At 51.1% G+C, this 56,319-nt stretch carries 54 protein-coding genes, 1 tRNA gene and 3 pseudogenes (1 of these 58 only partly in view); 33 read left to right on the top strand and 25 right to left on the bottom strand.

Annotated features, from left to right (window positions below; translation table 11 throughout):
- The 5 genes from endA to ruvX all read left to right on the top strand — a co-directional run.
- Positions 1 to 538, top strand: partial view of a deoxyribonuclease I gene (gene endA / locus ACOTX3_RS12755; RefSeq protein ID WP_127869114.1) — the 3' portion only. It extends 170 nt beyond the left edge of the window; only the last 538 of its 708 coding nucleotides appear in the window; its start codon lies beyond the left edge, outside the window; its stop codon occupies positions 536 to 538.
- 52 nt (positions 539 to 590) lie between these two features.
- Complete coding sequence (rsmE, locus tag ACOTX3_RS12750; protein WP_057071845.1) at positions 591 to 1,322, top strand: 16S rRNA (uracil(1498)-N(3))-methyltransferase; 732 nt, start codon at positions 591 to 593, stop codon at positions 1,320 to 1,322.
- Positions 1,323 to 1,341: 19 nt separating this feature from the next.
- On the top strand, positions 1,342 to 2,289 hold the full coding sequence (gshB, locus tag ACOTX3_RS12745) for a glutathione synthase (RefSeq protein ID WP_023620782.1): 948 nt from the start codon (positions 1,342 to 1,344) through the stop codon (positions 2,287 to 2,289).
- Between the two features lie 86 nt (positions 2,290 to 2,375).
- On the top strand, positions 2,376 to 2,936 hold the full coding sequence (locus ACOTX3_RS12740; protein ID WP_013098664.1) for a YqgE/AlgH family protein: 561 nt from the start codon (positions 2,376 to 2,378) through the stop codon (positions 2,934 to 2,936).
- Positions 2,936 to 3,352, top strand: coding sequence for a Holliday junction resolvase RuvX (ruvX, locus tag ACOTX3_RS12735; protein ID WP_006811925.1), 417 nt, complete (start codon positions 2,936 to 2,938; stop codon positions 3,350 to 3,352). The genes ACOTX3_RS12740 and ruvX overlap by 1 nt, the downstream gene beginning before the upstream one ends.
- Before the next feature lie 10 nt (positions 3,353 to 3,362).
- Here the strand turns inward: ruvX and ACOTX3_RS12730 are convergent, their stop codons facing one another.
- A complete protein-coding gene (locus ACOTX3_RS12730) occupies positions 3,363 to 4,343 on the bottom strand; it encodes a type IV pilus twitching motility protein PilT (RefSeq protein ID WP_029883139.1) in 981 nt (326 codons plus the stop codon).
- Positions 4,344 to 4,360: 17 nt separating this feature from the next.
- Between ACOTX3_RS12730 and ACOTX3_RS12725 the strand changes: the two genes are divergently transcribed.
- From ACOTX3_RS12725 to ACOTX3_RS12700, 6 genes are read left to right on the top strand one after another with little or no spacing between them, the layout of a single operon-like run.
- Positions 4,361 to 5,062, top strand: coding sequence for a YggS family pyridoxal phosphate-dependent enzyme (locus ACOTX3_RS12725; RefSeq protein WP_020687058.1), 702 nt, complete (start codon positions 4,361 to 4,363; stop codon positions 5,060 to 5,062).
- A gap of 21 nt (positions 5,063 to 5,083) precedes the next feature.
- Entirely contained in the window at positions 5,084 to 5,650 is a 567-nt protein-coding gene (locus ACOTX3_RS12720) for a YggT family protein (RefSeq protein ID WP_013098667.1), read from the top strand.
- Positions 5,647 to 5,934 carry a DUF167 family protein YggU gene (yggU, locus tag ACOTX3_RS12715; protein ID WP_058678490.1) on the top strand — a complete coding sequence of 96 codons (288 nt, stop codon included), beginning with the start codon at positions 5,647 to 5,649 and terminating at the stop codon, positions 5,932 to 5,934. The genes ACOTX3_RS12720 and yggU overlap by 4 nt, the downstream gene beginning before the upstream one ends.
- 12 nt (positions 5,935 to 5,946) lie before the next feature.
- Positions 5,947 to 6,540 carry an XTP/dITP diphosphatase gene (locus ACOTX3_RS12710; RefSeq protein ID WP_058678489.1) on the top strand — a complete coding sequence of 198 codons (594 nt, stop codon included), beginning with the start codon at positions 5,947 to 5,949 and terminating at the stop codon, positions 6,538 to 6,540.
- On the top strand, positions 6,533 to 7,681 hold the full coding sequence (hemW, locus tag ACOTX3_RS12705) for a radical SAM family heme chaperone HemW (protein WP_127869113.1): 1,149 nt from the start codon (positions 6,533 to 6,535) through the stop codon (positions 7,679 to 7,681). The genes ACOTX3_RS12710 and hemW overlap by 8 nt, the downstream gene beginning before the upstream one ends.
- Before the next feature lie 56 nt (positions 7,682 to 7,737).
- Positions 7,738 to 8,076, top strand: a complete 339-nt coding sequence (locus ACOTX3_RS12700) for an endonuclease domain-containing protein (RefSeq protein ID WP_058678487.1) — start codon at positions 7,738 to 7,740, stop codon at positions 8,074 to 8,076.
- Positions 8,077 to 8,158: 82 nt separating this feature from the next.
- Here the strand turns inward: ACOTX3_RS12700 and ACOTX3_RS12695 are convergent, their stop codons facing one another.
- From ACOTX3_RS12695 to trmB, 3 genes are read right to left on the bottom strand one after another with little or no spacing between them, the layout of a single operon-like run.
- Entirely contained in the window at positions 8,159 to 8,875 is a 717-nt protein-coding gene (locus ACOTX3_RS12695) for a DUF2884 domain-containing protein (RefSeq protein ID WP_014833228.1), read from the bottom strand.
- Between the two features lie 56 nt (positions 8,876 to 8,931).
- Positions 8,932 to 9,258 (bottom strand): YggL family protein, encoded by a 327-nt coding sequence (locus tag ACOTX3_RS12690; protein WP_003862421.1) that lies wholly within the window; start codon positions 9,256 to 9,258, stop codon positions 8,932 to 8,934.
- On the bottom strand, positions 9,258 to 9,977 hold the full coding sequence (trmB, locus tag ACOTX3_RS12685; RefSeq protein ID WP_058678486.1) for a tRNA (guanosine(46)-N7)-methyltransferase TrmB: 720 nt from the start codon (positions 9,975 to 9,977) through the stop codon (positions 9,258 to 9,260). Before trmB ends, ACOTX3_RS12690 begins: the two co-directional genes overlap by 1 nt.
- Positions 9,978 to 10,121: 144 nt before the next feature.
- Here trmB and mutY point away from each other — a divergent pair, with 144 nt between their 5' ends.
- From mutY to ACOTX3_RS12665, 4 genes are all read left to right on the top strand, one after another.
- The gene (gene mutY, locus ACOTX3_RS12680; RefSeq protein ID WP_168733707.1) at positions 10,122 to 11,174 is read left to right on the top strand and encodes an A/G-specific adenine glycosylase; all 1,053 of its coding nucleotides are present in this window, start codon (positions 10,122 to 10,124) and stop codon (positions 11,172 to 11,174) included.
- Positions 11,175 to 11,199: 25 nt separating this feature from the next.
- On the top strand, positions 11,200 to 11,472 hold the full coding sequence (locus ACOTX3_RS12675) for an oxidative damage protection protein (protein WP_013098674.1): 273 nt from the start codon (positions 11,200 to 11,202) through the stop codon (positions 11,470 to 11,472).
- A 56-nt stretch (positions 11,473 to 11,528) separates the two neighbouring features.
- Entirely contained in the window at positions 11,529 to 12,605 is a 1,077-nt protein-coding gene (gene mltC / locus ACOTX3_RS12670) for a membrane-bound lytic murein transglycosylase MltC (protein ID WP_013098675.1), read from the top strand.
- Positions 12,606 to 12,893: 288 nt separating this feature from the next.
- Positions 12,894 to 14,150: a nucleoside permease gene (locus ACOTX3_RS12665; protein WP_013098677.1), complete on the top strand. Its 1,257-nt coding sequence runs from the start codon at positions 12,894 to 12,896 to the stop codon at positions 14,148 to 14,150.
- Positions 14,151 to 14,183: 33 nt separating this feature from the next.
- Here the strand turns inward: ACOTX3_RS12665 and citG are convergent, their stop codons facing one another.
- From citG to ACOTX3_RS12625, 8 genes are read right to left on the bottom strand one after another with little or no spacing between them, the layout of a single operon-like run.
- Positions 14,184 to 14,987, bottom strand: a complete 804-nt coding sequence (gene citG / locus ACOTX3_RS12660) for a triphosphoribosyl-dephospho-CoA synthase CitG (protein ID WP_058678484.1) — start codon at positions 14,985 to 14,987, stop codon at positions 14,184 to 14,186.
- Positions 14,965 to 15,504 (bottom strand): citrate lyase holo-[acyl-carrier protein] synthase, encoded by a 540-nt coding sequence (gene citX / locus ACOTX3_RS12655; RefSeq protein ID WP_013098679.1) that lies wholly within the window; start codon positions 15,502 to 15,504, stop codon positions 14,965 to 14,967. Before citX ends, citG begins: the two co-directional genes overlap by 23 nt.
- A 2-nt stretch (positions 15,505 to 15,506) precedes the next feature.
- Positions 15,507 to 17,024: a citrate lyase subunit alpha gene (citF, locus tag ACOTX3_RS12650; protein WP_058678483.1), complete on the bottom strand. Its 1,518-nt coding sequence runs from the start codon at positions 17,022 to 17,024 to the stop codon at positions 15,507 to 15,509.
- Between the two features lie 10 nt (positions 17,025 to 17,034).
- Positions 17,035 to 17,910: a citrate (pro-3S)-lyase subunit beta gene (citE, locus tag ACOTX3_RS12645; RefSeq protein WP_058660737.1), complete on the bottom strand. Its 876-nt coding sequence runs from the start codon at positions 17,908 to 17,910 to the stop codon at positions 17,035 to 17,037.
- Positions 17,907 to 18,200: a citrate lyase acyl carrier protein gene (gene citD / locus ACOTX3_RS12640; RefSeq protein ID WP_058678482.1), complete on the bottom strand. Its 294-nt coding sequence runs from the start codon at positions 18,198 to 18,200 to the stop codon at positions 17,907 to 17,909. Before citD ends, citE begins: the two co-directional genes overlap by 4 nt.
- A gap of 16 nt (positions 18,201 to 18,216) precedes the next feature.
- The gene (gene citC / locus ACOTX3_RS12635) at positions 18,217 to 19,239 is read right to left on the bottom strand and encodes a [citrate (pro-3S)-lyase] ligase (protein ID WP_127869112.1); all 1,023 of its coding nucleotides are present in this window, start codon (positions 19,237 to 19,239) and stop codon (positions 18,217 to 18,219) included.
- Between the two features lie 10 nt (positions 19,240 to 19,249).
- Positions 19,250 to 20,113: a fumarylacetoacetate hydrolase family protein gene (locus ACOTX3_RS12630; RefSeq protein ID WP_058678480.1), complete on the bottom strand. Its 864-nt coding sequence runs from the start codon at positions 20,111 to 20,113 to the stop codon at positions 19,250 to 19,252.
- A gap of 17 nt (positions 20,114 to 20,130) precedes the next feature.
- Entirely contained in the window at positions 20,131 to 21,492 is a 1,362-nt protein-coding gene (locus ACOTX3_RS12625) for a 2-hydroxycarboxylate transporter family protein (RefSeq protein ID WP_013098685.1), read from the bottom strand.
- Positions 21,493 to 21,836: 344 nt separating this feature from the next.
- Here ACOTX3_RS12625 and ACOTX3_RS12620 point away from each other — a divergent pair.
- Together ACOTX3_RS12620 and ACOTX3_RS12615 are read left to right on the top strand one after the other, a co-directional pair.
- Positions 21,837 to 23,474, top strand: a pseudogene (locus ACOTX3_RS12620) (ATP-binding protein).
- Positions 23,464 to 24,156: a response regulator gene (locus ACOTX3_RS12615; protein WP_058678478.1), complete on the top strand. Its 693-nt coding sequence runs from the start codon at positions 23,464 to 23,466 to the stop codon at positions 24,154 to 24,156. The pseudogene ACOTX3_RS12620 and the gene ACOTX3_RS12615 overlap by 11 nt, the downstream one beginning before the upstream one ends.
- A gap of 54 nt (positions 24,157 to 24,210) precedes the next feature.
- Here the strand turns inward: ACOTX3_RS12615 and ACOTX3_RS12610 are convergent, their stop codons facing one another.
- On the bottom strand, positions 24,211 to 26,346 hold the full coding sequence (locus ACOTX3_RS12610; protein ID WP_058678477.1) for an ornithine decarboxylase: 2,136 nt from the start codon (positions 26,344 to 26,346) through the stop codon (positions 24,211 to 24,213).
- Positions 26,347 to 26,528: 182 nt separating this feature from the next.
- Between ACOTX3_RS12610 and ACOTX3_RS12605 the strand changes: the two genes are divergently transcribed.
- From ACOTX3_RS12605 to ACOTX3_RS12580, 6 genes are all read left to right on the top strand, one after another.
- Positions 26,529 to 27,242: a DUF554 domain-containing protein gene (locus tag ACOTX3_RS12605; protein WP_058678476.1), complete on the top strand. Its 714-nt coding sequence runs from the start codon at positions 26,529 to 26,531 to the stop codon at positions 27,240 to 27,242.
- A gap of 95 nt (positions 27,243 to 27,337) precedes the next feature.
- A tRNA-Phe gene (locus ACOTX3_RS12600) sits at positions 27,338 to 27,413 on the top strand.
- Between the two features lie 195 nt (positions 27,414 to 27,608).
- On the top strand, positions 27,609 to 28,871 hold the full coding sequence (locus ACOTX3_RS12595; RefSeq protein ID WP_023336677.1) for a tyrosine-type recombinase/integrase: 1,263 nt from the start codon (positions 27,609 to 27,611) through the stop codon (positions 28,869 to 28,871).
- Between the two features lie 256 nt (positions 28,872 to 29,127).
- Positions 29,128 to 29,559: a DUF6530 family protein gene (locus ACOTX3_RS12590; protein ID WP_005123253.1), complete on the top strand. Its 432-nt coding sequence runs from the start codon at positions 29,128 to 29,130 to the stop codon at positions 29,557 to 29,559.
- A 92-nt stretch (positions 29,560 to 29,651) separates the two neighbouring features.
- The gene (locus tag ACOTX3_RS12585) at positions 29,652 to 30,254 is read left to right on the top strand and encodes a hypothetical protein (RefSeq protein ID WP_023336676.1); all 603 of its coding nucleotides are present in this window, start codon (positions 29,652 to 29,654) and stop codon (positions 30,252 to 30,254) included.
- Complete coding sequence (locus tag ACOTX3_RS12580; RefSeq protein ID WP_023336675.1) at positions 30,244 to 31,158, top strand: Kiwa anti-phage protein KwaB-like domain-containing protein; 915 nt, start codon at positions 30,244 to 30,246, stop codon at positions 31,156 to 31,158. Before ACOTX3_RS12585 ends, ACOTX3_RS12580 begins: the two co-directional genes overlap by 11 nt.
- 61 nt (positions 31,159 to 31,219) lie before the next feature.
- Here the strand turns inward: ACOTX3_RS12580 and ACOTX3_RS12575 are convergent, their stop codons facing one another.
- Positions 31,220 to 32,194 carry a hypothetical protein gene (locus ACOTX3_RS12575; protein WP_023336674.1) on the bottom strand — a complete coding sequence of 325 codons (975 nt, stop codon included), beginning with the start codon at positions 32,192 to 32,194 and terminating at the stop codon, positions 31,220 to 31,222.
- A 523-nt stretch (positions 32,195 to 32,717) separates the two neighbouring features.
- Between ACOTX3_RS12575 and istA the strand changes: the two genes are divergently transcribed.
- From istA to ACOTX3_RS12555, 4 genes and pseudogenes are all read left to right on the top strand, one after another.
- Positions 32,718 to 34,262, top strand: coding sequence for an IS21 family transposase (gene istA / locus ACOTX3_RS12570; RefSeq protein WP_023336673.1), 1,545 nt, complete (start codon positions 32,718 to 32,720; stop codon positions 34,260 to 34,262).
- Between the two features lie 16 nt (positions 34,263 to 34,278).
- Positions 34,279 to 35,016: pseudogene (istB, locus tag ACOTX3_RS12565) on the top strand (IS21-like element helper ATPase IstB).
- A 418-nt stretch (positions 35,017 to 35,434) separates the two neighbouring features.
- Complete coding sequence (locus ACOTX3_RS12560) at positions 35,435 to 35,647, top strand: DUF1471 domain-containing protein (RefSeq protein ID WP_016154425.1); 213 nt, start codon at positions 35,435 to 35,437, stop codon at positions 35,645 to 35,647.
- Positions 35,648 to 35,971: 324 nt separating this feature from the next.
- Positions 35,972 to 36,145 carry a hypothetical protein gene (locus ACOTX3_RS12555; protein ID WP_023336671.1) on the top strand — a complete coding sequence of 58 codons (174 nt, stop codon included), beginning with the start codon at positions 35,972 to 35,974 and terminating at the stop codon, positions 36,143 to 36,145.
- Positions 36,146 to 36,317: 172 nt separating this feature from the next.
- Here the strand turns inward: ACOTX3_RS12555 and ACOTX3_RS12550 are convergent, their stop codons facing one another.
- Positions 36,318 to 36,674 carry an IS4/Tn5 family transposase DNA-binding protein gene (locus tag ACOTX3_RS12550; protein ID WP_016154428.1) on the bottom strand — a complete coding sequence of 119 codons (357 nt, stop codon included), beginning with the start codon at positions 36,672 to 36,674 and terminating at the stop codon, positions 36,318 to 36,320.
- A gap of 380 nt (positions 36,675 to 37,054) precedes the next feature.
- Between ACOTX3_RS12550 and ACOTX3_RS12545 the strand changes: the two genes are divergently transcribed.
- Entirely contained in the window at positions 37,055 to 38,422 is a 1,368-nt protein-coding gene (locus ACOTX3_RS12545) for an OprD family outer membrane porin (RefSeq protein WP_023336670.1), read from the top strand.
- A gap of 215 nt (positions 38,423 to 38,637) precedes the next feature.
- Positions 38,638 to 39,051: a peptide deformylase gene (gene def, locus ACOTX3_RS12540; protein ID WP_052702687.1), complete on the top strand. Its 414-nt coding sequence runs from the start codon at positions 38,638 to 38,640 to the stop codon at positions 39,049 to 39,051.
- Here the strand turns inward: def and ACOTX3_RS12535 are convergent.
- The 7 genes and pseudogenes from ACOTX3_RS12535 to ACOTX3_RS12505 form a co-directional block, all read right to left on the bottom strand.
- Positions 39,040 to 39,775: pseudogene (locus ACOTX3_RS12535) on the bottom strand (IS5 family transposase). The gene def and the pseudogene ACOTX3_RS12535 sit on opposite strands and share 12 nt — an antisense overlap.
- 322 nt (positions 39,776 to 40,097) lie before the next feature.
- Positions 40,098 to 43,538 (bottom strand): molybdopterin-dependent oxidoreductase, encoded by a 3,441-nt coding sequence (locus ACOTX3_RS12530; protein ID WP_023336668.1) that lies wholly within the window; start codon positions 43,536 to 43,538, stop codon positions 40,098 to 40,100.
- Between the two features lie 149 nt (positions 43,539 to 43,687).
- The gene (gene cueR, locus ACOTX3_RS12525) at positions 43,688 to 44,122 is read right to left on the bottom strand and encodes a Cu(I)-responsive transcriptional regulator (RefSeq protein WP_023336667.1); all 435 of its coding nucleotides are present in this window, start codon (positions 44,120 to 44,122) and stop codon (positions 43,688 to 43,690) included.
- Positions 44,123 to 44,341: 219 nt separating this feature from the next.
- A complete protein-coding gene (gene lpxC, locus ACOTX3_RS12520) occupies positions 44,342 to 45,289 on the bottom strand; it encodes a UDP-3-O-acyl-N-acetylglucosamine deacetylase (protein ID WP_023302364.1) in 948 nt (315 codons plus the stop codon).
- Positions 45,290 to 45,601: 312 nt separating this feature from the next.
- Entirely contained in the window at positions 45,602 to 45,871 is a 270-nt protein-coding gene (locus tag ACOTX3_RS12515) for a hypothetical protein (protein ID WP_224788372.1), read from the bottom strand.
- Positions 45,855 to 46,259: a helix-turn-helix domain-containing protein gene (locus tag ACOTX3_RS12510; RefSeq protein WP_071849720.1), complete on the bottom strand. Its 405-nt coding sequence runs from the start codon at positions 46,257 to 46,259 to the stop codon at positions 45,855 to 45,857. The genes ACOTX3_RS12515 and ACOTX3_RS12510 overlap by 17 nt, the downstream gene beginning before the upstream one ends.
- 93 nt (positions 46,260 to 46,352) lie before the next feature.
- On the bottom strand, positions 46,353 to 48,848 hold the full coding sequence (locus ACOTX3_RS12505; RefSeq protein ID WP_023336665.1) for a heavy metal translocating P-type ATPase: 2,496 nt from the start codon (positions 48,846 to 48,848) through the stop codon (positions 46,353 to 46,355).
- Positions 48,849 to 48,929: 81 nt separating this feature from the next.
- Between ACOTX3_RS12505 and ACOTX3_RS12500 the strand changes: the two genes are divergently transcribed.
- Complete coding sequence (locus tag ACOTX3_RS12500) at positions 48,930 to 49,382, top strand: Cd(II)/Pb(II)-responsive transcriptional regulator (protein WP_023336664.1); 453 nt, start codon at positions 48,930 to 48,932, stop codon at positions 49,380 to 49,382.
- A gap of 89 nt (positions 49,383 to 49,471) precedes the next feature.
- On the opposite strand, the gene cueR (ACOTX3_RS12495) is transcribed toward ACOTX3_RS12500, so the two are convergent.
- Together cueR (ACOTX3_RS12495) and ACOTX3_RS12490 are read right to left on the bottom strand one after the other, a co-directional pair.
- Positions 49,472 to 49,936 (bottom strand): Cu(I)-responsive transcriptional regulator, encoded by a 465-nt coding sequence (cueR, locus tag ACOTX3_RS12495; protein WP_016154433.1) that lies wholly within the window; start codon positions 49,934 to 49,936, stop codon positions 49,472 to 49,474.
- Positions 49,937 to 49,949: 13 nt separating this feature from the next.
- Positions 49,950 to 52,445, bottom strand: coding sequence for a heavy metal translocating P-type ATPase (locus tag ACOTX3_RS12490; RefSeq protein WP_023336663.1), 2,496 nt, complete (start codon positions 52,443 to 52,445; stop codon positions 49,950 to 49,952).
- A gap of 185 nt (positions 52,446 to 52,630) precedes the next feature.
- On the opposite strand from ACOTX3_RS12490, the gene ACOTX3_RS12485 reads away from it, so the two are divergent.
- From ACOTX3_RS12485 to ACOTX3_RS12475, 3 genes are all read left to right on the top strand, one after another.
- On the top strand, positions 52,631 to 53,653 hold the full coding sequence (locus ACOTX3_RS12485; RefSeq protein ID WP_063132274.1) for a cation diffusion facilitator family transporter: 1,023 nt from the start codon (positions 52,631 to 52,633) through the stop codon (positions 53,651 to 53,653).
- Positions 53,654 to 53,698: 45 nt separating this feature from the next.
- Complete coding sequence (locus tag ACOTX3_RS12480) at positions 53,699 to 54,061, top strand: ArsR/SmtB family transcription factor (RefSeq protein WP_016154435.1); 363 nt, start codon at positions 53,699 to 53,701, stop codon at positions 54,059 to 54,061.
- A gap of 353 nt (positions 54,062 to 54,414) precedes the next feature.
- Positions 54,415 to 55,446, top strand: a complete 1,032-nt coding sequence (locus tag ACOTX3_RS12475) for an IS630 family transposase (RefSeq protein ID WP_023336661.1) — start codon at positions 54,415 to 54,417, stop codon at positions 55,444 to 55,446.
- Positions 55,447 to 55,671: 225 nt separating this feature from the next.
- Here the strand turns inward: ACOTX3_RS12475 and ACOTX3_RS12470 are convergent, their stop codons facing one another.
- The gene (locus ACOTX3_RS12470; RefSeq protein ID WP_023336660.1) at positions 55,672 to 55,932 is read right to left on the bottom strand and encodes a DUF1471 domain-containing protein; all 261 of its coding nucleotides are present in this window, start codon (positions 55,930 to 55,932) and stop codon (positions 55,672 to 55,674) included.
- Between the last annotated feature and the right edge of the window lie 387 nt (positions 55,933 to 56,319).

Raw genomic sequence — 56,319 nt, 5'->3', positions numbered from 1 at the left:
AAAAGGGATCGTTGACCTTGAATCCTGCGGCTATAAGGTGCGTAAAAACGAAAATCACGCCAGCCGCATCGAGTGGGAGCATGTAGTTCCGGCATGGCAGTTTGGCCATCAGCGCCAGTGCTGGCAGGATGGCGGACGTAAAAACTGCGCCAAAGATCCGGTCTATCGTCAGATGGAAAGCGATATGCACAACCTGCAGCCGGCGGTTGGCGAAGTCAATGGCGATCGCGGCAACTTTATGTACAGCCAGTGGAACGGTGGCGAAGGTCAGTATGGCCAGTGCGGTATGAAGGTGGATTTTAAAGAGAAAGTCGCTGAGCCACCCGCCCGAGCACGCGGCAGCATTGCCCGCACGTACTTCTATATGCGCGATCGTTACAACCTCAACCTTTCCCGCCAGCAAACCCAACTGTTTAACGCCTGGAATAAACAATACCCGGTCACCGAGTGGGAATGTCAGCGCGACGAACGCATCGCCAGGGTCCAGGGGAATCATAACCCTTACGTCCAGCGGGCTTGCCAGGCGCAAAAGAGCTAACCTACACTAGCGGCAATTCGCTTACACAGCATGACACATGGAATTTTTGACTATGCGTATTCCTCGCATCTATCACCCTGAACTGATTACCGCTGGCCGCGAAATCGCCCTGTCTGACGATGCCGCCAACCACGTTGGCCGCGTGCTGCGCATGGGGCCAGGCCAGGCGATTCAGCTGTTTGACGGCTCCAACCAGGTTTTCGACGCGGAAATTACGCGGGCGGATAAAAAAAGCGTGCACGTCAATGTGCTGCGCGGCGAAATCGATGACCGTGAATCGCCGCTGCACATTCATCTGGGCCAGGTGATGTCGCGCGGGGAAAAGATGGAGTTCACCATTCAGAAATCCATTGAACTGGGTGTAAGCCTCATTACGCCACTTTTTTCTGAGCGCTGCGGCGTTAAACTGGATGCGGAACGTCTGAACAAGAAGATCCAGCAGTGGCAGAAAATTGCCATTGCTGCCTGTGAACAGAGTGGCCGCAACCGTATTCCGGAGATCCGCCCGGCGATGGACCTGGAAGACTGGTGTGCAGAAGAGGAGAGCGGGCTCAAGCTCAATCTCCATCCGCGCGCCAGCGCCAGCATCAATACGTTGCCGCTGCCCGTTGAGCGTGTACGCCTGCTGATTGGCCCGGAAGGCGGCCTGTCGGCAGATGAAATTGCCATGACGGCACGTTACCAGTTTACTGATATTCTGTTGGGACCTCGCGTTCTGCGCACTGAGACAACGGCACTCACAGCCATCACCGCGCTACAGGTGCGGTTTGGCGATCTGGGTTGACCCATTAACGGAGAAGAACATGATCAAGCTCGGCATCGTGATGGACCCCATCGCAAACATTAACATCAAGAAAGATTCCAGCTTCGCCATGCTGCTGGAAGCGCAGCGTCGCGGCTATGAGCTCCACTATATGGAGATGAACGATCTTTATCTGATCAACGGTGAAGCCCGCGCACGCACCCGCATCGTTAACGTCGAGCAGAATTACGACAAATGGTACGAATTCGGCAGCGAGCAGGATATTGCGCTCGCCGATCTCAACGTCATCCTGATGCGTAAAGATCCTCCGTTCGACACCGAATACATCTACTGCACCTATATCCTTGAGCGCGCAGAAGAAAAAGGGACGCTTATCGTTAATAAACCGCAGAGCCTGCGCGACTGCAACGAGAAGCTCTACACCGCCTGGTTCTCCGATCTGACGCCGGAAACGCTGGTGACCCGCAGCAAAACACAGCTTAAGGCATTCTGGCAGAAGCACGGTGATATCATCATGAAGCCGCTGGACGGCATGGGCGGTGCGTCTATTTTCCGCGTAAAAGAAGGCGACCCGAATATCGGCGTGATTGCCGAAACGCTGACCGAACTGGGTACGCGTTACTGCATGGCACAGAACTATCTGCCCGCGATTAAAGACGGCGATAAACGCGTCCTGATCGTGGATGGCGAACCCGTGCCTTACTGCCTGGCACGTATCCCGCAGGGGGGCGAAACCCGTGGCAATCTGGCGGCCGGTGGCCGTGGCGAACCGCGTCCGTTAACCGAAAGCGACTGGGAAATTGCCCGCCGCGTCGGCCCAACGCTGAAAGCCAAAGGCCTGATCTTTGTTGGCCTGGATATCATTGGCGATCGTCTGACCGAAGTGAACGTTACCAGCCCGACCTGCATTCGTGAAATTGAAGCGGAATTCCCGGTCTCGATCACCGGAATGCTGATGGACGCCATCGAAAAACGTCTCCAGAAATAACTTACCAATACTATTAGTGACAGCACCCCGGTTTGTCCGCATACTGGGGCTGTCGCTTTTTAAACCAGGAAACAGTACCTCTGACAATGAATTTACAGCATCACTTTCTTATTGCCATGCCTGCTCTCCAGGACCCGATTTTCCGCCGCTCCGTGGTTTATATTTGTGAATACAATGAAGACGGCGCGATGGGCATTATCATCAACAAACCGCTGGAAAACCTGCAGGTTGAAGGGATTCTGGAAAAGCTGAAAATTACAGCTGAAGCGCGCCTGCCGGAAATCCGTCTTGATAAACCGGTAATGCTGGGTGGCCCCCTTGCAGAGGATCGCGGGTTTATCCTGCATACGCCGCCCATTTTCTCTTCCAGTATTCGTATCTCTGACAACACGGTAATCACCACCTCCCGCGATGTGCTGGAAACGCTGGGCACCGCAGAGCAGCCTTCCGAAGTGCTGGTGGCACTGGGTTACGCCTCCTGGGAGAAGGGTCAGCTTGAACAGGAGATCCTGGATAACGCCTGGCTCACCGCACCTGCGGATATGAATATCCTGTTTAAAACCCCTATCGCCGATCGCTGGCGTGATGCGGCGAAACTGATTGGCATTGATATTCTGACCATGCCAGGCGTAGCGGGGCACGCGTAATGAGCGGCACACTTCTGGCCTTCGACTTTGGCACGAAAAGCATTGGCGTCGCCGTCGGCCAGCGTATCACCGGCACCGCTCGCCCGCTCACGGCCCTTAAGGCGAACGACGGCACACCGGACTGGAACCTCATTGAGCGTCTGCTCAAAGAGTGGCAGCCAGACGATGTAATTGTCGGTCTGCCGCTGAACATGGATGGCACTGAACAGCCGCTTACCGCCCGCGCGCGTAAGTTTGCCAATAAAATCCACGGTCGCTTTGGCGTTTCCGTGAAACTCCACGACGAACGATTGAGTACCGTCGAAGCGCGTGCCGGCCTGTTTGAGCACGGGGGTTTCCGCGCACTCAACAAAGGCAGCGTCGATTCGGCTTCTGCCGTCATTATCCTCGAAAGCTATTTCGAACAGGGTTACTGAGCGCCGGGGCCTACAACCGCCCCTGCGCCCGTCGTTCTGCCAGGCTCTGGTCAAAGTTCTGCATCCCCGCCTGCTGACCGGTTTGAATAATCCCGGGCAACTGCCACGTTTTACCTTCGCGGATAAGGTTCGCTGCCGCTGGCGTATTCACCAGCAGTTCATACAGCGCGACGCGCCCACCCTGCAGGTCGGGAAGCAGTCTTTGCGCCAGCACCGCCCGCAGGCTGCCGGCCAGCTGATTACGCACCGGGTCTTTCTCCTGCGCCGGGAACGTATCGACCAGCCGTTCAATCGCCTGAGAGGCACCGCGCGTGTGCAGCGTCGCCAGCACCAGATGCCCGGTTTCAGCGGCCGTCAGCGCCAGGCGGATCGTTTCGCTGTCGCGCAGTTCTCCCAGCAGGATGACATCCGGATCTTCACGCAACGCAGCGCGCAGCGCCTCGGCAAATGAGGGACTGTGCAGGCCGATCTCTCGCTGCTGAATCAGGCAACGTTCGCTCTGATAGACAAACTCCACCGGATCTTCCAGCGTCAGAATATGCCCATCCGTCTGGTGATTAAGAAAATCCACCATTGCCGCAAGGGTGGTAGATTTGCCGCTGCCGGTTGCCCCCGTCACCAGTATCAGCCCACTGTCGTGGGATAAGAGTTCCGGGATAGCCCGGGGAACACCCAGGGCGGAGAGCTGCGGACAGGCCCGGGGCAACAGGCGTAGCGTGATTGAGTTGCCCTTCATCTGTTTAAAGGCGCTTGCGCGCAGGCGCTGGTTTCCCGTAAGTGTCACGGCAAAATCCACCTGCCCGCTTGCCCACCATGCCCCCTGCTGCTCATCGTTGAGCCACGTTTTCAGTAACGCATCCACATCGGGAGAGGGAAAGGGAGCCGGTTCAAGGCGGCCTACTCTGCGCCAGCGCGGTGGCGAATCACTGCACAGGTGTAGATCGGAGACATTATGCTTTACACTAAGGGCCACAATTTCTTCCACATCCATACATTACTCCTCGGAAAATGAACAACATTGCGCATAACCTGGCACAGGTCCGGGACAAAATCTCAGCCGCAGCAACACGTTGCGGCCGTGCTTCAGAAGAAATTACGTTACTTGCAGTGAGCAAAACCAAGCCTGCGAGCGCCATCGCAGAAGCGATTGATGCAGGCCAGCGTGCATTTGGTGAAAACTACGTGCAGGAAGGCGTGGATAAAATTCGCTACTTCCAGGAGCAGGGGAATACCGGCCTGCAATGGCACTTTATTGGCCCACTGCAGTCGAATAAAAGCCGTCTGGTGGCAGAGCACTTTGACTGGTGCCATACCATCGACCGTCTGCGCATTGCCACACGTCTGAACGATCAGCGCCCGGCGGAGATGCCCGCGCTTAACGTGCTGATTCAAATCAACATCAGTGATGAAAACAGCAAGTCCGGCATTGCGCTGAGCGAGCTGGATGCGCTGGCGGCTGAAGTGGCCGCGCTGCCGCGCTTAACCCTGCGCGGTTTGATGGCAATCCCGGCGCCTGAGTCAAGTTATGAAAGGCAGTTTGCCGTGGCACAGCAAATGGCTGTAGCATTTGAGGCGCTTAAAGCGCGCTATGAAACGGTAGACACGCTTTCTCTGGGCATGTCGGATGATATGGAAGCCGCCATCGCGGCAGGCAGCACTATGGTGCGCATCGGCACGGCAATATTCGGTGCGCGCGACTACACCCAATAATAAGGAAACCTGAGGAACGCCATGAAGACGTTGACTTTCCTGCTCTCAACGGTCATTGAGCTGTATACGATGGCGCTTTTGCTGCGCGTCTGGATGCAGTGGGCCCGCTGTGATTTTTATAACCCGTTCTCGCAGTTTGTCGTGAAAATCACCCAACCTGTTGTGGGGCCGCTGCGCCGTATTATTCCGGCGATGGGCCCCATTGACAGCGCATCTCTGCTGGTAGCGTTTATTCTGAGCGTTATCAAAGCGATTGTGCTGTTTATGGTCATCACCTTCCAGCCGATCATCTGGATTGCTGCCGTCCTGATCCTGATTAAAACCATCGGTCTGCTGATCTTCTGGGTGCTGCTGGTCATGGCCATCATGAGTTGGGTCAGCCAGGGCCGTAGCCCGGTGGAATATGCATTGATTCAGCTGGCCGAACCGCTGCTGCGCCCTATCCGCAACCTGCTCCCGTCAATGGGCGGCATCGACTTTTCCCCGATGATCCTGGTTCTGCTGCTGTATGTCGTTAATATGGGCATTGCCGAGCTGTTACAGTCCACGGGCGATATGCTGCTGCCGGGGCTGTGGATGGCGCTATGAGTGCAGTAAGCACCTGCACTGATGGGCTGGTTTTACGGCTGTATATTCAGCCGAAAGCCAGCCATGACAATATTGTTGGACTGCATGGCGACGAGTTAAAAGTCGCCATCACCGCCCCACCGGTAGATGGCCAGGCAAATGCGCATCTGACCAAATATCTGGCAAAACAGTTTCGCGTTGCTAAAAGCCAGGTCATCATAGAAAAGGGTGAACTTGGGCGGCATAAACAGGTAAAAATCCTTAATCCGCAATCCATCCCGACGGAAGTCGCGGCTCTGATTTAACAGGATAAAACGATGCAGAAAGTTGTTCTCGCTACCGGCAACGCCGGTAAAGTGCGCGAGCTGGCCTCGCTATTAAATGATTTTGGGCTGGATGTGGTGGCGCAGACCGAGCTTGGCGTGGAGTCCGCCGAAGAGACCGGCCTGACGTTTATCGAAAACGCGATCCTGAAAGCACGCCATACCGCACAGGTCACCGGCCTGCCCGCGATTGCCGATGATTCCGGTCTGGCGGTTGATTTTCTGGGCGGTGCTCCGGGCATTTACTCTGCCCGCTATTCAGGCGTGGACGCCACCGACCAGCAGAATCTGGAAAAGCTGCTTGTCGCCCTGAAGGATGTGCCAGACGAACAGCGTACCGCGCAGTTCCACTGCGTGCTGGTCTATATGCGTCACGCTGAAGACCCCACACCTGTCGTCTGCCACGGCAGCTGGCCGGGGGTGATTACCCGTGAAGCCGCCGGTAACGGCGGCTTTGGCTACGATCCGATTTTCTTTGTCCCGACTGAGGGCAAAACCGCCGCGGAACTGACCCGCGAAGAGAAAAGCGCGATTTCCCACCGAGGACGCGCCCTGAAACTGTTACTGGAAGCCCTGCGTAATGGCTAATTTGCCGCCTCTGAGTCTTTATATTCATATCCCCTGGTGCGTGCAGAAATGTCCGTACTGCGATTTCAACTCGCATGCGCTGAAAGGTGAAGTGCCGCACGATGATTACGTTGCGCATCTGCTGGCCGACCTGGATGCCGATGTACCTTACGCACAGGGACGTGAAGTGAAGACCATTTTTATTGGTGGCGGTACGCCGAGCCTGCTGTCAGGCCCGGCGATGCAGACGCTGCTGGACGGCGTGCGTGCGCGCCTGAATCTGGCAGCGGATGCTGAAATTACGATGGAAGCCAACCCCGGTACCGTTGAGGCCGACCGTTTTGTCGAGTATCAGCGGGCGGGCGTGAACCGGATTTCCATCGGCGTGCAGAGCTTTAGCGAGCCGAAGTTAAAACGACTGGGGCGTATTCACGGCCCGGAAGAGGCGAAGCGGGCGGCAAAGCTGGCTACTGGGCTGGGTCTGCGCAGTTTTAACCTCGACCTGATGCACGGCCTGCCGGATCAGTCGCTGGAAGAGGCGCTGGACGATTTGCGTCAGGCGATTGCCCTGAACCCGCCGCATCTTTCGTGGTATCAGCTGACCATCGAGCCCAATACGCTGTTTGGCTCTCGTCCGCCGGTGCTGCCGAATGACGATGCGCTGTGGGATATCTTCGAGCAGGGCCATCAACTGTTGACCGCCGCAGGCTATCAGCAGTACGAAACGTCGGCCTATGCGAAGCCGGGCTACCAGTGCCAGCACAACCTCAACTACTGGCGCTTTGGCGACTATCTGGGCATTGGCTGCGGCGCGCACGGTAAAGTGACGTTCCCTGACGGGCGTATCCTGCGTACCGCAAAAACGCGCCATCCGCGCGGGTATATGGAAGGTCGTTATCTCGAACGTCAGCACGATGTCGAGGCGGTGGATAAGCCGTTTGAGTTCTTTATGAACCGCTTCCGCCTGCTGGAAGCCGCGCCGCGTAAAGAGTTTGCCCTTTATACCGGGTTGCCGGAAACCGTGATTCGCCCACACATTGACGAGGCGCTGGCACAGGGGTATCTCACGGAATGTGAGGAATACTGGCAGATCACCGAGCACGGCAAACTGTTCTTAAACTCCCTTCTTGAGCTGTTCCTCGCCGAAGAATCTGAAGGCTGATTCAGGATTTTGCATCCCGTTCTGCCAGCTGAGGGAAAGGCTGGCAGAGTGTGGGGATGGAAAAATCAAAACAACTCCGCAAACAAATGACGCCCGAAGAGATACGCCTCTGGTATTTGCTCAGAGGTCGTCGCTTCTTTGGGTATAAGTTTCGCCGTCAGATGCCGATTGGTGCGTATATCGTGGATTTTGCCTGCATTAAGGCAAAGCTAATTGTTGAGCTGGATGGGGGGCAACATCAGGATAAAGAGGAATATGACTCGCATCGTACCGAGTTTTTAAATACCAACGGATGGGAAGTCGTACGGTTCTGGAATAATGAGTTTCGCGTTAACGAAGAGGAAGTGTTGCATATCATTCTTCAACGACTGCAGAGCCTGATGCCCTCACCCTAACCCTCTCCCACAGGGAGAGGGAACGATTACACCCTCTCCCATGGGGAGAGGGCTGGGGTGAGGGGCCCTGCGCGCAGAGGGGCTACTTCAACGTCCCCACCAGTGCCTTCCTGCTGTCTTCCAGCGACACCACGCGTTTACACACGTCTTTACCGAACTGCTGGAAATCGGCTTCCTGATTCTTCCACTCGTTCTGAATCGAGGTCTGCAGACCGCCCAGGCTACCCAGTACGCCCTGCAGCGGGTTACCGCCGCCTTTCAGTACCGCTTTGGCGCCCATCTCGTTAATGCTGTCCTGCAGGATACCGCCCATGGCCTGATTCACCAACTGCTGGCCGTCAGCACGCACCTGATCAATCGCTTTGTAGTGGAACGTCAGGCCGTCGGTACGATGCTCGATAATCCGGTTCATCTGCTCTTTCAGCTGTTTGTCGAGCTTCGTCAGGCGGGTGCGCATGTTGCTGCTCTCACCCACCTCTTTGGTAATGATCTTGTCCAGCGCGACGCGGCCTTTCTCCACGCGGGTTAGCGCGCCTTCGTCAATCCACGGCAGCGCGGTACGCAAATCGGCCTGGTAGTCTCTGGCCTGCTCACGCTGCGCGGCGGTCAGGTTGTACTGTTTGCCATTGAACGTGACATCACCCTGCGGCGTGATGACCAGATTGCCGTTCTCACCTTTAACCTGAACGGTTTGCGGACTTAACACCACGTCATCACGCGGGGTGACGCTACATTTATACTCCGCATGGGCGGTGAATCCGGTTGCCATTAAGGCAACAGCCAGCAACGTTTTGCGCATCTTTAACACTCCCTCAGACAAAATGGGCCAGCTAATGCTGGCCCCTGACTTCTTTATTAGTCCCACCAAACGTCGAAAAGTTCGCTGACGCGAACATCTTCCAGCTTGTGGTCTTCAAGCCATTTACGTACCAGCGCCTGATGTTCTTCGGTGCATTTACCCACTTCCTGGGTGCAGATAAGACCTTCCCACGCCAGATAGCCGCTACCGTCGAAGGCCAGCTTGTTTGGCTCGATCACCTCGTTGATGAACGCATCAACGTCCTGATCGATCTGCTCAACGCTGGTGCCTTCCGGGAAACGCCAGGCAACGGAGAAGCCCACTTCCTGGAATTCTTCGATGTGCATCTTTTTACGCAGACGACGGCTACGATTCTTTGCCATTATTTCACCCTCTCGAACATTAAGTCCCATACGCCGTGACCAAGACGATGGCCACGCTGTTCAAATTTCGTTACCGGACGCGATTCCGGACGCGGTACATAGTCGTTGCTCTCTGACTGGTTTTTATACCCGTCCAGAGACGACATCACTTCCAGCATATGTTCCGCATACGGTTCCCAGTCGGTCGCCATATGGAAGACACCGCCCAGTTTCAGCTTACTTTTTACCAGCTCAGCAAACGGCGCCTGAACGATACGGCGCTTATTATGACGTGCTTTGTGCCACGGGTCAGGGAAAAAGAGCTGAACCATGTTCAAAGAATTGTCAGGAATCATTTTGTGCAGCACTTCCACCGCGTCGTGACACATCACGCGCAAGTTCTCGCCCCCCTCTTCGTGGGCGGTGGCCAGACACGCGCCAACGCCTGGAGAATGCACTTCTATGCCGAGGAAGTTCTGCTCCGGGCGGGCTTTCGCCATGGTCACCAGCGAGGTGCCCATACCAAAGCCGATCTCCAGGGTCACTGGCGCATCGCGACCGAACAGGTCGGCAAAGTCGAGCGGCTGCTCGCTGAACTCAACGCCCATCACCGGCCAGTAGTTGTCCAGCGCGTGTTGCTGCCCTTTTGTCAGGCGACCCTGACGGCGGACAAAGCTGCGAATACGGCGCAGCGGGCGACCGTTTTCATCAAATTCCGGTGAAATGACGTCGTTTTTCATAAAAGAGTTGTCTGCTTGTGAGAATGTTCGGGAAACGGGCATTATCCAAAGTTAAGGCTTCTATGCAAGCATGGGAAAGATCCGGTTTACAGCAGATTGACGCTGTGCTGCAATCGGCGTCCCTGATTATACGAATCGATGACCATGCAAGCCTCTCAATTTTCAGCCCAGGTGCTGGACTGGTACGACAAATACGGGCGTAAAACCCTGCCCTGGCAAATTGAAAAAACGCCTTACAAAGTATGGCTCTCCGAAGTAATGTTGCAACAAACGCAGGTTGCCACGGTGATCCCTTACTTTGAGCGTTTTATGGCGCGCTTTCCCACGGTAACCGATCTGGCCAACGCGCCGTTAGACGAGGTGCTGCACCTGTGGACAGGGCTTGGCTACTACGCCCGCGCGCGCAATCTGCACAAAGCCGCACAGCAGGTCGCGACGCGCCACAACGGTAAATTCCCGGAAACCTTCGACGAGGTGGCGGATTTACCCGGTGTCGGACGATCCACCGCGGGTGCCATCCTCTCACTGTCCCTCGGCAAACATTTCCCGATCCTTGACGGTAACGTGAAGCGCGTGCTGGCACGTTGCTATGCGGTTGACGGCTGGCCGGGGAAAAAAGAGGTCGAAAAGCGGCTGTGGGAGATCAGTGAAGCGGTAACCCCGGCAAAGGGCGTGGAGCGGTTTAACCAGGCGATGATGGATCTCGGTGCGATGGTCTGCACCCGCTCGAAACCAAAATGCGAGCTTTGCCCGCTCAATAACCTGTGCGTGGCGTACGCAAATCATTCCTGGGCGCAGTATCCCGGTAAAAAGCCGAAGCAGACGCTGCCGGAGCGCACCGGTTACATGCTGTTGATGCAGCACGGGGACGAGGTCTTTCTGGCGCAGCGCCCGCCGAGCGGCCTCTGGGGTGGTCTATACTGCTTCCCACAGTTTGAAGATGAGGCCACGCTCCGGGCCTGGCTTAAACAGCGCGGCATTGCTGCCGATAACCTGACGCAGCAGACCGCGTTTCGCCACACTTTCAGCCATTTCCATCTGGATATTGTGCCGATGTGGCTTCCCGTGTCCTCCTTCGCCTCGTGCATGGATGAAGGCACCGCTCTCTGGTATAACTTAGCGCAACCGCCATCAGTCGGGCTGGCGGCTCCCGTGGAGCGCCTGTTACAACAATTACGTGCCGGTGCAATGGTTTAGCATCGGCTAAAAAAGAGGAATGAGTATGGCCAGAACCATTTTTTGTACTTTCCTGCAGCGCGACGCTGAAGGCCAGGACTTCCAGCTCTATCCGGGCGAACTGGGTAAGCGCATTTATAACGAGATCTCCAAAGAAGCCTGGGGACAGTGGCAGAAAAAACAGACCATGCTGATTAACGAGAAAAAACTCAGCATGATGAACCCGGAACACCGCAAGCTGCTGGAGCAGGAGATGGTGAACTTCCTGTTCGAAGGTAAAGACGTCCACATCGAAGGCTATACGCCGCCGGAAAAATAACAGCGCGCGGGGGAAACCCCGCCGTTCAAGCAAACACAACACGCACTCCCGGAATGATGAAAAAAATTTTAGCGCTAGCCCTTGTTGCGCCGTTGCTTGTCTCGTGTTCATCAAAAAAAGGCGATGAATACAACGAAGCCTGGGTTAAGGACACCAACGGTTTTGATATTTTGATGGGGCAGTTTGCCCACAACATCGAGAACATATGGGGATTTAACGAAGTTCTTATCGCCGGACCTAAGGATTACGTTAAGTACACCGACGCCTACCAGACCCGTAGCCACATCAACTTCGATGACGGTACGATCACGGTTGAAACCATCGCGGGGACTGACCCTGCGGCGCATTTACGGCAGGCCATCATCAAAACCCTGCTGATGGGCGACGATCCGGGTTCTATCGATCTCTACTCCGACGCCGACGACATTACCATTTCTAAAGAGCCGTTCCTGTACGGTCAGGTCGTGGACCAGACCGGTCAGCCAATCCGCTGGGAAGGCCGCGCCACGAAATTCGCCGACTATCTGCTGCAAACGCGTCTGAAAAGCCGTACCAACGGCCTGAAAGTGATTTATAGCGTCACAATTAACCTGGTGCCGAACCACCTCGACAAGCGTGCGCATAAGTATCTGGGCATGGTGCGTCAGGCGTCACGTAAATATGGCGTGGATGAGTCGCTGATCCTGGCGATCATGCAGACCGAGTCGTCCTTTAACCCGTACGCCGTGAGCCGTTCCGACGCGCTGGGGCTAATGCAGGTTGTCCAGCACAGCGCCGGTAAAGACGTGTTCCGCGCACAGGGGAAATCGGGCACGCCGAGCCGTAGCTATCTGTTTGACCCGCAAAGCAACATTGATACCGGTACGGCCTATCTGGCGATGCTGAATAATGTTTATCTGGGCGGGATTGATAACCCAACCTCACGTCGTTATGCGGTCATTACCGCGTACAACGGCGGTGCAGGCAGCGTGCTGCGTGTCTTCTCGAATGACAAAGTGCAGGCCGCAAATATCATCAACAGCATGGCGCCGGGGGATGTCTACGCCACCCTCACCACCCGCCATCCGTCTGCGGAATCCCGTCGTTATCTGTATAAGGTGAATACGGCGCAGAAGAACTATCGTCGCCGCTAGAAAATAACACCCCTCACCCTGCCCTCTCCCAAAGGGAGAGGGTATTCAAGTTCCCTCTCCCTGTGGGAGAGGGCCAGGGTGAGGGCATCAGGCCGCACCTACCCCATCTCACCCCACCCATACGAAAATGTTATTTGCATCACAATCCAAACTGCAAATTAATGTGGATTGCATTTTTTTGCGGGAGGTAACAAAACATATCGTTGCCAACTGATAGAATTGCATCAAATAACAACCCTGAATGTTCCTATAACAACATATCTCCCGCTCACTTGTGAGGAAAGTAACATGAACCTTAAGCTGCAGCTTAAAATATTGTCGTTTCTGCAGTTCTGCCTGTGGGGTAGCTGGCTGACTACACTCGGCTCCTATATGTTTGTGACGCTCAAGTTCGATGGTGCGTCAATCGGTGCCGTCTACAGCTCGCTGGGTATCGCGGCGGTCTTTATGCCAACGCTGCTGGGGATCGTGGCGGATAAATGGTTGAGTGCGAAATGGCTATACATGCTTTGCCACCTGGTGGGCGCGGGCACGCTGTTTATGGCAGCCCAGGTCACCACGCCGGGGGCGATGTTTATGGTGATCCTGCTTAACTCGCTGGCCTACATGCCAACGCTTGGGCTGATCAACACCATCTCCTACTACCGCCTGAAATCCGCCGATATGGATATCGTGACCGACTTCCCGCCTATCCGTATCTGGGGCACCATCGGTTTTATTATGGCAATGTGGGGCGTGAGCTTCGCGGGCTTTGAACTGAGCCATATGCAGCTCTACATCGGTGCGGCGCTCTCCGTGGTGCTGGCACTGTTTACCCTGACGCTGCCGCATATTCCGGTATCTAACCAGCAGAAAAACCAGAGCTGGAGCACCATGCTTGGCCTGGACGCTTTCGCGCTGTTTAAAAACAAACGCATGGCGATCTTCTTTATCTTCTCCATGCTGCTGGGCGCGGAACTGCAAATCACCAATATGTTCGGCAATACCTTCCTGCACAGCTTCGATAATAACCCGCTGTTCTCAGGCAGCTTTATCGTTGAACATGCGTCGGTAATGATGTCCATCTCGCAGATCTCTGAGACGCTGTTCATCCTGACCATCCCGTTCTTCCTGAGCCGCTACGGCATCAAGAACGTCATGCTGATCAGTATTGCCGCGTGGATGTTGCGCTTCGGCCTGTTCGCCTACGGCGACCCAAGCCCGTTCGGCACCGTGCTGCTGGTTCTGTCGATGATTGTTTACGGCTGCGCCTTCGACTTCTTCAACATCTCCGGTTCGGTGTTTGTGGAAAAAGAGGTGAAACCTGAAATCCGCGCCAGCGCACAGGGTATGTTCCTGATGATGACCAACGGCTTCGGCTGTATCCTGGGCGGTGTGGTGAGCGGTAAAGTGGTTGAGATGTATACCACCAACGGCATTACCGACTGGCAGCCAGTGTGGCTTATCTTCGCCGCATACTCGCTGGTGCTGTTCTTCGCGTTTATCGTGCTGTTCCAGTACAAGCATGTACGCGAACCGCACGGCGCACAGCCAGTCGCGCATTGATTATTGTGCCGGGTAGGCGAAGCCGCCACCCGGCTATTTTATTGCAGCAAGCACCCACCCCACCGACAGCAAATCCGCGCTGCCGCCCGGGCTCAGGTTGCGTTCAATCAATGCGTTATCCATTCTACGCAACGCTTCACCATCCCAGCCGTCAGCCAGCAGTTCCCGCGCATAGTCCTGAACGTAGCCCAGCCCCTCAATGCCGCCGCGCGACACCAGATTGCTGTCCTGATTGATTGCCATCAGGCGTAACAGCAGGCCGTGAAGTGAATGTCCGTTCCACTGCCCCAGCGCTTTACGCACCGTCGCAAAACCACTCTCCGACTCGCCGCGCGCGCCGGTTAAGCCGTACTGCCGGAACTGCCGCTCCCCCGCCGTCGCCTGCCCGCTGCGTTCGGCCAGCTCTCGCGAAACCAGCCCGTGGCAGATGTTACTCACCTCACAACAGAGGCTTTCTGCGGAGATATTTTTCACACGCCCGGCGGCGAAGCAGAGTAAACCAAGGGCAAAAATGCCCCCTTTGTGCGTGTTCACCCCGTTCGTCGCGGCATACATCGCCTGCTCACAGGCCATCCCCATCGGGCGGAGGATCCGTAACTGTTCGCCTGCGGGTTTATCGGCATGCGTGTTACCCAACTCAGCAAAGCGCGAAAACCACGGCGTAATCGCCATAATGCTGCGGACAAACAGCGCGTGATCCATATCGCGATGGGAGCCGTTATTGAGCCTGTCCACCAGCCCCGGTTTCGGTGTCAGCGCCAGCTCCTGCCACAGCGCCTCTGCGGCAAGCGCGGGGACGTCAAGCGGGCGCGGTTTAGTCGCGAGCAAACCAGTCATCGATCATCTTCTCCACGCGCGCCACCACCTGCTCCACAGGATGTTTGCGCGAACGGGAACAGGCGTGGGCCGGTTCATCACAAATCAGGCAGCGTCTGAGATGGGAGCCCAGCGACTGACGTCCAACGTGGCCGTTTTCAGGGCAAATCACATCCAGATCCCACAGCCTGCCAAGCGGGTGCGTCTGCTCCAGCTCTGCACAGTGGGCTTTGATTTCTGCCGCGGGATGGGCCACGCACCACAGCGCTTCGGGCCCGGTCGGGAGCCACAGCACCTGGCGGTCCAGCACCTGCCAGCGGTTTTCCCACAGCAGCTGGTCGCACATTTGTAACGCCACGCCCATGGTGTTGCGATAGCGCAGGCTGTCTTTGATCTCCCCGGGTGTTACCAGCGTGAGGGAGATCACCGGTTGTTGATAGTGCGTAAGCCAGTCAGCCTGACGGGCTGCGCGGCGCTCTTTCGCCGCCAGCAGCGCGTCCAGGCTGACACCCGCTCGCACGGGTGTCGCAATGGTCATATTCACTCCTTTACCTGTCGAACGGTGTCGATCACGCTGCCGTCGCGGTAGCGGATCACCCCGACAATTTTGTCTGTGAACTCAATCGGTTTCGGTACGCCTGTCAGCGAAATTGCCCGCTCATAGAGGGCGTTGATATCCACAACCTTCAGCCCTGCTTCCATGAGGCGTTCGCGGATCTCCGGGCGCGCCGGGTTGACCGCAATGCCGTGATCGGTGACCAGCACGTCGATGCTTTCGCCCGGCGTGAGGCGTGTGGTAACGCGCTTCACCACCGTCGGAATGCGGCTACGCAGCAGCGGCGCAACGACGATGGTCAGGTTCGCCGCGGCGGCCACGTCGCAGTGCCCGCCGGACGCGCCGCGCATCACGCCATCGGAGCCGGTAATGACGTTAACGTTGAAATCGACGTCAATCTCCAGCGCGCTGAGGATCACTACGTCCAGTTGGTCGCAGCTTGCCGCCTTACTGCCGGGGTTGGCGTAGACGTTAGTGGAGATCTCCACGTGGTTCGGGTTGCGCGCCAGCGAGGCCGCCGCCTGGCCGTCGAAGCACTGGGTATCGAGCAGCTTTTCGATCAGCCCCTTCTCGTGCAGATCTACCAGGCTGCCGGTGATGCCACCCAGCGCAAAGCGTGCCTTCACGCCGCTGCGCTCCATCTTCTCTTCCATAAAGCGGGTGCAGGCGGTGGCCGCCGCGCCGGAGCCGGTCTGCATCGAGAAGCCCGGTTTAAAATAGCCGGAGTGCTCAATCACATCCGCCGCATAGCGGGCAATCATCAGCTCGCGCGGGTTACTGGTGACGCGCGCCGCGCCGACGCTGATTTTTGCCGGATCGCCCACGCTCTCCACCTGCACGATGTAGTCCACCTGATCCTGCACCAGGCTGGCGGGCATATTGGGGAACGGCACCAGCGCTTCCGTCAACAACACCACCTTGCGGGCAAAATGGGCGTCCACCATCGCGTAGCCCAGCGAGCCGCAGCACGATTTCCCGTGCGTGCCGTTGGCGTTACCAAACTCATCGCTGCACGGCACGCCAAGAAACGCCACGTCAATGTTCAGCTCACCGTCCTGCAGCAGCTTTACGCGCCCGCCGTGAGAGTGAATTTGTACCGGCTCGTCCATCAGCCCGTGGGAGATGGCATCCGCCAGCTTGCCACGCATGCCGGAGGTGTAGATCCGGGCGATCACCCCGCTTGCAATATGCTCGATCAGCGCGTCGTTGCAGGTCATCAGCGAGCTGGAGGCGAGGGTCAGGTTTTTGAAGCCCATCCGCGCCAGCAGCGCCACGACGGTGTTGATCACCCGGTCGCCTTCACGAAACGCGTGGTGGAAGGAGATGGTCATTCCGTCCTTCAGGCCGCTACGCCTCACCGCCTCTTCAATGGAGGCGCAATGTTTACGGCTGTGTTTCGCGTCGCTGTCCGCCAGCCACGGCGTGGCGCTGTGGGCGGTATCAAACGGTTTTAACTCCCGCAGATGGGGAAAATTCACATGGAGAAGTTCTGTCTGGTTCATTGTGTCATCCTTACCGACGCACGCCGGAAGCCGCCGCGCGTTCGAGCACCACCTGCGCGTGGTTAATAATCGGTGCATCCACCATCTTGCCGTTGAGCGACACCACGCCAAGGCCGTTACGTTCGCCCTCTTCTGCCGCTTCAATCACCCGCAGGGCGTGATCCACCTCTTCCTGGGTCGGCGCGTAGGCGTTATGCAGCAGGTCTATCTGGCGCGGGTTGATCAGCGATTTGCCGTTAAAGCCCATCTTGCGGATCAGATCGACCTCGCGGAGGAATCCGGCCTCATCGTTAACGTCTGACCACACCACGTCGAAGGCGTCGATGCCTGCTGCGCGAGCGGCGTGCAGCACGGCGCAGCGGGCGTAGAACAGCTCGGTGCCGTCGCCGCGCTCGGTCTGCATGTCCATCACGTAGTCAAAAGCCGCCAGTGCAATACCAATCAAGCGCGGCGAGCTGCGGGCAATCGCCACGGCGTTGATAACGCCAATGGCCGATTCAATCGCCGCCATCACGCGGGTGGAACCAACCTCGCGCCCGCACTCCTGCTCGATACGCTCAAGGTGGCCTTCCAGCTCGTAGATGTCGTCCGGGGTGTCGGTTTTCGGCAGGCGGATCACGTCCACGCCGGCACGCACGACGGCTTCCAGATCCAGCAAGCCAAACGGCGTGCTCAGCGGGTTTATGCGCACCACGGTTTCGATGTCCTGATACATCGGGTGCTGCAGGGCGTGGAACACCAGCATTCGCGCGGTGTCTTTCTCGCGCAGAGCAACGGCATCTTCAAGGTCAAACATGATGGAGTCTGGACGGTAGATAAACGCGGTTGAAAGCATGGCGGCGTTGGCGCCCGGCAGGAACAACATACTGCGGCGGAGTTTGCTCATTTCAGCGCCCCCCAGTTAATGGCCTGTTCATCGGCAGCACGCAGAAGCGCACTTTGCAGGCGGGCGCGGATCACACAGTCCAGCGCCCCTTTGTCTTCAATAATGATAAGTCCCTGGTGCACGTTCATGGCGCGCAATGTCTCGTTGACCACCTGGCAAATTTGCTCGCCAAACTGCTTAATCACTTCACTGTGGATGACTATCTCCAGCTCGCCGTGAGCGGGAGCAATTTTCACCATCAGGTCGCTGGACTCCTGCGTTCCGGCCAGCGCCTCCCTTACAATTTTCATGATAAATTCCTGGTAGTTAAGCGACTTCCGCACTCGCACGGTAGTGTGTTTCGAGGTGCGCGAAGGTGGAGTCCGGGACAATCTCCCGGATCCGGGAAAACTGCTGAGTCTTGAGCAAGCGGCGCACTTCGGACGCTGAAATGGCATTGCCGGTGGCCTTGATGCGCGGCATTTCCACCACCTCAATCTGCGGGCTCAGCAAGGCGTGCAGCGTCTGGTTGTACTGACGGGTGATATCGCAAAACGGCTCAGAGCCGATAAAACGATGGGTAATGCCCAGCGCCGGTGCGATAAAGTCGCGGAAGATCAGCACGTCGATTTCGCTCCACGCCTGCTGCACTTTGCCGGTCTCTTTCAAAAAGTAGGCCGGGAAGGTGGCGCGGGAGATGATGTACTGCGAGCCTTCGTGCACGGTCACATTTGGCAGATGCGCGACGCCCGCACGCACCATTCCGAGGCGCGCGCTGAACGGAAAGAACGAGGCATCTTCACGCACCACAAACAGGTGCAGGGCGTCACACTGCATCGCCGCCTGCTCCACCAGATGACGGTGGCCGAGGGTGAACGGGTTGGCGTTCATCACTATCGCGCCAGTCTTCTCCCCGCCCTTGCGCATCCTGCCCAGGGAACGGCAGTAACGCTCGATCCCCTGCGGAGTGTTCTCCATCAGCACGGCGTTGTTGCCGCTCTGGGCAACCGGCCAGAAGCCGCTACGCGCAAAGCGCTCCTTATTGCACGGTCGCGTGCAGAGGAAGAGGTGAAAATGACCGCGCTCCAGCGCCGCATTCTGCACCTCCGCCAGCAAGCGCGCACTGAGGTTCTCGCCGCGAAGCTGCTCGTTCACGGCCACACACTTGATGACGTTGGCGGCAAGACCGGCGCAACCCACCAGCTGCGCGCCGGACCAGGCTTCGACAAACAGCGTGATGTCGTTGTCCAGGCCAAGGCCGCTGTCTGCCAGCAGATAACGGATCTGGCTTAAGCGTTCCGGGTGTTTCGCCACCAGCGTGTGGCGAAAATCGATGGGTTGACTGTTCATGCCGCCTTTCTCAGTGTGCCGCCGCAAGCCCGATGGCTGGCGCTTCCACAATCACGTTGCTCAGATGACCGATATGCTCGATCTCCACTTCAATGCGATCCCCCTCTTTCATAAACAGCGGCGGATTACGCTTTTTACCCACCCCGCCCGGGGAGCCGGTGATGATCACATCGCCCGGACTTAAGCGGGTAAAGGTGCTGATGTACTCGATCAGCTCCGCAACCTTGTGGATCATGCTGCTGGTGTTATCTTCCTGCACCATGCGGCCGTTCAGCCAGGTGCGGATCGCCAGCCTGTGCGGGTCAGGGATCTCATCGGCCGTTGCCATCCACGGGCCAAACGCGCCGGTCTGACGCCAGTTCTTACCGGCAGTAAACCAGGTGTGCTGCCAGTCGCGGGCGGAGCCGTCCATATAGCAGCTGTAGCCCGCCACGTGGCGCAGCGCCTCGTCACGGCTGATGTTTTCCCCGCCCTTGCCGATGATCACCGCCAGCTCGCCTTCGTAGTCGAATTCGCTGGAGTGACGCGGCTTCAGCACCGGCTCGTTGTGGCCGGTCTGCGAATCCGGGAAGCGCACGAACAGCGTCGGTGCCGGGTTGTGCTGGTCAAACTCCTTGCGCTTGTCGGCGTAGTTCATGCCGACGCAGAGGATTTTTTCCGGCTGCTCAATCACCGGTAAGAAGGTGATGGCGCTCATCGGCACGTCCAAGGCATCGTTCAGGTAACGGGTGGCCTGCGCCAGCCCGTTGCCCTGCAGCAGCGCTTTGAGGTCGCTGTAGCGGTCGCCGAGACGGCGACCTAAATCAATCACACCTTCGGCCTGGACGATGCCGTAGCTGCGTTTTCCCTGGTATAAAAAGCTTGCGAGTTTCATTGTTCTTTCCTGAAAACTTAAACGAGGAAGTTGCCCAGAATCAGCAGTGAGATAGAGACGTTAATCGCGCCGCCGATACGGGTAGCAATCTGGGCGAAGGGCATCAGGCTCATACGGTTGCCTGCGGTCAGGATCGCCACGTCACCGGTACCGCCCTGGCCACTCTGGCAGCAGGAGACGATGGCGACATCAATCGGGTGCATACCAATCTTTTTGCCGACGAAGAAGCCGGTCGCCACCAGTGAAGAGACGGTACTGATAATCACCAGCAGGTTAGTCAGCGTGAAGGCCGCGACCAGTTCATGCCATGGGGTGATCGCCACACCGACCGCGAAGAGGATGGGATAGGTCACCGAGGTCTGGAAGAATTTGTACACCACCTGAGAGCCTTCCAGCAGACGCGGAGAGGCACCGTTGCAGAGCTTCACCAGCACCGCCATAAACAGCATGCCAACCGGCGCAGGCAGACCAATCAGCTTGTGGCCGAGCATGCCCAGCATGTAGAGCAGCACCGCCAGCAACGCACCGGAGGCGATGGTGGTGACGTCCGCTTTGCCAGAGAACGCCGGTTGAGAAACGGTGGCATCGGCATTCGCGCGGTTCGGCATCAGCTGACCTTCACCGGTCAGGTGTGGATAACGCTTGCCCAGCTGGTTCAGACAGCCGGAGATGATGATAGCGGTCAGCCCGCCGAGCATGACCATCGGCAGCACGCGACCGAGCGCCACGCCCTGATCCATGTGCAGCAGGGTGGCGTAGCCGATGGAGAGCGGGATAGCCCCTTCGCCCACGCCGCCTGCCATAATCGGCAGAATGATAAAGAAGAAGATCTGGAACGGCTCAAGACCCAGCGCCAGACCCACGCCCATCCCCACCAGCATGCCGACGATCTCGCCGCACAGCATCGGGAAGAAGATGCGCAGGAAGCCCTGAATCAGCACGGTGCGGTTCATGCTCATGATGCTGCCGACAATAATGCAGCAGATGTAGAGATAAAGAATGTTGGTGGATTTATAGAACTTAGTGGTGGATTCTACTACCACATCCGGCAAAAGGCCGTAATAGACCAGCGCGGAGGGGATAAAGGTGGCGCAAATCGCCGCCGCGCCGAGCTTGCCGACAATCGGCAGGCGTTTGCCGAACTCACCGCAGGCAAAACCGAAGAACGCCAGCGTCGCCACCATCACCACGATATCGCTTGGCAGTTTTCCGCCCAGACAATCAATGGCAATCAGCGCGCCCGCCAGGACAAACAGCGGCAGAGGAATAATCCCGATTTTCCAGGTATCCATAATATGCCACCAGCGCTCTTTGAGCGATGGCCGCTGAATATCAATCGGGTCGTGGGTAACAGAGAAAGAATCGTCAGTTGTGCTCATAATAAGCCCCTTAGTTATTTTGTGCGTTCAGCTTAGAGTCACAAAGGCTTACTTTATGTGAGGAATGGCATATTAAAAGCGAAGTTTTAATGGCGACTATGGTTTTAATGGTTTCTTTTATTTAATGTGATTTGCCCCTTATTTATTGCCGTGGTTTTTATGGTTTCTTTTCTAAACCGAACAAACAAATAACATTTACACGGTGGTGTTTAAGGGAAAACCCTTTCAGATAATTCTTTTGCAGGCCTTGCTGTGCAAGGGATCACAAGTTTTCGGCAAAGCGGGTATCCACGCGAAAAAAGATGATATATTGACAAACTTCGTTGATACCACGCGTGATTGTTATGAAAGTATCGTTTCAGATTAAGCTGTTTGTTTCGCTGGTTGTCTTTTTCTCAGTGCTTTTTGCTTTGCTGGGCGGATATTATTATGTCGACGTTAGCCGACAGCTTTATCAGGAAATGAGCGCACGCGCAAAAATACAGGCGGAAGAGATCGCCCTTATTCCGTCATTACGAAAAGAGGTCGAACAAAAAGATATCAACGCCATTCACGATTTTATGCAGAAAATAGCCACCCACAGTGATGCCAGTTTTATTGTGATTGGCGATAACAAAGGGCTGCATCTGTTTCATTCCGTTTTTGCGGACAGAGTGGGCCATACGCTGGTCGGCGGAGACAACGAAGAGGTGCTGCGCGGTAAAAGCACCACCACTATCCGCAAGGGAGGATTAGGCATTTCGCTGCGCAGCAAAGCGCCCATTTTTAACGATGCCGGTCAGGTAGTGGGAATTGTCTCGGTAGGCTATCTCACCAGCTATCTTGAAACCATCACCGTCAGTAAAGTGGTTAACATCCTGATCGCCGCCGTACTGTTACTGCTTGCCCTTTTTATCTTCTCCTGATTCTTTACCCGCAGTATCAAGAAGCAGATTTTCTCCCTGGAGCCGCGAGAGATTGGTCTGCTGGTGCGCCAGCAGAAGGCGATGATGGAGTCCATTTATGAAGGGGTGATCGCCATTGACGATGAACGGCGAATAGAAGTGATTAACCAGGCGGCACGCAAACTGCTGGGCCTGAGCCAGCCGGCCCGGGAACTGCGCGGGCAGCTGATAAGCGAGGTAATCGATCCTGTTCCGTTCTTCGAAACACAAACGATGCTCGCCAAAGATACCCATGACGAGATTTGCCGCTTTAACGATCTCACGGTGATCGCCAGCCGGGTGCGCATCATGCTTGAGAACTCTCTGCAGGGCTGGGTGATCACCTTCCGCGATCGCAACGAGATCGACTCGCTCAGCGCCCAGCTCAGCCAGGTTAAACGCTATGTTGATAACCTGCGCATTATGCGTCACGAGCAGCTAAACCGGATGACCACTCTCTCCGGCCTGTTGCATATGGGCCGCTACGAGGAGGCGATTGGCTACATTCAGGCGCAGTCGGAACACGCTCAGGAGCTGCTGGACTTTATCTCTTCGCGCTTCAGCTCCCCGACACTGTGCGGCCTGCTGCTGGGGAAAGCCGCGCGGGCGCGGGAGAAAGGCGTCGAGCTGAACTTCGACCCGATCTGTCGTCTGGACAGACCGTTCCTCGCGCTGCCTGAGGAGGCGCTGATTTCTATCATTGGCAACCTGCTGGATAACGCCATTGAAGCGACCCAGCGCTCGCCGCTTCCGCATGCTCCTGTGGAAGTGCTGATAAAACTGAGCGAACAAGAACTCATCATCGAAGTGGCCGATCAGGGCGTTGGCATTGAACCGGAGATCCGTGACAGGATATTTGAGCGCGGCATCACCACCAAAACACGCGGCGATCACGGCATTGGTTTGTATCTGATCGAAAGCTATGTCACACAGGCTGGCGGTGCAATTGAGGTTGCCGATAACACGCCGCGGGGGGCGATTTTCTCACTGTTTATCCCCGCCACGGGAACCGCCCGGCATCCCGCACAGGAACAGGAAGATACCGATTATGCAACATGAACTTATCGACGTACTGATAGTTGAAGACGAGAACGAACTGGCGCAACTGCACGCAGAGCTGATCGGCAAACATCCGCGTCTTAGACTGGTGGGGATTGCCTCGTCGCTGGCGCAAGCGCAGGTTGAGCTTGAAAGTAAACAGCCGCAGCTGATGTTGCTGGATAACTACCTGCCGGACGGGAAAGGCATCACCCTTATCAGTAACCCGATGCTCGCCCGCGCCAACTGTTCAGTGATTTTCATCACCGCCGCCAGCGATATGGACACCTGCAGCCAGGCCATTCGTAACGGGGCGTTTGATTACATCCTGAAGCCGGTTTCCTGGAAGCGGCTCAGCCAGTCGCTGGAGCGTTTTGTGCAGTTTGCTGAGCAACAGCGGGTCTGGAAGATTGTTGACCAGCAGAACGTCGATTCTTTATACCAGCTACAGGCGAAAAACTACCGCCAGGACAACGGCAGCAAAGGTATTGAGGAAAATACACTGGCGCGGGTGCAGGCGCTGTTTAACGACAAGGCGACGCACTGTTTTACGGTGGATGAGGTGGTGAGTGAAACGGGGCTGAGTAAAACCACCACCCGGCGCTATCTGGAGCACTGCGTGGAGGTGGGCTTTCTGAGCGTGGAAATGCTGTACGGGAAGATTGGGCATCCGCGGAGGATGTATAAACGTAGTGCGGTTTGAAGAAAAGTTCCCTCTCCCTGTGGGAGAGGGTTAGGGTGAGGGCAACAGCCCGCACTATCTCAATACATACCCATAAAGCCGTTTAATCCCGTCGGCATCCTTTTCGCTGTAAACGCCCTGCAGCTCCGGCGAGAAGCCCGGCAGCAGGTTAATCCCCTCTTCCAGCGCCAGGAAGTAACGCTGCACCGCCCCGCCCCAGACTTCTCCCGGCACCACGCACAGTACACCAGGCGGATACGGTAGCGCGCCTTCGGCGGCAATGCGCCCTTGCGCATCACGGATGCGCACCAGCTCCACGTTCCCGCGAATGTACGCCTGATTGGCATCCTGCGGATTCATCACCACCGCGGGCAGGCTCTCCTTGCGGAACATCGCCTTCTGCAGATCTTTCACATCAAAACTGACGTAGAGATCGTGCATCTCCTGACACAGCTGGCGGAGCGTGTAATCCCGGTAGCGTACCGGGTATTTCTGATAGATGGTCGGCAACACGTCCGCCAGCGGCGTATCATCTTCAATATGCTGTTCAAACTGGCCAAGCATCGCCACCAGCTGCGCCAGCTTCTCGCTGCTTTCGGCAGGCGTCAGCAGGAAGAGGATCGAGTTCAGATCGCACTTCTCCGGCACGATGCCATTTTCCCGCAGATAGTGCGCAAGGATGGTCGCCGGAACACCGAAATCAGTATATTCCCCGGTTTCAGCATCGATGCCCGGCGTGGTCAGCAGTAGCTTGCACGGATCGACAAAGTACTGATCGCGGGCATAGCCCTCAAATCCGTGCCATTTTGCCCCCGGCTCAAAGCTGAAGAAGCGACGTTCGCTGGCGATGGCCTGAGTTGGATGATCCTGCCACGGACGGCCTGCCACCACTGGCGGAATAAACGGTTTGATCATATGGCAATTTGCAATGATCGCCTTACGCGCTTCAATCCCCAGCTCGACGCACTCCGCCCACAGCCTGCGTCCGCTCTCCCCTTCGTGAATTTTTGCGTTCACATCCAGCGCCGCAAACAGGGGATAAAACGGGCTGGTGGAGGCGTGCAGCATAAATGCGTTGTTCAGGCGCTTGTGCGGACAGAAACGCGCCTGGCCCCGGATGTGGTTATCCTTTTTATGGATCTGCGAGGTTTGCGAGAACCCGGCCTGCTGTTTATGCACCGACTGGGTCACGAAAATGCCCGGATCGTTCTCGTTCAGCTCCAGCAACAGCGGGGAGGTTTCCGCCATCATCGGAATAAATTGCTCGTAGCCCACCCAGGCAGAGTCAAAGAGGATGTAATCGCACAGATGGCCGATCTTGTCGATCACCTGACGGGCGTTGTAGATCGTGCCATCGTAAGTGCCAAGCTGGATCACTGCCAGGCGGAACGGGCGGGTCTCGTCTGCCTTCTCCGGCGCAACGTCGCGGATCAGATTGCGCAGGTACGCGTCGTCAAAGCAGTGTTCGTCAATCCCACCGATAAAGCCAAACGGGTTACGCGCCGCTTCCAGATACACCGGCGTCGCGCCCGCCTGAATCAGGGCCCCGTGATGGTTAGATTTGTGGTTATTGCGATCAAACAGCACCAGATCGCCACGGGTCAGCAGCGCGTTGGTCACCACCTTGTTGGCCGCCGACGTACCGTTCAGCACGAAGTAGGTTTTATCCGCGTTGAACACTTTCGCGGCGAACTTTTGCGCATGCTTGGCGGAACCTTCGTGGATCAGCAGATCGCCGAGCTTCACGTCGGCATTGCACATATCGGCGCGAAAAACGTTCTCACCAAAGAAGTCATAGAACTGTCGTCCCGCCGGGTGTTTTTTGAAAAACGCCCCGTGCTGGTGGCCCGGACAGGCAAAAGTGCTGTTGCCCATTGCAACATACTGGCTCAGGGTGTCGAAAAACGGCGGTAACAGGTTCTCTTCGTAACGGCTGGCGGCAGATTCCAGTTCCAGGAACTCCTGCGCTTTACCCGAGATGACAGCCGTGGCGCCATCGGGCACGTCCGTCGGCTCTTGCGAGAATAAATAGACCGGTAAATGAAAGCCCGTGCGTTTCAGCAACGCAAGAATGCCACTGCGACTCTCCGCGAGCGTAATGACGACTGCCGCCACATCGGTAAAATCAGTGTTATCCAGCGTCACCTTTTCGCGATGCGTGGACACAGTGGAAACCAGCTCACGGCTGACGGCGATTTTCATGGTTTTCATAGGCGCTATATACCCTCACCGAACGGTGAGACAGGGAGGAGAAAATTCGCGCAATAATGTCACCTTTTATTTTGAGGTGCAAGAAGGAATCAGTATGCACTTCACCACCCAAAGCTAAGCGTAAAAAAGCGCTGGCGTGTCATAATCATGCAATACCTATGATTAAGTAACAGGAGTTTTCCGTGGTTATCGGGCCATTTATCAACGCGAGTGCCGTATTGCTGGGCGGCGTACTCGGTGCAGTGTTAAGTCAGCGATTACCGGAGCGTATTCGCGTCTCTATGCCCTCCATTTTTGGCCTGGCCTCCCTCGGGATTGGCATTCTGCTGGTGATCAAATGCGCCAACCTGCCGGTTATGGTGTTGGCCACTCTGCTCGGGGCGCTGATTGGTGAGTATTGTTATCTGGAAAAGGGGATTAATAACGCGGTCAGCAAAGCGAAAAACCTGATAGCCCGTCCGGGCAAAGCCAAACACGGCACCCATGAGACGTTTATTCAAAACTACGTTGCCATCATTATTCTCTTTTGCGCCAGCGGCACCGGGATTTTCGGTTCGATGCAGGAAGGGATGACCGGTGACCCCAGCATTTTAATCGCGAAGGCGTTTCTCGATTTCTTCACCGCTACGATTTTTGCCACCACGCTCGGTATCGCGGTGGCCGCGATTTGTGTGCCAATGCTGCTGATTCAGCTGGCTCTCGCCACCTGCGCCACCCTGATCCTTCCGCTGACCACGCCCGCGATGATGGCAGATTTTACCGCCGTTGGCGGTCTGCTCCTGCTGGCAACAGGGCTGCGCATCTGCGGGATCAAGATGTTCGCGGTGGTGAATATGCTGCCCGCCCTGCTGCTCGCCATGCCGCTTTCCGCGCTGTGGACCCACTTTTTCGCTTAAGATTGCGACGAACTGGTGAGAGATTGTGCATCCTGTGACGAAAACAACATTTTTCGTTGACGGCGGAGAGTGAATCGGGTTTAATGCGCCCCGTTGCCCGGATAGCTCAGTCGGTAGAGCAGGGGATTGAAAATCCCCGTGTCCTTGGTTCGATTCCGAGTCCGGGCACCAAATTCATATCAACGGACCTCCACGGAGGTCCGTTTTTGCATTCTAAGCCCTCAAAAATCAACACTTCTACAATCCCTTAACTCCACCCAACTCAATCAACTTCAACCCGCATCAAGTCCCTTGTGAGGGTACAACTGAGGGTATAGTCTGATTCGATAAAATTTATACCCCTTTTACTATCAGGAGATACCGCCAATGGCGCTCACTGACGCTAAAATCCGTGCAGCTAAACCGGATGAAAAACCTTATAAACTTGCCGACAGCGGCAACATGTTTTTGCTTGTTCACCCTAACGGTTCCCGCTACTGGCGGCTCCGCTACCGGTTTCTGGGCAAAGAGAAAACGCTCGCTCTGGGTGTTTACCCTGAAGTCTCGTTATCAGAAGCAAGGGAAAAACGCGATGCGGCAAGGAAGCAGATAGCTGAGGGAACTGACCCGTGCGAACAGAAACGTATCAAAAAGTCTGTACCCGAAACAGCTCAGACATTTGAAGGCATCGCAAGACAGTGGCATAAGAGCAATAAAAAATGGTCTGCCTCACATAGTGAGAAGATACTGAAAAGCCTCGAAACTCATGTGTTTCCCTTCATCGGCTCACGCGATATTACCTCACTCAGGACGCCAGATTTGCTTATCCCCGTTAAAGCAGCCGAAGCCAGAGAGATATACGAGATAGCCGCCCGCCTTCAGCAACGTATCACTGCAATCATGCGCTATGCTGCCCAGTCCGGCATCATCAGCTATAACCCCGCTGTCGATATGACTGGTGCATTAACAACAGTGAAACGACAGCACCGCCCCGCCCTGGCCCTCAACCGCATTTCAGAACTCCTTGAACGCCTGGATACATACCGGGGTCAGCCTCTGACACGGCTGGCAACAAAACTCACCCTGCTTATCTTCATCCGTTCCAGTGAACTCCGTTTCGCCAGATGGTCTGAGATCGACTTCGAAAAAGCCATGTGGACGATCCCTCCGGAGCGGAAACCTATTGACGGGGTCAAGTACTCGCATCGTGGCTCCAAAATGCGGACAGAACATCTGGTACCACTCTCTACTCAGGCGCTGGATATTCTGAAGCAGATCCACACTATCAGTGGAGAGCATGAACTGATTTTCACCGGCGACCATAATCCATGGAAACCCATGAGTGAAAATACGGTAAATAACGCACTGCGGCTTATGGGTTACGATACGAAGGTCGAGGTCTGTGGCCACGGCTTCCGGACAATGGCCTGCAGTTCATTGATTGAATCAGGATTATGGTCGAGAGATGCGGTTGAACGTCAGATGAGCCATCAGGAGCGTAATGGCGTACGGGCGGCTTACATTCACAAGGCGGAGTTTCTGGATGAACGAAGACTGATGCTGCAATGGTGGGGGGATTTTATCGACGCAAACATTCACGAGGTTGTTTCTCCTTTTGACTACGCCAGAGTCAATAATCCACTGAGATAATCAGGATTTCACTTATAAGCCCCGTAATCAGCCATCCAGCCTTTACGGTTGGCTGGCTTCACCTTCTGGATTTTTTTTTGTAAAGACTGACGGCAAACCGTACGAAACAGAATCAGATAAATACCCGGCTTTCCATTAACCATTTAACCAATTAAATTAAAACAACAAACATATAATGTTACATTTACAGAATTTTATAATTTAGTAAAATTTGTAAATTGTGCAGTATCTGATATCAATCCAGAGGCTACTGACCATGAAGATCCCCGTTTATCTGAAACATAAACCTGTCATTACTGTCGAAAATTATGATCGTATTGATGGTCCATACGCTGACGACAGTGATGCCAAAGGCCTGTCAGTCGGCATCGCGCAGTGGAATTCCCCCGGCTGGACAGAGTTGTCAGCTAAAGTCTGGCGCAATACCGGAGAAAAATGGTCAAGGCAGTCAGAAGAACTTCCTCTGCACAGGGTGATAGACCTTGCAACCCTAGTCTGTATCGTGATGGATTACAGCAGGAATGGGCGTCTGTCTTCTGATGATGATTTTCCGGTCAGTCGGGCGGGAGATAACCCGGACCTGGAACATCACACGGAACTAATGAAAAAAGAGCTGAAGCAGAATCACAGATATCTGGATGAGAGTCTTAAACGACTTGCTGTCGAATTAAAAAGGGCCGGCTACTGACCGTTGTGGAAGCATCCGGCTGGTTAAACACCTTCCCGGTTGTCATCAAATATTGGTAAGATGTGAGTTTCCCCCACAGGTTAGGAGGTAAAATGACCCCAAGGCTGCCGTTTGCGTTTGCTGTATTTCTGGGCTCATATTTGCCACTTAGTATGATCCTGCTCATTCAGGATTTTGATGACAGTAAATATAAAAGGCATCTTTGCTTTGATTTATTGACATCTGACTCCTGTAACCTGCCGTTTAAGGAACCATTACTGTCCGTCAGTTTATTTCTCATCTGCCTGGTATGTTTTCTTCTTTCATGGCTTATATTAAAACTGGCTAAAAGCGATGAGCAAAAAATCAGGATTCTGGAAGTAAAGTATACGCCGTCAGACCTGATGAACTATGTTCTCCCTTACATTGTTTCGTTCATGAGCATTAATTACCAGGAGACCAACAAATTTTTGGGGTTTATTGTATTTCTTCTCTGGCTCTTCTGGCTGTCTTATAAGACCGGACAAATAATACTTAACCCTATACTTATCGTATTCAACTGGAAAATGTATGAAGTAACTTATCGACATCCAGGTAGCAAAAAGACACACTCAGGTGTGGTATTATCAAACCTGAGTATTTCCCCTGATTCTGATTACGAATATCAGACAATACAGTCTGTCATTATTATTAGTGGAGATAAGGATGAAACTTAAAGAATTACAGGATTTTGATATCCAGAGTGCAACACTTTCTGTCTGGGTGTTCAGGAAACAGACAGTAAAAAGTAACTCGGTATACAGGGGGAAATGGATCACTGTTGTTCCTGAACTCAAAACTGAACTGACGGAATTTATTTGTGCTGAAAGAGGAAAATACACGGAGACTATTGAGTATTCACTGCTGGCCCAGAACAATGAAGCCAGCCTGATGCTGATTGGTTCCGGAGAAACCTCTGCGGTTGCAATTACAGCACTATCTGCGGACCAGACACAGGCCAGAAAAGTAAAAGAAATCAAAGAACTGGCGAACTGTGATTTTTACTCTGTGAAACTGGTGTCCGGAGATACTGTACTACATTGTGTCAAAAAAACAGATCCATCATGGGCAACGAAAAAACAATCCGGATTACGATCTGTTGTTTTCAAAAACAATAAATTAAAAATAGATGACACCCCTCGTTTTAACATAGCAAAAGATTTTGATTTTTATATTCTTGGTGACAATGTTTTCATCAAAAACAAAAAAACGTTTGAATCCCTTCTGAGTTATAAAAAAGCTCACCTTACTAACTTTAACGATCTCGTTGATGAACCAGAATTCAGTCAGCTCTTTACCGATGCCGAGCCACTAAAAAGATATGTCGGAACAAACGCAATGCAGCTAAGAAGAGCATCGGCCATAAAAGAAAAAGGATTCTATAAGTTACCGGAGTTTATGGCAAGCCTCAGGGAACATGCCTCGCGGTTCCGGCTGAATCTTCAGTTTGATGAACAGGGCAGGATTATTGCCAGTGATGCCTGCTGTGCCGATATATTTCAGGCCCTGCTTGACCATCGCCTGCAGTCACACTTTGCCGCACATATCTACGATGTTCCGAATGCGTCACCAATTCAGTAAAAAAGTCAGGGATGAATTTTCCATCATCCCTGATTCAATACCTGCTAAATCAACCCCCACCTCATTTTTCTGCGGATATATCAGTTATAATACCTGTCTCAGCCTCACGGAATCCTTCCTGTATAATTCTTTTATATCTGGCCAGTGCCCTATCCCTGCGTTCTTCTTTACTCAATGTGGGAACGCCATAATGAATAACATCGCCATCAAACCGGAAATCTTCCAGGTCTTTCCAGGCAAATTGAGTCCAGAAAGTAACGACAGAACCATGGACAACCCCCACCTCTCCCAGGGTCTTTTTAAGAGGGACTTTTTTGCCATCAAAGACCAAAGAATGATTAAGCGATACCTGAATGTTTTCGTCTGAAAATGTCGCTGGTTTCGGAAGGCGGAAAAAATTCCGCAGAATGTTGATTACATCTCCCGCAGTAAAGCTCCCCGCCACAGGGATCCGAAACACGGAATCCTGTCGACTGGAATACAAAAAAATATCAAAAGGTGAATCTTCCAGTTGTTGCCGGAGCTCTTCGGTATAGCGTACTGAAAAGGTATTACTAATGGCTGAAACAAATCTGTTTTGAGGAACATCGAGAAGCTTTCTGAAATTACGTTCAACGTCAAGGGGATGCTTTTCACACAGAGACAACCATACCGATTCGCTCATGACATCAATGTCAGGCAGGACCTCTTTCAGCCTCTTTTCCGCCCCCCCGGTAACAGGGACGTTGACGCACAAAACATACTTTTCCCAGCCCAGCACATGCCGGGCCGCTTTGGCTGATATGACTGACTCAATAGCTTTTGTAACATTGAAATCACCAGCCTTACCGGATTCCACACACTTGCACTGATAAGCTATTCGGGCGGAGGGATACCAGAGATCAATCCCCTGCTCAGGAGGATTTCGGACATAAATTTCACTGGTACCATGCTGAAGATTCAGCAACTTACAACAAAAATGCTCCCAGACATCCGGAAAATTATGCTTTTCAGGAACACAGAGGAATGGTGGATACAGGCGATAATGTGTGCTCATTAGTCAGAAGACCCTGGGTAAAAAGAATATCGACCCATGGTCTATCATGAACAGCACTGAACTGACAACTCTCCCCCCTGAAAAACACCGTTATTCGGCGATCCAGCGAAATGTTATCAGCCGTACTTCGGTAATGTTATTAGGCGGTCTCTGTGAGTGGTAATACGCAATAGGTGTTTTCATAAGAAATGCCACTGCCATTTTTTTAATTTTCACATCTCAGACTTAAAAAATCCCCCTACAAGAAAATAGAATTATATTTAAAGTGATAATTAAACAAGCAGGTATCATCATAACCAATGAGGCCTGCCTATTTTTACTCCGATCACCTGCGTATTTTCATGAACGGAGATCACCCAATAACATCCATCGAGATCGGGTAATAACATTTGAGCAGATCGCTGAATAACATCGATGGAGATCACTTTTGACTCACTTTGTTATTCGGTGATCTCCATCAATGTTATTGGAACTTCACAGGTGTGTTGATCTGTATCTTTTGCCATTCCGGTGAAGGATACCTATGCCGACAGCTCCAATCTCTATGAGAAAACTCAAAGAAATACTTAGACTTAAATATGGTGCCGGACTCAGCCATCGTCAGATTGGCCGGAGTCTGGCGATCTCACCTTCTGTCGTATCCCGCTACGCCAATCGGGCGGCTCAGCTTGGTATTAAACAGTGGCCGTTGCCCGCAGAATGGGATGATGCAGCGCTAATGCATACGTTCCTTCAAACGCAGGTGAAGATGAAGAAACACTCCCTGCCAGACTGGGCTACGGTATACAAAGAGCTGCGTAATAAATGCGTGACGCTTCAACTGCTCTGGGAAGAGTACGGAGAACGCAATCCTGGCGGCTCTTACAGTTATAACCATTATTGCCGGATGTATCGCGAATGGCTGAAAACCACCTCGCCATCAATGCGCCAGGTCCATAAAGCTGGCGAAAAACTCTTCGTTGATTACTGTGGGCCAACCGTTGACATTACCAACCCTGATACCGGGGAAATAAGAACCGCGCAGATCATCGTGGCCGTTCTCGGGGCGTCAAGTTACACATGGGCAGAGGCCACCTGGTCCCAGCAGCTTGAGGACTGGGTTATGAGCCATGTTCGTTGCTTCCGGTGGCTTGACGGTGTTCCTGAGCTTGTTGTTCCGGACAATCTGAAAAGCGCCACGTCACGGGCCTGTAAATATGATCCTGACGTTAATCCAACCTACCAGCAGATGCTTGAGCACTACAATGTTGCCGTGATACCAGCGCGGCCGCGTAAACCAAAAGATAAAGCCAAAGCAGAAGTGGGCGTTCAGATCGTCGAACGCAGGATCCTGGCCCGGCTCCGTCACCAGGTCTTCTTCTCGCTTGCTGAGCTGAACCACTGTATCCGTACGCTGGTAACCGGGCTCAACGAACGTCCCTTCAAAAAACTGCCGGGCAATCGCCGTGAGGCCTTCGAAAGGCTGGACAAAACTGTGCTCAGGCCATTACCGGTGCAGCAGTGGCGCTACCGGCACATCAAAAAAGCGAAGGTGAATATCGATTATCACGTGGAATATGAACAGCATCACTACTCAGTCCCCCATCAGCACGTCGGTAAAACTGTGGAGCTTCATGCCTTCGACAACCAGCTTGAAGTCTGGTCTGACGGGCAGATGATCGCCAGTCACCCGCGGCGTCTTCATCCGGGCAACAGTACGGCAGCAGAACATATGCCGGAGCGCCATCGTCATCATCAGCAGTGGACGCCAGAGCGGCTGAAAAGCTGGGCGGCCGGTGTGGGCTCCGACACCTTCACGTGGGTCAGCGAGCGTCTGGCTGAAAAAGCGCATCCGGAACAGGCCTATCGCCTGTGTCTGGGGCTGCTGAGCCTGACGCGTGAATATCCTTCTGAGCGCGTCAATAACAGCTGTCGGCTGGCCAATGCAGAGGGATTAACCCGGCTGAAGCAGATAAAGTCGATCCTGAAGAATAACCGCGACCTGGTTCCGGCGGACAAAGATCTGCACCCGTCCCAGGAGCTTCCTCAGGAACATGAAAACATCCGTGGCCCACGCCACTTCCACTGAAACAAGGGATCCGATAATGCCACATACGCTGATGAAACAGCTGACAGAAATGAAACTGACGGGAATGGCGGCCGCGCTGTCCTCACAGATGTAGCAACCCGGCACTTACGAAGAGCTCTCCTTCAGGGAAAGACTGGCGTTGCTGGTCACGCGCGAATCACTCGAAAGGGATCAGCGTAAACAGAAACGTCTGCTACAAAAAGCCCGCCTGAGGCTTGAAGCCTCGGTCCAGGACATCGACTACCAGCCAGCGAGAAACCTAGAACGTTCTCGGATCGCTCAGCTAAGCCAGAACGAATGGGTGGTCAGGGGGCAGAACCTGCTGATAACCGGCCCCTGCGGTTGCGGCAAAACCTATGTGGGCTGCGCCCTTGGCAACAACGCCTGCCAGCAGGGTTACAGCGTACAGTACTGGAGACTGAACCGGTTGCTGGTTGAACTGACGCACAGCCGCGCAGACGGTAGTTACCGAAAGCAGCTGGCTCAGCTGTCAAAAACGCAGCTGCTTATCCTGGATGACTGGGGCCTTGAGCCGTTGCTGCCAGCGCAGCGTAACGATCTGCTGGAACTGATGGATGGCAGATACGGAAAGAACGCCACGGTGATGATAAGCCAGCTGCCAACGGATGAGTGGTATGGCTGCGTTGGCGATAACACGCTGGCAGACGCGATCCTTGATCGTCTGATGCATAACTCCCACCGGCTGGAAATGAAGGGTGAGTCGATGAGAAAACGACTGGCACAGGTTGACTGAAAGTGAACGGTCGGTGTAATAAAAAGAAGTTAGGGCGCGTTAGGGAATAACGCGTTCACGTTCCTCCGGAATAACCGTTCAACTTCGCCAGAATACGCACGCGTACTTAATCAGTAGCCATAACATCATAAACCCTCACTAATCCTGTAAGTTAACTTGCCCTGCACCGACCTATCTCCCCAGCGCAATCCCGGTTTCGCGGTGTCTGTTACGGCCGTATTTTCTCATTTCTCGTCAGCCACGGTGAGGCTCTTTCAAGAGCTGGGTTGTATGAAAACGACAAAAACACAGCCGACAATAATTTACAAAATAACTTGTTGACCCTGTATTTACCACAGGGTTTTTAATACACATCAACAGGTGAGACGGCGATGACGCCGGTATCACCAGATGACCAGATAACCCAAGGAATATGACCATGAAAAACATCAAACTGCTTGCTGCTGCCGGTATGCTCTCCGTAGTTTCTTTCTCCGGCTTCGCCCAGTCCGTCAGCGTTACTGCTGACACCCTGAACAACGCGGAAGCGAAAATTGCCGCTATCGCCCAGGAATCCGGTGCTTCGTCCTACCGCATCACCAGTGCTGACCAGAAAAACGTTGCCCGCGTGACTGCAGTACTTGATAAGTAATCCGGGACGGTATTACCCTGAACCTGAGCAGTAAACGCGTGAGATGGTCGCAGAGGGAACTGCCGGACTGACTGCCACTATAGTGGGGGTCACCTCCGGTTCCGCCGGCGACCTCACATGCGGACACACCCTCCAGGACAACCCTATCCCTGTTGTCCGTTTTCCTTGATGACTGTTTTAGTCAGGTTACCCCCAGGTAGCCTTTTTTTTGTCCTTATCCCACCAGAAAAAACAGCGTAAGGGTGTTGACCCTGTATGAACCACAGGGTTTTTAATACACATTAACAGGTGAAACGGCGATATCTGATGAAGAGGAATATACAGATGAAAAAATTTAGCGTGACTGCAGTACTGATTCTGAATGGCATGCTCTCATCCGGAGCTATGGCAACCTCGTTCCTGCCGGAAACTTGCTCGGATATGGACATCTCTGTCCGGACAGACTATGTCAACCATGAAGACGTGAGCCACGTCTTTGACTGTCAGCCAGTGATCTGATGTAAAAAAACGGTCGGATTAATTTTCCTTTTAAGTGCGTTAGTGCCTTTGAATTTTTTTCGGGTCCAGAACTTCACCGCGGTCAGACCCAGCGGGAGCCCTGATGTCGTCACTGCCAGGCTCGAATGCATCAGGATCCCACAATTGACACCTGCATCATTCCCCGTCTTGATTAGGTGTGATTGCCTGCAAATCCTACTGCATCAGGGTTATCCCGGTGGTAGCCAAATGTTGTGGTGTCCTGAAGCAGTAGAATCTTCTCACCTTGCAGCGCATATATCCTTTGACTGGTAGCCTCGGAATGTCCCTGCAGCAGGTGCTGCTCATCAATCCTGTCACTGGAAAGGAACCGGTAAGCGGCTTTTGTTGCTGCATTATCCTGGCAGGCAAAAGGGAGGCTGTTGCCCATCCCCCGCCAGAGTTTTTGCATGAGACTTTTAAAACGACTGGCACGGCGGCGATCGCTAAAGACAGAAGAATTAATTTCCTCATCGAGCCATGAAAGCGAAGTCTGTTCCTGATTAATCATTCAACCATCCCTGAAAGTAATTTAGCTGATTATCATAATGATTACCTTAATATAATTGTGGGTAGTTGCAAGTCTCGCTGGACGCTTACAATTAACCCAATTCGCTTGATACATCAGATTGATTCCCTCCCTGAAAACAGTGCCGGTCTAAACGGAAGTCTCCTGTCTTACAACCAGCAGAAACACGGTGCATAGGGCCAATCCATGGTATAAGCAGTCAGTCTGAAAAAAAGTCTTGACCCTGTAGCCACTTCATGGTTTTTGATATGAAATGGATTCGTACTTAGTGCAGCGGTAAACAAATACCTCATTATTTTCTGCCATTTTCCCTTCGTGTTACCGCGTATATTGATATCAGGCAAGCTAAAGGAATTACCTGAATGAGAATAGTTACACTCGTAATATCTGCTGTAGCTTTGATGCCGGGAGTTACAGTCCCTAATGCGATAGCCGGTTTTATTGAAGACAGTAAGGCCAATCTCACACTCCGCAATTTCTATATTAATACAGATAATCGCAGTGGGGACGGGTTCAGTAAACAGGAAGAATGGGGACAGGGGTTCATCCTCAATTACGATTCAGGTTATACTGAAGGGCCAGTGGGATTCGGACTGAGCACTCTGGGGCTACTGGGCATCAGACTTGACGGAGGAGGTAAAGCAGGCTCACCGGCGTCAGGTCGGCAACCCGGTACAGTATTTCCGCTAGACAATGATGGCAGAGCGGTTCATCAGTTCGGTAGCCTGGGGGTTACCGGCAGGGCAAAAATATCTGATACGGAACTCCGTTATGGAACGCTTCAGCCCAAAAATCCCGTCGTTATATACAACGATGCCCGCCTTTTGCCCATGACATATCAGGGAGGACAAATATCATCAACAGATATCGACGATCTGAGTCTGACCGGCGGCGTTCTCACACATACAAAAGGACGTAACTCCACAGATATGCGCGGAATGTCCATTGCCGGAGCCAATGGAAGTGGTCCCACTTCACGGAGCAGTAATCGTTTTTATTTCGCCGGTGGTGACTATACTCTTATGAAAGACATGACTCTCTCATACTATTACGGTGAGCTGGATAATTTTTACAGGCAAAACTATATCGGACTGGCACATAACCTGAAAATCGTTTCCGGGAACCTGAAATCAGATATTCGTATATTCATCAGCGATGCAGACGGAAAGAACGGAAGTGCTGCAGGACGGAGTGCCGGATATGTAAGTACTGGTTATTACGGAAATAATCGCACAAAGGGAGAAGTGGACAACAATGTTTATAGCGGTCAGTTGACATGGTCTTCTGGAAGTCACAGTGTGAGCAGTGGTTATCAGTGGCTGACGGGGAAAAGTGACTTTCCATATCTGAATCGTGGTGATGGAGAAGGAACAAGCACCTGGTTAATTACTGATGCACAATTGCTAAAATTCAGCAGGGCGGGGGAGCGAACCTGGCTGGCACGGTACGCCTATAATTTTGCTGATGCAGGGCTCAAAGGGCTGAATCTAAGTATCCTCTATCTGAACGCCGATAATATTGATACCGGGGATGGGCGAAAGGGGGAATGGGAACGGGATATTGCCCTGAGTTATACTATCCCCGAGGGAATACTTAACGGACTTGGCATCTCCGTAAAAAATGCCACAATGCGCAGCGCTCTGCCTGACACAAGTAGAAAAGGCTCTGCTGGACAGCGTGACCAGGATGAAACCCGGGTTACAGTCAGTTATACCCTTCCTCTTCTCTGATATAGTGTTTCCGGTCTTTTGTGCTGTTGAGCAGGACAGACCGGAATGACGTTCGCAGGCAGCAGAAAATTTATATCTGGCTGTCAGTCCAGTAGTTATTTCTGTCCCGGTTCTCCACTCAGGTCCGACTTAAAACATATCGTTTTTACTGCCATTTAAATAAAGAGTAGCCTTGCATGTCATTATTATCAGTTTTAAAGTATCCGGATCCCAAATTGAAGATCATTGCAATGCCCGTCGAACATATTTCACCGATAACCCGGCAATTTATTAAGGATATGATTACCACTATGTACGGTACATCCAGTGTAGGTTTAACAGCAACCCAGGTTGGTGTTCACCAAAGGATTGCTGTAATTGATGTCCCTGAATCGCTGGTGCAACCAATAGTATTAATTAATCCGGTAATTGCTGAGAGTAAGGAAGAAAAAAATATCACGGAGGAAAAATGTCTTTCTATACCAGGAACCAGTCGTTTTGTATACCGTGCAGAGAAAATAAATGTCACCGCTCTTGATGCTTTTGGGAATACAATAAATTTTAGTGCAAGTGGTACTCTCTCGATCTGTATACAGCATATGATAGACCATATGAACGGAATTCTATTAACTAAGAGCCTATCTCAATAGGACTTTATTCCAGACGATAAGACCACAGGCAAAATGCAACATAGCCTCGTAATTTTCGGCCTTCTTTTTCCATCGGGTCAGAACCCGGCGAAAGCGATTCATCCAGCTATGAGTCCTCTCAACGCCCCAGAGAGGGGCTTTGAAGTCCCTGTTTTTAGTGGCGTCAGACTCCTCTTTACGGGACTGAATATGTGGCTCGTAACGGCGACTCTGCAGATACGTTTTCAGCCATCCAGCTTCGTAACCTTTGTCCAGACAGAGCCTGAGTTTCCACCCGGATGCCCCGTCTGAAGGGCATCGAGCGTATCCGCAACCAGTTTGATGTCGTGCGTGTTCGCTGCTGCGACGACCAGCGACAGAGGAAGCCCCCTGGCGTCCGTCAGCAGGCTGCGCTTTACGCCTTGTTTCCCTCTGTCCTTAGGATTGCGACCTGTTTTTTTGTTCCTGACAGCGGCGATTTGGTCATACAACCGTCCATCGACAACCAGGACCAGTCAATGCTGTCCAGATGCTCGCAGGCAAGCAAACCGTTCTGCCAGAAGCGCTCAAAGATGCCTGAATCGTGCCACTCCTTAAAGCGCCGGTGTGCAGGACTCGATGAACATATCCCGGTGGCGTTCAGACAACCAGTCCTGAGGAAGAAGAATATGGCATCCATGGCAGCGCGGTTATCAACGCGTTTCCGGTATGTATCGAGTGGATGGCTGGTTTTGTGCTCAGGGATACCCGGTCATTTTTTTAGGCTCGATGCAGAAAAACAATGAAGTTTCAATTTTATCATTGCAAGCCTTTCATTCACTAAAACTCTTCGGCCAATCCGAAACTGGTGACTGTAGTAATTTCTTACAGGCTAAAACTTGCAGTAACTTGAAGGTAAGGGGGAGGATGATAAAAATTCATGAAGATCGCACTGAAATAATTCATTAAATCGGTTATTGAGTTGGATTGGCGCAAAATAATTAAAAATGTCTTTAAAACATAGCGTTATCCATTGAATAACATCAGACCACTAAAATGGCCTGATGTAAAGGATGCTAATACCTATCTCAGGCATCAATAGTGATATCACCGGCAGGAATACACTGGCATGTCAAACATGCACCCTCATCAGAGGGTTCCACACCATTCAGATGCTGCACGTTCCCGGCAATCACCTTAGTTGAACAGCTTTCACATTGTCCAACACGACAACCACTAGGCATTTTAATCCCAAGTTTTTCTCCAAAATTCAGCAGAGTACCTTTATCCGTGGTCCAGGTCTCTTCTCTTCCTGATTTTGCAAAAATTACTTTATGACGTAATGAGGGATCATTATTTATTTTTGTCGGAGAACGAAATATCTCGTAGAAAATAGCAAATGCAGGTACACCTCTCTCCTGAAGCCCTCGGGATATCGCATCCATCATAGGCTGCGGACCACACATGTAATAACGAGCATTATTCTCAATAAGATATGCCTCGACATCTCCCGCACCAACATAACCAGCTCTATCATAATCCAATCCTGGAATATCACAGTCGAGGGGCTGGTTGTAGATATTAATTACTTTAAGCCTGTCAATAGACGCATTTAGCTCCGCAATTCTTTTCTTAAACGCATGTAGCCTACTATTTTGATTAGCATAGAAAAGCCAGATTTCCGGACCTTCCGCTTGGGGGTTAATAGACTCCAGATAGGAAATGAATGGAGTAATTCCAATACCGCCAGCAAATATTACGACAGGCTGGACGGCATTGAGCGGGACAATGAAATTCCCCCCAGGAGGCGTAAGTTCAACATCCTTGCCTATCTGCAAATGCGTGTTTATGTAGGATGACATTATTCCTTCTACATATTCACCTTTCTCATCAGTCGCTTTCTGATGACGGACAGAAATGGAATAGGTTTTACGGTCATGAACAAACGCAGGGCCTGTCAGCGAATACGCCCGGGTAACGATCTCTTCAGAATCGCTCATCGGACAACAGCTAACAGTGATATGCTGGCCCGGTTCATAATCAGGTAAGTAGCCTTCACTATTCGATTGGAAGGTAACTGTCGTAACATTATCTGCTTCTTTTTTCAGTTCAATGACTTTGAATGTTTTACGACCTTCCCAGGGGCGTCTTATCAGCTCAAAATCATTCAAGCGGCGAATGCGGCAGCGGAATGAACGCAAAGGTAAAGCACCGCTGACTGGATCATAGCTATCACCGCTGATTAAGCTATTGTAATTGCTACTGTACTCACCTTTAACCGGGTATGAAGGTTTGCCAAAATCAGGACAAGACTGCCACCACCCAAACTCAGCAATTACAGTTTCATGAGAGAGTTTGGCTTCCACTTTTGCTCTAAATCGAGCAAGACCTGCTCTCGTTTCAATTTCTACCCAATCCCCCGTCTTGATACCTTCTTCGTCAGCCAGAGCTGCCGAAATGTCTACCGTTGGATAAGGTGCTTTTTTTCGTAGGCTAGTCAGGCTTCGATGTTGGCTATGACAGAAGAATCCGCTTTTAACGGATGTCAGCATTAGTGGATAATCAGGATCGTTGCGCTGGTATTCTTGCGGCTGTACATACTCAGGTAAAGGATTGTAACCATAGCGATGAAGGATCTCAGAGTAAAACTCTGCACGTTTTGTTTCTGTATTGAAACCTGCCAGATATCCGCTATTTGGGTCTCTGAAAGCATATTTTCTGACTTTATGCTCAAGCGGGATATCGTAACCTTCTGGCTTATTTCTGAGCATCTCAACAGTCAAACCTAATGGTTCTAGTTGATAATTCCAGGCTGCCTCAATATTGCCGTCGAAGAACGCTTCATTCATTCCTAACCGGCATGCAAGATCGAAAACAATCTCAAGGTCGGAACGGCTTTCACCGCGCGGAGAGACCATTTTTTTTCTCAACTGAATGTGGTCCTGAGCAGCAGCACTACTTTCAAACCCGGTTCTTAGGCCTTCGCGCTCCCAGGCAGTGTTTACTGGCAGAAGGATATCAGCATACTTTGATGTAGGCGTTTCAAACAAATCTACATGGGCATAAAACTCAAGTGCCTCAAGCGCCTGTTGTCCGAGAGAAGTATCACTTTGTGAAAGTAATATGTTGGCACCAAAGCCAATTAACCCGCGAATTTTATAGGGTGTACCTTCTAATACTGAATGCCAGATATCCTGAGAATGAACCCAACCTTGTGAAGGCGGCCCGATAGGCCTTTCTTCAAGACCTAATGCTTTATCCCATTGTGATTTTGGCATCAGTGTCGGTGAATTAACCACATTCACCGGGTGGCTGGCATAGATTCGATTACATCCTTCCTGATCGAAACAACCGGTTAAAGCATACAGTGTCGCAATCGCACGTTCTGTTTGGGTGGCATTAGTGTGTTGTGCCACTCCAGACCAGCTGTGGTAGGCGATTTTCTTGGCCCCGGCAATCAAACTCGCAGCGGCTTCAATTGATGCAACAGATACCCCGGTGATACGGCTTACGTTTTCTGGGTCATAATTAGCCAACATATCTTTAAAAGATGAAAACGCCGTTTGGCAGGAAATTTTTGCACCATCAGCTATTGCAACTTCAACATTACCCTCAAGTGCAGCTGTAGGCGTCAGCGTTTCTTCAGTTCGAGTCTCGGAATCGATAAATGTGACTTGCTGGTTGTGTTCGTCCCAAACTGTATAGCGATTACTGATGGCAAGTGGGTTAATATCTTTTTCCCGAAGAAAATAACCATTATCATTTCGAACCAACAAAGGACCATTAGTCCAGTTTCGAACAAACTCATGATTAAACAGGTTTCTTTCTACCAGGAGATGGCTTAACCCCAAAGCTAATGCACCGTCAGTCCCAGGATTGACATCAAGCCAGGCATTTGCTTCTTTCGCTAAAGGTGTCGGGCGAGGATCCACGACGATCAGTTTTGCACCGTTATTTCGACCAGTACCAATCGCACTAGCCTGGGCAAGCCAAGTATTCGCGGGGTTATGCCCCCAAAGAAGGATAAGATCGGCATGGGAATAGTCAGCAACAGGGATGCCGCAGCCAAAGGTCCATCGATGTGCAACGTCTTTATGCCAGTTACATATTTCAGTTCCATAGCTGGTGTTTGGGCTGCCATAGATACGAACAAATCGCTCTAACCATTCAATTGCATCGCTGAGGGGGGTACCGCTTGGGCTCGTAAAACCGAAAGCGACAGATTCAGCTCCGTTCTCTCGTTTAAATTTTTCCAGTTGTCCGGCTATCGTTGACATAGCCTCTTCCCAACTTATACGTTTCCAGCCCGGGTTCTCGGCACCTTTAGGATGGGTTCTCTTCATCGGGTACAGAATTCTATTTGCGCTGTCCACCAGCTCAGGTGCCGCTTTGCCCTTCATACACATGGCCTTACCATTAGGATGTTCAGGGTTGGCCCGTACCTTGATCAGGTGGTCATTTGCTACTTCATTCAACGTCCCGCAACGCGAACGGCAAAGTGTGCAATATCCGGGAATAATATCTGACATTGTAAACCTCACTACTAAAAACAGTTAATATATTTTAAAAACCACATTGCTTTCTTTTCACCCAAGAATTACTAACCCAATTAATGTTAATATCATCTTGTTTTGTGGGCGTAATTTCAGTTGAAATTACTGTCATATATGGGTAGCGGCTAAGTAATTTCAGGGCCAGAATCTGATTCCTGCAAACCGTTAACATCTGCAAGATACAGTGCACGCAAAATAGGGCATTCAGGCTTATCATCCCCTGCACAGCAATCAGAAAGCGTTGTAAGTATTGATGCCATACGCTGAAATTCTTGAATTTTTACAGTCAACTCGCGGATGTGTGACTCGACTAATTTTTTCACATCAGCGCTTTGGCGCGAATGGTTACCCCAAAGACAGAGAAGTTCTCCTGTTTGCGCCAGAGAGAAACCTAACTCCCGACATCGGCGTATAAAATGCAATTTGTACACATCAATATCGCTGTACATCCGATACCCGGCTGCAGTTCTTGCAACTTCCGGTATTAATCCCGCCTCTTCGTAATAGCGGATCATTTTGGCGGAAACTCCGGATAACCGGGCAGCATCACCAATGTTCATCCTTACCTCCCAAAATGTATTCTGTTAATATCAGATCCAGTTTCAAATGACGTCGTTTCTGACACTCTTACCTTGCATACGTAGTGATACGGTTACCGTTTGGCTCATCAAGACTTAGTCGATATCCAGCCTAGACCTTCCCGTGGTGGTAAGGTCAAGAAAAAAATCATCAAGATAAGCTGTGTAAAAAACCAGATGTGACGAACATACTCATATCCCTTATGACCACATACTTAATGACTCAAAACACTCTTCTTTGGGTTTAGAAAGGATGGTTTCTCTAGTGGCATCATTTTTATATTCACCAACACTCACTAATTCCCATGATTCGACATCATTCAACAGTGCAAGCATCAACTTATTATTTAATGCATGCCCTGACTTATAAGCATGGTAGGCGCCAATAATATTATGGCCTGATACAAAGAGGTCTCCAATCGCATCCAGTGTTTTATGTCGCACAAGTTCGTTATTAAATCGCAGACCTTCCGGATTCAGAACGCTATATTCATCAAGCCCTATCGCATTGTTCAAACTTGCCCCTAACCCAAGACCTTTTTGTTGTAGAAGTTCTACATCACGAACAAATCCGAAAGTTCTGGCATCAGCAATCTCGCTAATATAGTTTTCTTTCGACACTTCAATATTTAATCTATTAGTCTCAGCAGAAATCAAGGGATGCTTAAAATCAATCATAAAATCGATCGAGAACTTTGAGTCTGGATGCAAAAGAGCCCATTTGTCGCCATCTTTTACGGAAACCGTTTTTTTTATCAGAAGATATTTTTTTAGCGCACACTGCTCTATCAAACCAGCGTGCATTATTGAGTCTATGAATCCTCTGGCACTCCCATCGAGAATGGGAAGTTCTGGAGCATCGAGCTCCACCAGGAGGTTATCAAGCCCCATGCTGGACACCGCAGAAAGGAAATGCTCGATTGTTGAAACTCGAACTCCCTGAGGGTTGATAATGCTTGTTGCCAGCATAGTGTCATGAATCTGATCGGCACGGAGCTGAATATCAACAACAGGAGTTACATCTGTTCTACGGAACCGTATGCCACTATCGGCACCAGCAGGCATGATTTTCATGTTAACGGTTTTACCGCTATGCAAGCCAATACCGTTTAATTCAACAATATTCTTGATAGTTTTTTGCTTGATCATGGAGACCTCTATTTGCTCTAGCGACTCGGCAGAACGTCCGCAACAAGGCTCCATTGATGATTCCCCCTATTGCTCTGTTCATCGTCCTCGCTACTCTCGACTTGGTTCCATTAAAAACCATGAAGTTGATATAGGGTCAAGCTTTTATACGATATACACATCAAGCATCTTGCATGAGTCGCACTGACTGACCCGGGTTAGTTACCATCATATTCTTTATGGTTGAGACCATACGGAAATCAGTGAATTAATAATATTTATTCATCCAAAACACAAATGGTTTTAAGAAAGCCTAATCCCCTTCATGTAAAATCATTCAAGATAGTCAAGTATGTTTTTTATATTGTCAATTAAGGCAACATGCAGGTCAGGGTCATCACATTCATCTGAATGGCAATAGGAAATATGTTGAAGTATAATTCTTTTTTTGAATTCTCTAACTGTACACTCCAACTCATACACCGACCGTACGATATCAATACAAGGTTCATCATCGATTAAAAAATCCTGCATTTTATTATAGTTATCAGCCAGCTCTTCTATCATAGAAATTAATACGGGGTCATTAACTAACATTGGCATATCTCTCCTCATCGTCTGAAAGTAAAGATGGACACAGCGCTGATAAATTCCAATCCCCTTGCTTGCGGTACCGACCGGGAGGAAGATGAAACTTGTTTTTAAAAGCTCTCGTGAAAGTTTGTTGCGAATTAAAACCATACTGAAGTGCAATGTCCAGGACTGTTCTGGAAGTCAATTTCAGATCAATCGCAGCACATGATAATCGACGAGCACGAACATATTCTCCCAGCGCAACACCGGTCGCCTGTTTAAACAAACGTTGAAAATGCCATCGTGAATAACCAGACTTATCAGCAATGAATTCTACTGGCAAGGTTGTATTCAATGAACTTTCAACCCATTTCAAAATATCTTTGACAACACTTTCAGAATATTTCCTGGTGTCCATCATCTCCCCCTCAAACCATATTCTATGAATATGTTCAAACCAGAATACGGTCTCTGAGTCTGTCGTCCATGAAGAACTCAGAGACCCAACTCTTTATTTTCGTAATAACCTCAGGCCATTTGCCACAACCAGAAGACTGGCACCAACATCAGCAAATACAGCCATCCACATAGTTCCCATTCCCATGAGCGTGAGTACAAGGAATACGGCTTTAATACCTAGAGCGAGGCTGATATTTTGCACGAGTAAGCTGTACGTTTGTCGGGATAATTTTACAAAGGCTGGGATTTTACGCAGGTCATCATCCATTAAGGCTACATCTGCAGTTTCAATCGCCGTATCAGTACCCATTGCGCCCATAGCAAAACCGATATCTGCTGCAGCCAGAGCCGGTGCATCATTGATACCATCACCAACCATCCCAGTGATTCCAATCCGTGAATGCTCTTCAACTGCACGATGTTTATCTTCTGGCAATTGATTCCCTCGAGCCTCATCGATTCCAACCTGAGATGCGATTGCTTTAGCTGTATGTGGGTTATCACCAGTCAGCATAATAGTTTTAACGCCAAGTTCATGAAGTTGTTCAATCGCTTCACGGCTGCTGTTTTTAACAGTATCAGCAACAGCGAACAACCCAAGCACTTGCTTACCATCATTGAGTAAAATAACTGTTTTACCTTGGCTTTCCAGCCTTTGTACTGTTGCTTTAATCTCTGATGGACAATTAAAGTGTTCTTCAGTCAAACGCAGGTTACCAAGGTAAAAATCCTTACCTGTAATCGCGCCATGCACACCTCGCCCAACAATCGCTTCAAAGCTGTCAACATCCTGCTTTTTCAAATCAGCAGAAGCATTCACAATTGCCAGTGAAACAGGGTGATCAGAGTAACTAGCGAGACTAGCTGCAGTAGTACGAACTTCACGCTCGCTCCACCCATTGAACACCATTACGTCGGTTTGTACTGGTTTCCCATGGGTAATAGTTCCTGTTTTATCCAGCGCAAGGGCTTTTAGCTTACGTCCCTGCTCAAGATAAACACCGCCTTTAATGAGAATCCCTTTGCGAGCAGCTGCAGTAAGTCCACTAACAATCGTTACTGGCGTAGAAATAACCAGGGCACATGGACACGCAATGACAAGCATAACTAAAGCTTTATAGATCCATTCCTGCCATGTTCCTGCCCCAAACAATGGTGGCAATACAGCAACCGCAACAGCAATACCCATAACGACTGGGGTATAAATCTGGGAAAAGCGGTCAACAAAACGTTGTGTAGCTGCTTTGGCGCCTTGCGCCTGCTCAACGGCATGAATGATGCGAGCAAGGGTTGTATTATTTGCAGCTGCAGTGACTTTATATTCAAAAGAGCCTGACTGATTTATTGTTCCAGCAAATACAGCATCGCCCGCAATTTTATCGACAGGCATACTTTCACCTGTAATTGGAGCCTGGTTAATGGTGGTTTGGCCTTTGACGATTTCTCCGTCGAGACCAATTCGTTCACCTGGTTTTACCCTGACAATACTGCCCAGTTGTACGCTACTGGCGTCAACTTCCTGCCATGTTCCATCAGCTTGTTGGACCATTGCAGTTTCAGGAGTCAGGTTCATCAGGGAACCTATTGCATTTCTGGCTCTATCAAGTGATTTGGCTTCTATCAGCTCGGCAATGGTGAATAACACCATAACCATCGCCGCTTCTGGCCACTGCCCAAGGACCAAAGCCCCAGTAACGGCAATACTCATTAGTGCATTGATATTCAAGTTGCCATTGCGAATCGAAATCCAACCTTTTTTGTAGGTTGTCAGACCGCAAGAAAGCACTGCTATCAAAGCCAACCCGGCTTCGAGCCAGTCAGGCATATCAGCCCAGTGCATCACTTCGGCTGCAAGAGCAGCTACGCCAGCAAGAGCTAATGGCCACCAGGGCTTTTTTTTCTCCTGGGTATTTTTCTTGCCGCTAGTATTATCAGAGACTTCTGGCGCGAATCCCAACGAGCGAATTGCAGCCATGATAGCTTCAAGCGAATCCGGTGTATGGGTTACAGTCAAAACACGCTGCATCAGGTTGAAATCAAGCTCTTTAACAGCGCTCATTCCACCCAGTTTCTTTTTGATAAGATTTTCTTCAACAGGACAATCCATCTGCATAATGCGAATTTCTGTCCGTAATCCACCAGCCACAACCTGCGAGCCCCCCAGGCTACTCAATTGTTCTGGAGCAGCGGAGCAACAATCCCCCCCATGGCCGTGATCGTGGCCTTCATGAGAATGCTCTTGCGCGGTATGAGCATGGTTACATCCCTTATGATTATGCTCATCATGCGAATGCCCTTCGCCGCCATGGCTATGGGCATCATGATTATGGCCTTCATGGTTATGACCTTCATGGTTATGACCTTCATGGGAATGATCATCACTGCATTTCTTGTGATTATGAGCCTGCTGATCATGTGCATGATCATTTGCTTTATGTGATTCACCAGTATTCTTAACCCGGAGTCCTGTCCCTAAATTGAACGTTTCACAGCAACTAGCCGCTTCGTCTCCTGCAGGGTTTTTGCTATTTTTTACACCACCACTCATTTTCATTGCCTCATCTGTTAACTATACTGACGATTAAAGACCCTAATCTAACTACAGGGTCAAGCGCATAAGGGGGGATGCATGAAAATTGGTGAATTGGCCCGTAAGGCGGGTTGTCCGGTGGAAACTATTCGGTACTATGAGAAAGAAGGATTACTTCAGGCTCCATTAAGAGATATTGAAAATAACTATCGCCGTTACAACAATACTCATCTGGAAAAGTTATTATTTATCCGACGCTGCCGCTCTCTTGATATGACCCATGAGGAAATACGTGCATTGCTACTGGCAATGAATAATCACGGTAAAGACTGTGGCCCCATTGATGCAATAATCAGTGCCCATCTCACTCATGTTCAGCATCGTATTAAAGAATTAATAGCCCTGGAAATACAACTCAAAGAACTTAATAACTATTGCAGCTCAGACCGGAGCGTGGACGAATGCGGGATAGTACAGAAATTGACTGCTGATGAAGAGAATGGTGATCTTCCTTTAACCGTACCAACTGACCACTTGGGGGGGGGGCATTAGTGGTGTGCGCTTATAAGTTGATTAGACTGATGGCGTAACACAAGCCCATACAGCTTTGTGTTACGCCATCTTGCCCTTAAAATAAGGGGTCAGGCTTTTTCCATTTCGTTACCACGAGAACGACGTTGCACTGCCCCTTCTCTCTTACCGGGATGGCTTTTAGCGTCAGCGGTCATTAATGTCTGGAGTATTGGGCATTCAACTCGCTCATCCCCAGCACAGCTTTTGATCAGAGCTCTGAGTGTATCTGCCATTCGTCGCATATTTTCCATACGTCGCTCTAAATCATCCATATGCTCTTGTGCCAGACGTTTAACATCGGCGCTCTGGCGAGATTTGTCATTCCATAACTTGAGCAAATCGGCTATCTCTTCAAGAGAAAAACCAAGATCGCGCGCACTGCGGATAAAAATCAGACGATGGACATCATTGGGTGCATAATCACGGTAGCCCGCTTCGGTACGGCCAGTAGCAGGAATCAGACCAATTTGCTCGTAATAGCGAATCATCTTTGCGGAGATTCCTGATTCGTTCGATGCTTTACCAATGTTCATAGCTCCCCTTTTCTTAGTGCTCAGAGTCTTCTGCCAGCGGAGGCTGGAACCGACGCAAACGAAGTGCGTTGCCCAGGACAAATACACTGGATAGCGCCATCGCGCCTGCAGCAAAGATTGGTGAAAGCAGCAATCCATAGGCAGGGTACAGCAGGCCTGCTGCTACAGGGATCAATGCGGCATTATAACCAAACGCCCAAAAAAGATTTTGCCTGATGTTACCTATGGTTGCCTTAGACAATCCAATAGCATTAGGCACACCCTGTAGGTTGCCGGACATTAAGACAACATCAGCAGATTCCACCGCTATATCGGTACCTGTACCAATTGCAAGCCCAATATCTGCCACGGCTAAAGCTGGGGCATCATTAATGCCATCACCAACATAAGCGACCTTACCGTAAGACTCCTTCAACCGACGAACTGCTTCAACTTTCCCTTCTGGCAACACTTCGGCAACCACTTCATCAATACCAAGCTGTCTCGCAATCGCATTTGCTGTATTGGCATTGTCACCGGTAATCATTGCGACTTTGAGCCCCAGTTGGTGCAATGCATTTATGGCAATCGGCGTACTTGATTTAATAGGGTCAGCGACTGCGATAATGGCAGCCAGACGTCCATCAATAGCAACATAGAGTGGCGATTTTCCTTCGTTTCCAAGGCGTATCGCAGTCTTTGAAAAATACTCGATATCCAAGCCTAACTCACGCATAAATCGATCGGCCCCGACCTCTACGCGCTCTCCGTCTACGGTAGCCCTGACGCCCATCCCAGTAATTGAATCAAACTCAGTCAACGCTGGCAGCGATATCTCTTTTCCTAGAGCAGCTTCAACGATAGCGCGGGCAATAGGATGTTCCGAACGTGATTCAACAGCGGCAACTTTTGCTAATACTAAGTCAAGCTCAAACCCTTCGGCCAACTCCAGGTCTGTCATTACTGGGCGCCCTTCAGTCAAAGTACCTGTTTTGTCTACAGCGACAACCCTGGCATCTTTAAGCAACTGCAGAGCTTCTCCCTTACGGAACAAGATCCCCATTTCTGCACCACGCCCAGTACCTACCATGATAGAGGTTGGGGTAGCCAATCCCATTGCACATGGGCAGGCAATGATCAATACAGCCACGGCATTAACCAGTGCGAAAGACAGGGCCGGTGATGGCCCAAATGTTAACCAGGCAAGGAAAGTTAACAACGCTGCCAGCATCACCACAGGAACAAACCATAATGTCACCTTATCGACCACGGCTTGTATAGGTAGTTTAGAGCCCTGGGCTTGCTCTACCATTCTGATTATTTGTGACAACATCGTCTGGCCACCAACGGCTGTTGCACGCAACCTCAATGCTCCTTTCTGGTTAACAGTCCCGCCAACCATTAAGCTTCCGGGAACTTTCTCTACGGGGATAGGCTCCCCCGTTATCATCGATTCATCGACAAAACTTGTTCCTTCACTCACCTCACCATCAACAGGTATCCGCTCACCTGGTCGAACTTCGATAATGTCATCAAGGGCTACATCACTAATGGGAATATCGATGACAATGCCGTTACGCAGCACATGCGCCTCTTTGGCCTGCAATCCAACCAAACGCTTGATAGCCTCAGACGTTCGACCTTTAGCCCGCGCCTCCATAAATCGTCCTAAAAGAATAAGAGCGACGATTACCGCAGCAGCTTCGTAATACACATTGACGGTACCTTGAGGCAAAAGACCTGGAGCAAAGGTCGCAACCATTGAATAACCGAACGCAGCGAGAGTCCCGACGGAGACGAGAGAGTTCATGTCTGGGCCAAGTCTTAATAACGCGGGAATACCTTTCAGGTAAAAGCGCCGCCCCGGAATAGCCAACACCAGCAATGTTAATACAAACTGGAGATACCAGCTTTCCTGGAGCCCAATGGTATCCATTATCCATTGATGCATTCCCGGTATCACATGCGACCCCATTTCCAGAATAAATACTGGTAACGCAAGTACGGTCGCCAGAACTAAATCTTTCTTCAACGCAACCTTTTCAGCATCTTTTTTTTCTGCGGCACTATCATTATTCTGGCTTTGGTTATCAACCAGGCTGGCTTCATAACCGATTTTTTCGATAGCAGTTATGAGGTCATCAGCTCCAGCGGTTCCACGTACAGTGGCTCTTTCAGTAGCTAAATTAACAGTGGCTTCTTTTACGCCTTTAACCGCTCGGAGCGACTTTTCGACACGCCCTACGCATGATGCACATGTCATGCCCTGAACTGATAACTCTACAGAAGCTTGAGGAACCTCATAACCAACCTTTTCAACTGCTTCAACCAACGCCATACGATTAACTAATGCATTTAGGCGGATATCTGCACGCTCTGTTGCAAGGTTAACGCTTACGCTTTGTACGCCTTCAACCTTAGCCAGAGCGGCTTCAACTCGTCCAACGCAGCTTGCACAAGTCATTCCCTCAATGGGCAAGCTGACTTGAGTTTCACCATCATTAGAATGCTGTTTTTTTTGAATGCTCATGATGTATTTCTCATCGTTATGGTCAGATAAAGAACAACCTTAAGGCTTACCATCGTGGGAAGGTCAAGCGCATTATTTTGAACATGCCGATGCCGTGGAAGGAATGGATATAAAAACCCTTTACATGAACACATATTCATATGTTATATTGAAGGCATCATGTATAACCAACCGCTTGAGGCCCTATGTCACAATCACATGATCACGAGCATGACCATACTCCAGCAGTAACCAGTGCAAACGAGCGTAAAGTCCTTATCTCCTTCCTCATGATATTCACATTTATGGTGGTCGAAGCTGTTGGAGGGATACTTTCTGGCTCATTAGCATTGCTGGCAGATGCAGGCCACATGCTTACAGATGCAGTAGCTTTGGCGCTGGCTTATGCGGCATTCCGTTTTGGCCGTCGAGCTGCTGATAGCAAACGAACCTTTGGATATTTGCGATTTGAAGTCATCGCGGGATTCTTTAATGCCCTGACACTCTTCGCTATTGTGGCGTGGATTGCATATGAGGCATGGGAAAGGTTACAAGCTCCACCAATTATACTGGCAGGCCCAATGCTGATCGTTGCCATTGCAGGATTGTTGGTCAACATATTGGTATTATGGATCATGACCCGTGGTGAGACCGATCATGTTAATGTCAAAGGTGCTATTTTACATGTGATGGGTGATCTATTGGGTTCTGTTGGCGCTATTGTCGCCGCTATTGTCATTTACTATACGGGCTGGACACCGATTGACCCAATACTTTCCGTTCTTGTCGCAGCACTGGTTTTACGTAGTGCCTGGAAATTATTAGCAAAATCGCTGCACATCCTGTTAGAAGGAGCGCCTGAAGATGCCTCCCCAGACAAGGTGGAACAGAGACTAATCAGTTCTGTTAAGGGCTTAGCAGCCGTAAGTCATATTCATGTCTGGCAAATAACCTCAGGTCGGACGATGGCAACACTGGAAGTAAGAGCCAAGGAAGATGTGGACGTAAAAGACGTTGTGAAGCTTGTAAAACAAGAACTTTATGAGCAGTTCAAAATAGAACATGCAACTGTGGGAATCGACTGGAATTACGATCAAAACGATAATACATGCAGCCTTTCACCGACAAAACTGCGTAACGAACACGAACACGAACACGAACACGAACACGAACACGAACACGAACACGGAAAAAAGCATAACCATTCTAGTCCAGGCCACAAACATTAATCAGGCCTCTGGTGATGCACTATCAATTTAGGAGGGAGAATCATAATGTCCAGCACATCAGATTGCGGCAACATACAAGACTGTTCCGCGACAGATCATGTCGCGGAGCCAGATCTATCAATGCTCTCGCAAAACGACATTGGGCAACTTTCCGAGATTTTCCATCTACTGGGGGACCAGTCAAGACTACGAATCCTGCTTTACTGTATGCGTGGTTCGGTCTCTGTAGGCGACATTGCTGAGTCGCTCCAGTTATCACAATCTCTGGTCAGTCATCATCTGAGGTTGTTACGAAGTGCAAGGCTTGTTCGCGGAGAGAGAAAGGGTAAGTACATATTTTATAGCATAATGGATCACCATGTAAGTCATGTTCTTCAGGACATGGTATTTCACATAGCTGAAGAATAACCCGAATAAATTTTGATAAGTAGAGCTTCTGTAATTCCAACTCACCTTAGTTTTTCATTACTTTGGTGAGTTGTTTCATCATTAATTTATTAAAACCTTAATAATAAACTTTTAACAATGAAACCGGCCCCCTTCCCTTGTATGCAATAAATACATTATGGTTCGCTACTACCAGATAAAGCGAAGTGAGCAGGCCACCTCCCGAAGGAAAAACCTTGCTTTGCAAGATTATTGATTAGCCACGGATAATCTAAATAGCTGCGCCGAATAGTAGATCACTTTGAGGGAACTCAGCCCGGATTGTGCGATCTGATCAATCGCCAAATCAAAAAAATCACCAACCGGACTGAGCAATGCCGATCATAGCACCCATTCCCCGCAGCGAACGACACCTGATGCAGAAAACCATCCATAAAACGTGCGTTAAAAATTATGCCCGCAGACTGACCGCCATGCTGATGTTGCACCGGGGAGACCGTGTCAGTGATGTCGCCAGAACACTCTGCTGCGCCCGTTCATCTGTAGGGCGATGGATTAACTGGTTTACCCAATCGGGTACTGAAGGTCTGAAATCATTACCCGTCGGGCGTTCCCGCCGCTGGCCCTTTGAGCATATCTGCACATTGTTACGTGAACTGATAAAACACTCTCCCGGTGATTTTGGTTATCAATGTTCACGCTGGAGTACGGAGTTACTGGCAATAAAAATCAACGAGATAACCGGATGCCGGCTACATGCCGGAACGGTGCGTCGTTGGTTGCCATCTGCCGGGCTGGTATGGCGGAGAGCTGCGCCGACACTGCGTATCCGTGACCCACACAAAGAAGAAAAAATGGTCGCTCTCCATGAGGCACTGGCGAAATGCAGTGCGGAAAACCCAGTGTTTTACGAAGATGAAGTGGATATTCATCTCAACCCGAAAATCGGAGCTGACTGGCAGTTACGCGGGCAGCAAAAACGCGTTGTCACACCGGGCCAGAATGAAAAGTACTATCTTGCCGGTGCGCTGCACAGCGGTACGGGAAAAGTCAGCTACGTGGGCGGTAACAGCAAAAGCTCAGCCTTATTTATCAGTCTGTTAAAGCATCTTAAAGCGACATACCGGCGGGCAAAAACGATTACGCTCATTGTCGATAACTACATCATCCACAAAAGCCGTGAAACGTTGCGCTGGCTGAAAGCAAACCCAAAGTTCAGGGTCATTTACCAGCCGGTTTACTCGCCGTGGGTCAATCATGTCGAACGGTTGTGGCAGGCACTTCATGAGACAATAACCCGAAATCACCAGTGCCGTTCAATGTGGCAACTGTTGAAAAAGGTCCATCACTTTATGAATACCGTCAGCCCATTCCCCGGGGGAAAACATGGGCTGGCTAATGTGTAGCGGTATTAGGATCAGTTATTTAGATAATGAATGTAAGTAGGAAAATAATGACCCATAATATAAAAAAGCGAGCTCCAATACAGGCAGCTCGCAAAAGTCACTCAAGGAAAAACAGAGGGACATACCTACTATGTAGATATGGTACTGCTGCGACATGCTACATTCTTTGATTACTGTGATAGCGTTAAATTTTCAATAAGGAGAAAATTTACAAATAGTTTGGTTCTATTTATATACGACAGCGGTAGCGTATGAATTATCTTGAACTCTAAGTGATGAAATTACGAAATGAGTTCCACCAATCATATCTGCTTTTTTAGATAGCGAATTAATAATCTCCGATTGGGTTGCACTACCGGTTTTAAAGAAATTAATCTCTCCGACACGAATTGCGTTTATCGGAGTTGGTTCGTTATAAGTAATTTCTGTCGCCGCGTAACTACTGAAAATGGGGAATAGCAATGCTAATACAAGTATACTTTTCATGAACACCTCTTTAACTAAATAGTGGGTATAATAATAACTCAAAATTTATAGAATGGATTAACTTAAAAAGACAATAGATAAACAAAAACAGACAAAGTTATAATATTAAAAGTGGTTGCGTCTAATGGTTTAGTTTTTTGATTTTTTTTGATTTTTTTTGATTTCTTTTGATTTATAGTATGTTGGAGGAACACCAAAAATGGATTTGAAAGTTCGGCAAAATGATGCTTGTGAACTGAAATTATAATCAATGACGACATCAATTATCCTATTGTGTTCATGTGACCTGCTCCCCGTTGATTAGTACACCCCGATGTTAGTAATGTCTTCATAAGCCACATGAGGACATCCCCATGAAGAAGCGTTTTTCCGACGAACAGATCATCA

Source organism: Enterobacter cloacae complex sp. IR5384 (assembly GCF_049237265.1).
Lineage (GTDB): Bacteria > Pseudomonadota > Gammaproteobacteria > Enterobacterales > Enterobacteriaceae > Enterobacter > Enterobacter cloacae.
Note: the sequence above shows the minus strand (reverse complement) of the source record. Positions and strands in the feature narration are given on the sequence as shown.

Bases quoted from the DNA above. Each gene is read 5' to 3' on its own strand.
- ACOTX3_RS12560 (WP_016154425.1), top strand. From the start codon at position 35,435: ATGAAAAACATCAAACTGCTTGCTGCTGCCGGTATGCTCTCCGTAGTT.
- ACOTX3_RS12690 (WP_003862421.1), bottom strand. From the start codon at position 9,258: ATGGCAAAGAATCGTAGCCGTCGTCTGCGTAAAAAGATGCACATCGAA.
- ACOTX3_RS12740 (WP_013098664.1), top strand. From the start codon at position 2,376: ATGAATTTACAGCATCACTTTCTTATTGCCATGCCTGCTCTCCAGGAC.
- citC (WP_127869112.1), bottom strand. From the start codon at position 19,239: ATGAACAGTCAACCCATCGATTTTCGCCACACGCTGGTGGCGAAACAC.
- lpxC (WP_023302364.1), bottom strand. From the start codon at position 45,289: ATGATCAAGCAAAAAACTATCAAGAATATTGTTGAATTAAACGGTATT.
- ACOTX3_RS12510 (WP_071849720.1), bottom strand. From the start codon at position 46,259: ATGGACACCAGGAAATATTCTGAAAGTGTTGTCAAAGATATTTTGAAA.
- yggU (WP_058678490.1), top strand. From the start codon at position 5,647: ATGAGTGCAGTAAGCACCTGCACTGATGGGCTGGTTTTACGGCTGTAT.
- ACOTX3_RS12615 (WP_058678478.1), top strand. From the start codon at position 23,464: ATGCAACATGAACTTATCGACGTACTGATAGTTGAAGACGAGAACGAA.
- gshB (WP_023620782.1), top strand. From the start codon at position 1,342: ATGATCAAGCTCGGCATCGTGATGGACCCCATCGCAAACATTAACATC.
- ACOTX3_RS12500 (WP_023336664.1), top strand. From the start codon at position 48,930: ATGAAAATTGGTGAATTGGCCCGTAAGGCGGGTTGTCCGGTGGAAACT.
- ACOTX3_RS12575 (WP_023336674.1), bottom strand. From the start codon at position 32,194: ATGAGCACACATTATCGCCTGTATCCACCATTCCTCTGTGTTCCTGAA.
- ACOTX3_RS12490 (WP_023336663.1), bottom strand. From the start codon at position 52,445: ATGAGCATTCAAAAAAAACAGCATTCTAATGATGGTGAAACTCAAGTC.
- ACOTX3_RS12555 (WP_023336671.1), top strand. From the start codon at position 35,972: ATGAAAAAATTTAGCGTGACTGCAGTACTGATTCTGAATGGCATGCTC.
- citF (WP_058678483.1), bottom strand. From the start codon at position 17,024: ATGAACCAGACAGAACTTCTCCATGTGAATTTTCCCCATCTGCGGGAG.
- cueR (WP_016154433.1), bottom strand. From the start codon at position 49,936: ATGAACATTGGTAAAGCATCGAACGAATCAGGAATCTCCGCAAAGATG.
- ACOTX3_RS12590 (WP_005123253.1), top strand. From the start codon at position 29,128: ATGAAGATCCCCGTTTATCTGAAACATAAACCTGTCATTACTGTCGAA.
- hemW (WP_127869113.1), top strand. From the start codon at position 6,533: ATGGCTAATTTGCCGCCTCTGAGTCTTTATATTCATATCCCCTGGTGC.
- ACOTX3_RS12710 (WP_058678489.1), top strand. From the start codon at position 5,947: ATGCAGAAAGTTGTTCTCGCTACCGGCAACGCCGGTAAAGTGCGCGAG.
- citD (WP_058678482.1), bottom strand. From the start codon at position 18,200: ATGAAAATTGTAAGGGAGGCGCTGGCCGGAACGCAGGAGTCCAGCGAC.
- citE (WP_058660737.1), bottom strand. From the start codon at position 17,910: ATGAGCAAACTCCGCCGCAGTATGTTGTTCCTGCCGGGCGCCAACGCC.
- mutY (WP_168733707.1), top strand. From the start codon at position 10,122: ATGCAAGCCTCTCAATTTTCAGCCCAGGTGCTGGACTGGTACGACAAA.
- ACOTX3_RS12725 (WP_020687058.1), top strand. From the start codon at position 4,361: ATGAACAACATTGCGCATAACCTGGCACAGGTCCGGGACAAAATCTCA.
- citX (WP_013098679.1), bottom strand. From the start codon at position 15,504: ATGACCATTGCGACACCCGTGCGAGCGGGTGTCAGCCTGGACGCGCTG.
- ACOTX3_RS12515 (WP_224788372.1), bottom strand. From the start codon at position 45,871: ATGCCAATGTTAGTTAATGACCCCGTATTAATTTCTATGATAGAAGAG.
- citG (WP_058678484.1), bottom strand. From the start codon at position 14,987: ATGACTGGTTTGCTCGCGACTAAACCGCGCCCGCTTGACGTCCCCGCG.
- ACOTX3_RS12625 (WP_013098685.1), bottom strand. From the start codon at position 21,492: ATGAGCACAACTGACGATTCTTTCTCTGTTACCCACGACCCGATTGAT.
- ACOTX3_RS12485 (WP_063132274.1), top strand. From the start codon at position 52,631: ATGTCACAATCACATGATCACGAGCATGACCATACTCCAGCAGTAACC.
- ACOTX3_RS12530 (WP_023336668.1), bottom strand. From the start codon at position 43,538: ATGTCAGATATTATTCCCGGATATTGCACACTTTGCCGTTCGCGTTGC.
- cueR (WP_023336667.1), bottom strand. From the start codon at position 44,122: ATGAACATTGGTGATGCTGCCCGGTTATCCGGAGTTTCCGCCAAAATG.
- ACOTX3_RS12470 (WP_023336660.1), bottom strand. From the start codon at position 55,932: ATGAAAAGTATACTTGTATTAGCATTGCTATTCCCCATTTTCAGTAGT.
- ACOTX3_RS12595 (WP_023336677.1), top strand. From the start codon at position 27,609: ATGGCGCTCACTGACGCTAAAATCCGTGCAGCTAAACCGGATGAAAAA.
- ACOTX3_RS12695 (WP_014833228.1), bottom strand. From the start codon at position 8,875: ATGCGCAAAACGTTGCTGGCTGTTGCCTTAATGGCAACCGGATTCACC.
- ACOTX3_RS12675 (WP_013098674.1), top strand. From the start codon at position 11,200: ATGGCCAGAACCATTTTTTGTACTTTCCTGCAGCGCGACGCTGAAGGC.
- ACOTX3_RS12475 (WP_023336661.1), top strand. From the start codon at position 54,415: ATGCCGATCATAGCACCCATTCCCCGCAGCGAACGACACCTGATGCAG.
- trmB (WP_058678486.1), bottom strand. From the start codon at position 9,977: ATGAAAAACGACGTCATTTCACCGGAATTTGATGAAAACGGTCGCCCG.
- ACOTX3_RS12700 (WP_058678487.1), top strand. From the start codon at position 7,738: ATGGAAAAATCAAAACAACTCCGCAAACAAATGACGCCCGAAGAGATA.
- mltC (WP_013098675.1), top strand. From the start codon at position 11,529: ATGAAAAAAATTTTAGCGCTAGCCCTTGTTGCGCCGTTGCTTGTCTCG.
- ruvX (WP_006811925.1), top strand. From the start codon at position 2,936: ATGAGCGGCACACTTCTGGCCTTCGACTTTGGCACGAAAAGCATTGGC.
- ACOTX3_RS12580 (WP_023336675.1), top strand. From the start codon at position 30,244: ATGAAACTTAAAGAATTACAGGATTTTGATATCCAGAGTGCAACACTT.
- ACOTX3_RS12610 (WP_058678477.1), bottom strand. From the start codon at position 26,346: ATGAAAACCATGAAAATCGCCGTCAGCCGTGAGCTGGTTTCCACTGTG.
- ACOTX3_RS12730 (WP_029883139.1), bottom strand. From the start codon at position 4,343: ATGGATGTGGAAGAAATTGTGGCCCTTAGTGTAAAGCATAATGTCTCC.
- ACOTX3_RS12550 (WP_016154428.1), bottom strand. From the start codon at position 36,674: ATGATTAATCAGGAACAGACTTCGCTTTCATGGCTCGATGAGGAAATT.
- ACOTX3_RS12665 (WP_013098677.1), top strand. From the start codon at position 12,894: ATGAACCTTAAGCTGCAGCTTAAAATATTGTCGTTTCTGCAGTTCTGC.
- istA (WP_023336673.1), top strand. From the start codon at position 32,718: ATGCCGACAGCTCCAATCTCTATGAGAAAACTCAAAGAAATACTTAGA.
- ACOTX3_RS12505 (WP_023336665.1), bottom strand. From the start codon at position 48,848: ATGAGTGGTGGTGTAAAAAATAGCAAAAACCCTGCAGGAGACGAAGCG.
- ACOTX3_RS12720 (WP_013098667.1), top strand. From the start codon at position 5,084: ATGAAGACGTTGACTTTCCTGCTCTCAACGGTCATTGAGCTGTATACG.
- ACOTX3_RS12585 (WP_023336676.1), top strand. From the start codon at position 29,652: ATGACCCCAAGGCTGCCGTTTGCGTTTGCTGTATTTCTGGGCTCATAT.
- ACOTX3_RS12480 (WP_016154435.1), top strand. From the start codon at position 53,699: ATGTCCAGCACATCAGATTGCGGCAACATACAAGACTGTTCCGCGACA.
- ACOTX3_RS12630 (WP_058678480.1), bottom strand. From the start codon at position 20,113: ATGAAACTCGCAAGCTTTTTATACCAGGGAAAACGCAGCTACGGCATC.
- ACOTX3_RS12545 (WP_023336670.1), top strand. From the start codon at position 37,055: ATGAGAATAGTTACACTCGTAATATCTGCTGTAGCTTTGATGCCGGGA.
- rsmE (WP_057071845.1), top strand. From the start codon at position 591: ATGCGTATTCCTCGCATCTATCACCCTGAACTGATTACCGCTGGCCGC.